This is a genomic window from Lysinibacillus sphaericus (genome assembly GCF_015844675.1).
Taxonomy (GTDB): domain Bacteria; phylum Bacillota; class Bacilli; order Bacillales_A; family Planococcaceae; genus Lysinibacillus; species Lysinibacillus sphaericus_E.
This window is the reverse complement of the sequence record NZ_LDGC01000029.1, coordinates 1-57,671: the sequence shown is the minus strand read 5'-3', so window position 1 is coordinate 57,671 and position 57,671 is coordinate 1. Positions and strand designations below refer to the sequence as shown.

51 protein-coding genes and 1 riboswitch (1 of these 52 running past the window's edge) are annotated in these 57,671 nt (G+C 37.3%); of the genes, 38 read left to right on the top strand and 13 right to left on the bottom strand.

The window, feature by feature from the left end:
- The 4 genes from ABE34_RS10210 to ABE34_RS10195 all read left to right on the top strand — a co-directional run.
- A protein-coding gene (locus ABE34_RS10210; protein ID WP_197142286.1) for an efflux RND transporter permease subunit crosses the window boundary here: on the top strand, nt 1–2,329 show its 3' portion. It extends 725 nt beyond the left edge of the window; the window shows 2,329 of its 3,054 coding nt (coding positions 726–3,054); its start codon lies beyond the left edge, outside the window; its stop codon occupies nt 2,327–2,329.
- 18 nt (nt 2,330–2,347) lie between these two features.
- The gene (locus ABE34_RS10205; RefSeq protein ID WP_197142254.1) at nt 2,348–3,433 is read left to right on the top strand and encodes an SDR family oxidoreductase; all 1,086 of its coding nucleotides are present in this window, start codon (nt 2,348–2,350) and stop codon (nt 3,431–3,433) included.
- A gap of 703 nt (nt 3,434–4,136) precedes the next feature.
- Nucleotides 4,137–4,898, top strand: coding sequence for a TerC family protein (locus tag ABE34_RS10200; RefSeq protein WP_197142253.1), 762 nt, complete (start codon nt 4,137–4,139; stop codon nt 4,896–4,898).
- 106 nt (nt 4,899–5,004) lie between these two features.
- Nucleotides 5,005–6,360, top strand: a complete 1,356-nt coding sequence (locus tag ABE34_RS10195; protein WP_197142252.1) for a TrkH family potassium uptake protein — start codon at nt 5,005–5,007, stop codon at nt 6,358–6,360.
- Nucleotides 6,361–6,885: 525 nt separating this feature from the next.
- Here ABE34_RS10195 and ABE34_RS10190 read toward each other — a convergent pair.
- A complete protein-coding gene (locus ABE34_RS10190) occupies nt 6,886–8,625 on the bottom strand; it encodes a B12-binding domain-containing radical SAM protein (RefSeq protein WP_197142250.1) in 1,740 nt (579 codons plus the stop codon).
- A 199-nt stretch (nt 8,626–8,824) separates the two neighbouring features.
- Here ABE34_RS10190 and ABE34_RS10185 point away from each other — a divergent pair, with 199 nt between their 5' ends.
- Nucleotides 8,825–10,300, top strand: coding sequence for a PAS domain-containing sensor histidine kinase (locus ABE34_RS10185; protein WP_197142248.1), 1,476 nt, complete (start codon nt 8,825–8,827; stop codon nt 10,298–10,300).
- A 118-nt stretch (nt 10,301–10,418) separates the two neighbouring features.
- Entirely contained in the window at nt 10,419–10,865 is a 447-nt protein-coding gene (locus tag ABE34_RS10180) for a MarR family winged helix-turn-helix transcriptional regulator (RefSeq protein ID WP_197142246.1), read from the top strand.
- 283 nt (nt 10,866–11,148) lie between these two features.
- Here the strand turns inward: ABE34_RS10180 and ABE34_RS10175 are convergent, their stop codons facing one another.
- The 3 genes from ABE34_RS10175 to ABE34_RS10165 form a co-directional block, all read right to left on the bottom strand.
- Nucleotides 11,149–11,853 (bottom strand): hypothetical protein, encoded by a 705-nt coding sequence (locus ABE34_RS10175; protein WP_197142244.1) that lies wholly within the window; start codon nt 11,851–11,853, stop codon nt 11,149–11,151.
- A gap of 63 nt (nt 11,854–11,916) precedes the next feature.
- The gene (locus ABE34_RS10170) at nt 11,917–12,531 is read right to left on the bottom strand and encodes a CPBP family intramembrane glutamic endopeptidase (protein ID WP_197142242.1); all 615 of its coding nucleotides are present in this window, start codon (nt 12,529–12,531) and stop codon (nt 11,917–11,919) included.
- An 81-nt stretch (nt 12,532–12,612) separates the two neighbouring features.
- On the bottom strand, nt 12,613–12,801 hold the full coding sequence (locus ABE34_RS10165; protein ID WP_053483503.1) for a YkvS family protein: 189 nt from the start codon (nt 12,799–12,801) through the stop codon (nt 12,613–12,615).
- A 125-nt stretch (nt 12,802–12,926) separates the two neighbouring features.
- Here ABE34_RS10165 and ABE34_RS10160 point away from each other — a divergent pair, with 125 nt between their 5' ends.
- The 3 genes from ABE34_RS10160 (at nt 12,927) to ABE34_RS10150 (ending at nt 14,583) form a co-directional block, all read left to right on the top strand.
- Nucleotides 12,927–13,115, top strand: a complete 189-nt coding sequence (locus tag ABE34_RS10160; RefSeq protein ID WP_197142240.1) for a hypothetical protein — start codon at nt 12,927–12,929, stop codon at nt 13,113–13,115.
- Between the two features lie 92 nt (nt 13,116–13,207).
- Nucleotides 13,208–13,384, top strand: coding sequence for an aspartyl-phosphate phosphatase Spo0E family protein (locus ABE34_RS10155; RefSeq protein WP_197142238.1), 177 nt, complete (start codon nt 13,208–13,210; stop codon nt 13,382–13,384).
- A 332-nt stretch (nt 13,385–13,716) separates the two neighbouring features.
- Nucleotides 13,717–14,583 carry an NAD(P)-dependent oxidoreductase gene (locus ABE34_RS10150; RefSeq protein ID WP_197142236.1) on the top strand — a complete coding sequence of 289 codons (867 nt, stop codon included), beginning with the start codon at nt 13,717–13,719 and terminating at the stop codon, nt 14,581–14,583.
- Nucleotides 14,584–14,746: 163 nt separating this feature from the next.
- On the opposite strand, the gene ABE34_RS10145 is transcribed toward ABE34_RS10150, so the two are convergent.
- The gene (locus ABE34_RS10145) at nt 14,747–15,139 is read right to left on the bottom strand and encodes a DoxX family protein (RefSeq protein WP_197142234.1); all 393 of its coding nucleotides are present in this window, start codon (nt 15,137–15,139) and stop codon (nt 14,747–14,749) included.
- Nucleotides 15,140–15,297: 158 nt separating this feature from the next.
- On the opposite strand from ABE34_RS10145, the gene ABE34_RS10140 reads away from it, so the two are divergent.
- The 6 genes from ABE34_RS10140 to ABE34_RS10115 all read left to right on the top strand — a co-directional run bounded on the left by ABE34_RS10140 (nt 15,298) and on the right by ABE34_RS10115 (nt 24,230).
- Nucleotides 15,298–15,615 carry a winged helix-turn-helix transcriptional regulator gene (locus ABE34_RS10140; protein WP_197142233.1) on the top strand — a complete coding sequence of 106 codons (318 nt, stop codon included), beginning with the start codon at nt 15,298–15,300 and terminating at the stop codon, nt 15,613–15,615.
- A 158-nt stretch (nt 15,616–15,773) separates the two neighbouring features.
- Entirely contained in the window at nt 15,774–17,102 is a 1,329-nt protein-coding gene (locus ABE34_RS10135; RefSeq protein WP_197142231.1) for an MFS transporter, read from the top strand.
- Nucleotides 17,103–17,319: 217 nt separating this feature from the next.
- The gene (locus tag ABE34_RS10130; protein ID WP_197142230.1) at nt 17,320–18,222 is read left to right on the top strand and encodes a chemotaxis protein; all 903 of its coding nucleotides are present in this window, start codon (nt 17,320–17,322) and stop codon (nt 18,220–18,222) included.
- 276 nt (nt 18,223–18,498) lie between these two features.
- Nucleotides 18,499–20,052 (top strand): Ppx/GppA family phosphatase, encoded by a 1,554-nt coding sequence (locus ABE34_RS10125; RefSeq protein ID WP_197142228.1) that lies wholly within the window; start codon nt 18,499–18,501, stop codon nt 20,050–20,052.
- Nucleotides 20,042–22,198, top strand: a complete 2,157-nt coding sequence (locus ABE34_RS10120; RefSeq protein WP_206700591.1) for an RNA degradosome polyphosphate kinase — start codon at nt 20,042–20,044, stop codon at nt 22,196–22,198. The genes ABE34_RS10125 and ABE34_RS10120 overlap by 11 nt, the downstream gene beginning before the upstream one ends.
- A 28-nt stretch (nt 22,199–22,226) precedes the next feature.
- Nucleotides 22,227–24,230, top strand: a complete 2,004-nt coding sequence (locus ABE34_RS10115; RefSeq protein WP_197142226.1) for a putative bifunctional diguanylate cyclase/phosphodiesterase — start codon at nt 22,227–22,229, stop codon at nt 24,228–24,230.
- 141 nt (nt 24,231–24,371) lie between these two features.
- On the opposite strand, the gene ABE34_RS10110 is transcribed toward ABE34_RS10115, so the two are convergent.
- Nucleotides 24,372–24,986 (bottom strand): TetR/AcrR family transcriptional regulator, encoded by a 615-nt coding sequence (locus tag ABE34_RS10110; protein WP_197142224.1) that lies wholly within the window; start codon nt 24,984–24,986, stop codon nt 24,372–24,374.
- A 267-nt stretch (nt 24,987–25,253) separates the two neighbouring features.
- Between ABE34_RS10110 and ABE34_RS10105 the strand changes: the two genes are divergently transcribed.
- The 20 genes from ABE34_RS10105 to ABE34_RS10010 all read left to right on the top strand — a co-directional run bounded on the left by ABE34_RS10105 (nt 25,254) and on the right by ABE34_RS10010 (nt 48,241).
- The gene (locus ABE34_RS10105; RefSeq protein ID WP_197142222.1) at nt 25,254–26,774 is read left to right on the top strand and encodes a CoA-acylating methylmalonate-semialdehyde dehydrogenase; all 1,521 of its coding nucleotides are present in this window, start codon (nt 25,254–25,256) and stop codon (nt 26,772–26,774) included.
- 57 nt (nt 26,775–26,831) lie between these two features.
- Nucleotides 26,832–28,148, top strand: a complete 1,317-nt coding sequence (locus ABE34_RS10100) for a GntP family permease (protein ID WP_197142220.1) — start codon at nt 26,832–26,834, stop codon at nt 28,146–28,148.
- A 12-nt stretch (nt 28,149–28,160) separates the two neighbouring features.
- Nucleotides 28,161–28,922: a 3-hydroxybutyrate dehydrogenase gene (locus tag ABE34_RS10095; RefSeq protein ID WP_197142218.1), complete on the top strand. Its 762-nt coding sequence runs from the start codon at nt 28,161–28,163 to the stop codon at nt 28,920–28,922.
- A gap of 16 nt (nt 28,923–28,938) precedes the next feature.
- A complete protein-coding gene (locus ABE34_RS10090; protein ID WP_197142217.1) occupies nt 28,939–30,123 on the top strand; it encodes an iron-containing alcohol dehydrogenase in 1,185 nt (394 codons plus the stop codon).
- 143 nt (nt 30,124–30,266) lie between these two features.
- A complete protein-coding gene (locus ABE34_RS10085; protein WP_197142215.1) occupies nt 30,267–30,719 on the top strand; it encodes an HIT family protein in 453 nt (150 codons plus the stop codon).
- Entirely contained in the window at nt 30,712–31,470 is a 759-nt protein-coding gene (locus tag ABE34_RS10080; protein WP_346655548.1) for a protein phosphatase 2C domain-containing protein, read from the top strand. The genes ABE34_RS10085 and ABE34_RS10080 overlap by 8 nt, the downstream gene beginning before the upstream one ends.
- A gap of 350 nt (nt 31,471–31,820) precedes the next feature.
- Nucleotides 31,821–32,588, top strand: coding sequence for a 2,4-dienoyl-CoA reductase (gene fadH, locus ABE34_RS10075; protein ID WP_197142212.1), 768 nt, complete (start codon nt 31,821–31,823; stop codon nt 32,586–32,588).
- A 68-nt stretch (nt 32,589–32,656) separates the two neighbouring features.
- The gene (locus ABE34_RS10070) at nt 32,657–32,896 is read left to right on the top strand and encodes a short-chain dehydrogenase (protein WP_079559655.1); all 240 of its coding nucleotides are present in this window, start codon (nt 32,657–32,659) and stop codon (nt 32,894–32,896) included.
- 250 nt (nt 32,897–33,146) lie between these two features.
- The gene (cbpB, locus tag ABE34_RS10065) at nt 33,147–33,587 is read left to right on the top strand and encodes a cyclic-di-AMP-binding protein CbpB (RefSeq protein ID WP_079559656.1); all 441 of its coding nucleotides are present in this window, start codon (nt 33,147–33,149) and stop codon (nt 33,585–33,587) included.
- Nucleotides 33,588–33,655: 68 nt separating this feature from the next.
- Complete coding sequence (locus ABE34_RS10060; protein ID WP_079559657.1) at nt 33,656–34,543, top strand: LysR family transcriptional regulator; 888 nt, start codon at nt 33,656–33,658, stop codon at nt 34,541–34,543.
- A 370-nt stretch (nt 34,544–34,913) separates the two neighbouring features.
- Nucleotides 34,914–37,310, top strand: a complete 2,397-nt coding sequence (locus ABE34_RS10055) for a DUF7408 domain-containing protein (protein ID WP_197142211.1) — start codon at nt 34,914–34,916, stop codon at nt 37,308–37,310.
- Nucleotides 37,310–38,245: an ABC transporter ATP-binding protein gene (locus tag ABE34_RS10050; protein WP_197142210.1), complete on the top strand. Its 936-nt coding sequence runs from the start codon at nt 37,310–37,312 to the stop codon at nt 38,243–38,245. The genes ABE34_RS10055 and ABE34_RS10050 overlap by 1 nt, the downstream gene beginning before the upstream one ends.
- Nucleotides 38,242–39,090, top strand: a complete 849-nt coding sequence (locus ABE34_RS10045; protein WP_197142209.1) for an ABC transporter permease — start codon at nt 38,242–38,244, stop codon at nt 39,088–39,090. The genes ABE34_RS10050 and ABE34_RS10045 overlap by 4 nt, the downstream gene beginning before the upstream one ends.
- A 12-nt stretch (nt 39,091–39,102) precedes the next feature.
- Complete coding sequence (locus ABE34_RS10040) at nt 39,103–40,542, top strand: hypothetical protein (RefSeq protein ID WP_197142208.1); 1,440 nt, start codon at nt 39,103–39,105, stop codon at nt 40,540–40,542.
- A gap of 11 nt (nt 40,543–40,553) precedes the next feature.
- Nucleotides 40,554–41,549, top strand: coding sequence for an AAA family ATPase (locus ABE34_RS10035; RefSeq protein WP_197142207.1), 996 nt, complete (start codon nt 40,554–40,556; stop codon nt 41,547–41,549).
- On the top strand, nt 41,546–42,421 hold the full coding sequence (locus ABE34_RS10030) for a DUF58 domain-containing protein (protein WP_197142206.1): 876 nt from the start codon (nt 41,546–41,548) through the stop codon (nt 42,419–42,421). The genes ABE34_RS10035 and ABE34_RS10030 overlap by 4 nt, the downstream gene beginning before the upstream one ends.
- An 11-nt stretch (nt 42,422–42,432) precedes the next feature.
- Complete coding sequence (locus tag ABE34_RS10025; protein ID WP_197142204.1) at nt 42,433–44,178, top strand: vWA domain-containing protein; 1,746 nt, start codon at nt 42,433–42,435, stop codon at nt 44,176–44,178.
- Nucleotides 44,162–46,759, top strand: coding sequence for a VWA domain-containing protein (locus tag ABE34_RS10020; protein ID WP_197142202.1), 2,598 nt, complete (start codon nt 44,162–44,164; stop codon nt 46,757–46,759). Before ABE34_RS10025 ends, ABE34_RS10020 begins: the two co-directional genes overlap by 17 nt.
- Before the next feature lie 337 nt (nt 46,760–47,096).
- On the top strand, nt 47,097–47,519 hold the full coding sequence (locus ABE34_RS10015; RefSeq protein ID WP_197142200.1) for a MarR family winged helix-turn-helix transcriptional regulator: 423 nt from the start codon (nt 47,097–47,099) through the stop codon (nt 47,517–47,519).
- 248 nt (nt 47,520–47,767) lie between these two features.
- Nucleotides 47,768–48,241, top strand: coding sequence for an EVE domain-containing protein (locus tag ABE34_RS10010; protein ID WP_197142198.1), 474 nt, complete (start codon nt 47,768–47,770; stop codon nt 48,239–48,241).
- 73 nt (nt 48,242–48,314) lie between these two features.
- On the opposite strand, the gene thiW is transcribed toward ABE34_RS10010, so the two are convergent.
- The 7 genes from thiW to ABE34_RS09975 form a co-directional block, all read right to left on the bottom strand.
- Nucleotides 48,315–48,815, bottom strand: a complete 501-nt coding sequence (gene thiW, locus ABE34_RS10005) for an energy coupling factor transporter S component ThiW (RefSeq protein ID WP_197142196.1) — start codon at nt 48,813–48,815, stop codon at nt 48,315–48,317.
- Nucleotides 48,816–48,917: 102 nt separating this feature from the next.
- A riboswitch (TPP riboswitch) is annotated at nt 48,918–49,025 on the bottom strand.
- 65 nt (nt 49,026–49,090) lie between these two features.
- Complete coding sequence (locus tag ABE34_RS10000) at nt 49,091–50,287, bottom strand: MFS transporter (RefSeq protein WP_197142188.1); 1,197 nt, start codon at nt 50,285–50,287, stop codon at nt 49,091–49,093.
- A 485-nt stretch (nt 50,288–50,772) separates the two neighbouring features.
- Complete coding sequence (locus ABE34_RS09995; protein WP_197142186.1) at nt 50,773–51,846, bottom strand: ABC transporter substrate-binding protein; 1,074 nt, start codon at nt 51,844–51,846, stop codon at nt 50,773–50,775.
- On the bottom strand, nt 51,843–52,640 hold the full coding sequence (locus ABE34_RS09990; RefSeq protein ID WP_197142184.1) for an ABC transporter permease: 798 nt from the start codon (nt 52,638–52,640) through the stop codon (nt 51,843–51,845). The genes ABE34_RS09995 and ABE34_RS09990 overlap by 4 nt, the downstream gene beginning before the upstream one ends.
- Nucleotides 52,637–53,449, bottom strand: coding sequence for an ABC transporter permease (locus ABE34_RS09985; protein ID WP_197142169.1), 813 nt, complete (start codon nt 53,447–53,449; stop codon nt 52,637–52,639). The genes ABE34_RS09990 and ABE34_RS09985 overlap by 4 nt, the downstream gene beginning before the upstream one ends.
- On the bottom strand, nt 53,439–54,545 hold the full coding sequence (locus tag ABE34_RS09980) for an ABC transporter ATP-binding protein (protein WP_197142167.1): 1,107 nt from the start codon (nt 54,543–54,545) through the stop codon (nt 53,439–53,441). Before ABE34_RS09980 ends, ABE34_RS09985 begins: the two co-directional genes overlap by 11 nt.
- Before the next feature lie 17 nt (nt 54,546–54,562).
- Complete coding sequence (locus ABE34_RS09975) at nt 54,563–55,105, bottom strand: helix-turn-helix domain-containing protein (RefSeq protein WP_079559677.1); 543 nt, start codon at nt 55,103–55,105, stop codon at nt 54,563–54,565.
- A gap of 406 nt (nt 55,106–55,511) precedes the next feature.
- Here ABE34_RS09975 and ABE34_RS09970 point away from each other — a divergent pair, with 406 nt between their 5' ends.
- The 3 genes from ABE34_RS09970 (at nt 55,512) to tnpA (ending at nt 57,618) form a co-directional block, all read left to right on the top strand.
- Nucleotides 55,512–56,054, top strand: a complete 543-nt coding sequence (locus ABE34_RS09970) for a peroxiredoxin (protein ID WP_197142165.1) — start codon at nt 55,512–55,514, stop codon at nt 56,052–56,054.
- Nucleotides 56,055–56,514: 460 nt separating this feature from the next.
- On the top strand, nt 56,515–56,967 hold the full coding sequence (locus ABE34_RS09965) for a TlpA family protein disulfide reductase (RefSeq protein ID WP_053483465.1): 453 nt from the start codon (nt 56,515–56,517) through the stop codon (nt 56,965–56,967).
- A 174-nt stretch (nt 56,968–57,141) separates the two neighbouring features.
- Entirely contained in the window at nt 57,142–57,618 is a 477-nt protein-coding gene (tnpA, locus tag ABE34_RS09960; RefSeq protein ID WP_197141399.1) for an IS200/IS605 family transposase, read from the top strand.
- Nucleotides 57,619–57,671: the final 53 nt, after the last annotated feature.

The following is a 57,671-nucleotide window of genomic DNA, read 5'->3' as shown; positions in this document are numbered from 1 at the left end:
TTCAGTAAATCCACTAGATGGTAAAGCATTAACAGTTGGAGAAGTAGCAACTGTTGAACGCACGGAGCAAAAATCTATAACTACGACACGTGCAAATGAGCATCCTGCAGTATTAATGTCTGTATTACAGGAATCAGGCGCTAACACGGCAGAAGTATCCAAAGCTTTTAAAAAGGCTTTAAATGAATTATTAACGAAGAAGCAATATGAAGGAATCGTCGCAGACGTGCTAGTGGACCAAGGGAATTACGTAGATTTAGCAATTAACAATATCGGAACTTCTCTACTATTAGGTGGATTATTCGCAATGTTCGTGTTATTCGTTTTTCTACGAAGTGTTAAAAGCCCTATTATTATTGGAATTGCGATTCCATATTCGGTTATTGTTACATTTGTTTTAATGTTTTTCGCCAACTTTTCACTCAATATTATGACATTAGGAGCGTTAGCACTTGGCATCGGTATGCTTGTTGATAATGCTATCGTTGTTATAGAAAACATTGAACGACATTTAGGACTTGGCAAGGACCCTATCGTAGCAGCTAAGGATGGGACAAAGGAAGTGGCACTTGCGATTACGGCGTCCACGCTCACAACAATTGCTGTATTCATTCCTGTGATGTTTATTAAAGGATTAATAGGGCAAATTTTCACAGAATTTGCATTAACTATTTCCTTTAGCTTAATTGCTTCTTTAGTCGTTGCGTTAACGGTTGTCCCAATGCTTGCAAGTCGTCTTTTAAAAATGAAATCAATAAATGTTTATGAAAAACGAAATGAATCATCCTTTTACAAGAGCTACAAAACATCAATTATTTGGGTGTTGCGTCACCGTATGCTTGTACTAATCTCAGCAGTTGTCTGTTTTGGACTTGCCTTGTTTGGGCTTATGAAAATTGGCACAGAGTTTTTACCGCCAACCGATGAAGGGTTTGCGTCCATTAGTGTAAATCTTGAAAAAGGGGTAGCGGTATCAGAAACAGAAAAAGTTGTTGCGAAAATTGAGGAACGTTTGAAACAGGAGAAAGATGTTGACGTATATGTTAGCTTAATCGGTGGTACACAGCAAGCACAAGCTCGGGGACAAACAAGCGCAAACCAAGCTGAGCTTTATGTAAAGCTTGTCCCTTTAGCAGATAGGGATCGTTCGATTTTTGAATTTGTAGAAGAGGTTGAAAAAGATTTGCATGCTAAGCTAGGGGAGCAAGTTGAAATCAACTTCAATGTTTCAACGACAACAGGTTCGTCACCAAATACATTAACGTTTAGGTTAACTGACTCTGATGAGCGAAGACTCCATAGCTTTGTTTATAAAGTGCAGCAGGAGCTGTCAAAGGAAAATGCTATCACAAAAGTATCTACGGATTTAGATATCACTGTAAAAGAAATTCAAGTCGAAGTAGACCGTGAAAAGGCGAAGGACTACGGATTTGTACCTGCACAAATTGCTCAAACGGTCAATCAAATGACGAAGGGTCAGCTAACTACGCAATTAATGGCAGAGGATGGTGCTGTATTGCCTGTTTATACAGGCTTTGGACAAGTGTTTAATGATAGTATCGAGTCATTAAAATCGATGCAGCTACGTTCACCTGCAGGTTTATTTGTAAAACTAGAGGACATTGCAACTGTTTCTGTACAAGAAGGGCCAGTATCGATAAGACGTTCTGATCAGGCTGCTGCTGTTGCATTTTTTGTAGAATATAAAACGAAGGAATCGCTAGGTGGCATCTCAGCTAAAGTGGACAAAGCATTGGAAAAAGCCGATTTACCAACTGAAACTCAAGTTGTCTTTAGTGGAGATCGTGAGCTTTATGATAGTGCGATTAATGATATGCTTTTAGCAGTTGCGTTAGCGGTCGTACTTGTATATATCGTGATGGCCGCACAGTTTGAATCTTTTAAATATCCATTCGTTATCATGTTCACAGTACCTTTAATGATTATTGGTGTTGCTATTGCTATGTTTGCTACGAACACGCTAATTGGTGTTACATCTGTTATAGGCATCTTAATATTAGTTGGGATTGTCGTGAATAACGGAATTGTCCTTGTAGATTACATTAATCAACAAAAAGCTAGAGGAATGGCGACGTATGAGGCGATTGTACTTGCTACACAAGATCGACTTCGACCAATTTTAATGACGGCACTAACAACGATTTTAGGATTGCTACCACTTGCTCTTGGCATCGGTGAAGGAACAGAGATGAATAAACCGATGGGAATTGTCGTAATCGGAGGGCTTGTGACATCCACTTTATTGACTTTATATATTGTACCAATCGTATATAGCTTAATGGATAAAAAAACTAGGAAGATGCGGTAAGTTCAGGGGGGATGAGAGATGGGGGTTCATTTTTTTACAGGCTTTCCGGGTTTTATTTCAAGTCAATTAATACGAGAGTTATTTCGAAAAAATCAATCACATGAAGTCATCGCCATTGTTTTAGCTGGTGAGTTAATAAAAGCGAATTTAGCAAGAGAACATATTTTAGCAGAGTTTCCTAACTGTTCTATTCGTATTGTAGAGGGAGATATTACATTACCGAATCTTGGCCTAGAAGACCAAGCTGTGCAGGAAATTACACCTCAAATAGAGGTGCTCTGGCATCTAGCTGCCATTTATGATTTAGCCGTACCACGCGACATCGCATGGAAGGTAAATGTGCATGGTACGACTATGGTCAATGATTTTGTTCGCACACTTCCGAACGTAAGACGCTATATGTATTTCAGTACAGCGTATGTCGCAGGGATACGTGAAGGTATTTTGAGAGAAAATGAATTAATTCGCCCGCCTGCATTTAAAAACCATTATGAGGAAACAAAATATGAAGCGGAGCATCGAGTAGACGATTTGAAATCTGAAATACCACTGACGATTATTCGACCTGGTATCGTACGCGGACATTCCGAAACAGGAAAAACGATTAAATTCGATGGGCCATATTTCTTTTTAAATATGGTAGATAAATTAAAATGCCTACCTTTTATTCCGTACATTGGTCAATCGAAATCAACAATAAATGTAGTGCCAGTGGATTACATTATAAACGCTTCGACTTATCTAGTTGATGAAAAATGTGCTGAAGGTAAAACTTTACATCTAACGGACCCAAATCCGCATCCCGTGCAGGAAGTGTATCGGACGATGGTTAAATTATTAACGAACCATTATCCTAAGGGGCGATTACCGCTAACACTAGCAAGACTATCTTTACAAGTCCCACTTCTTCGAAAAAATCTAGGTGTTGAGCAAGAAACTTTAGATTATTTAACTTGGGATGCTAAATTTGATACGTCGGAAGCAGTGTCTATTTTGAAAAAAGGTAATATTACATGCCCCGACTTTATACAAACTATGCCAAGAATGATTGAATTTTATTTGGCGCATAAAGAGGATAAAAGCTATCAAATTCAAATAAAGTGACTTCGAGTAGTAGTACACTAATTGGGGTTGATGCAATCGGCTACAGGTATGTTTGTTGGGAAATATAGGTTGGCTATTAATTGATAAAAGCATTTTTTGTTTATATTTTGCTAATGTATGCCCATTTTAACTGATAGTAGCGTAGGGCCACTTGACTCCCGCTGGAAAGCGAGACAGACGAGACCCTGAGGCCAACACGATGTTGGTCACGAAGACATTGTCACAGGATGTGACGCACTCTTCGTTCCTATAGCGAAAGAAATGGCTCGACGCTCACCCGCAGGAGGCCTTGCTCTGCCAGAAAGCGTAGCGGCAGCAACAAAGCGAGTAGCCCGTAGCGGAAATTAGAGCCTTCTATTAGATAGTAGGGTAGAATAATTTTGCCACTCATATATGATAGTGCTATAATGAGTTTAAAGAAGAAGAACCTTCGACGTTTTGTCAAAGGGGAGTAGCTAACAGATACGAGCGATGTATCTGGATTACATTCGTCATGACATGGTTTTTACCATCGGGTGTGATAAGCGATTAATTCTATGCTTGCGGTATTCATTCCACTAGTAATAGAGAGGTACTGATGAATTGTCAGATATTTATTTGCTTAGCGAGACCTTTGCCTTTTTATAGGGGCAGAGGTCTTTACTTTTGTATTCATATAGTAAAAACTGATTTGGGTATACAGAGCTTTAGAGGAGGCACATGAATGGAATCAATTATATTAGAATACGGTTGGGTACTTATTGTACTTGTAGTATTAGAAGGGTTATTAGCAGCAGATAATGCAGTAGTAATGGCTGTGATGGTGAAGCATTTACCACATGAGCAACAAAAAAAGGCACTATTTTATGGATTATTCGGTGCATTAATTTTCCGTTTCTCAGCACTTTTTGTCATTACAGTATTAGTGAATTATTGGCAAATTCAAGCATTGGGAGCAGCTTATTTATTATTCATGTCCGCCAAAAATATATATGATTTGCGCCATAAAAAGGATTCAGATGAAGAGTCTAGTGAAAAAGAGGGGAAAAAGGGCTCTGGTTTTTGGATGACGGTGCTTAAGGTAGAGGCCGCGGATATTGCATTTGCTATTGATTCTATGCTTGCTGCAGTTGCCATTGCTGTTACTTTACCAAAGGTAGGAAGCTTTGATATTGGTGGCATCAATGGTGGACAATTCATTGTCATGTTACTTGGTGGGTTTATCGGAGTGATCATGATGCGATTTGCGGCACAATGGTTTGTGAAAATATTAAATGACTATCCTTCACTTGAAACAGCTGCGTTTTTAATTGTAGGTTGGGTAGGTGTGAAGCTTGTTGTGTTGACTTTGTCACATGAAAAGGTGGGTATTTTACCTGCAGAATTTCCACATTCAACTGTGTGGGAGTTAACTTTCTGGATCGTATTAGTGGGCATCGCATTAGTAGGTTATTTAGTAGGAGTTCGTTTTAAAAATAAAGCTTAATATCATTTAGAGGGATAGTCGTAGCTATTCCTCTTTCTTTTTTTAAGTATTTTTCCTATACTAATATCTATCGAGTTTGGCATCATATTAGGAAGGGGTTGTCAACGTGCCCTGGAAAAGATCAAAAAATAGACTTGTTACACCTTTTCAGGTGCTTGTCTCTTATTATTTTATAGCTATAGCGATTTCCTTCCTGTTACTACGGCTACCAGGCGTTCATCAAGAAGGTGTACACGTTTCATTATTAGATAGCTTGTTTACGGCTGTAAGTGCAGTTAGTGTAACGGGTTTAACAACATTCGATATATCTGAAAGCTACACAACATTTGGCCTCGTGATGGTACTTGTCATTTTACAACTTGGCGCAATTGGTATTATGTCACTTGGTACCTTTGTATGGTTACTAGTTGGGAAAAAAATAGGTATGCGTGAGCGTCAGTTGATTATGATTGACCATAATCAATACAATTTGTCAGGGGTTGTCCAATTAATTCGCGAAATATTGAAAATATTAATAGGTATTGAAGTGATGGGTGCGTTTATTTTAACGTTGCACTTTACAAACTATTTCGATACTTTCGAAGAAGCGTTGATTCATGGTGTTTTTGCCTCCGTTTCTGCTACTACAAATGGTGGTTTTGATATTACAGGCATGAGTTTATTACCGTTTCATAACGATTACTTTGTGCAAATAATAACGATGTTATTAATCGTGCTAGGCGCGATAGGCTTCCCAGTATTAATTGAAGTGAAATCGTTTTTACTTCATCGACATGCAAATTTCCGCTTTAGTTTATTTACAAAAATAACAACTTCTACATATGCAATTTTATTTGTGGTAGGGGCTCTCGTTATTTTATTGCTTGAATCATTCCATTCCTTTAAGGGAATGTCTTGGCATGAAGCGCTGTTTTCAGCAATGTTCCATTCTGTTTCAACACGATCAGCTGGACTGACGACGTACGATGTCACAACCTTTAGTGAAGCGACAGATATTTTTATGAGCTTTTTAATGTTTATTGGTTCTTCGCCAAGTTCAGTTGGTGGAGGGATACGTACAACAACGTTTGCCATGGCCATTCTATTCCTAATTACCTTTTCACGAGGAAGAGAGGATATTCAAGTATTCGGACGTGAAATACATTTAATCGATGTATTCCGCTCGTTTGTTGTTATTTTATTGGCATTCTTTATGGTATTAGTCGCGACAATTATGTTACTCATTACTGAACCACACGCATCATTGATTCAAATAATTTTTGAAATTACATCAGCGTTCGGAACGTGTGGGATGTCTTTAGGGATTACCTCTGATTTATCGGCGTTTGGTAAAATTATCATTATGATTTTAATGTTCGTTGGTCGTGTCGGTTTAATCTCCTTCCTTTACACTCTTGGTGGTGGTGGTAGAGGCAAAAAATCAAGTTATCACTATCCTAAGGAACGAGTAATTATCGGGTAAGTACTAGACCATTGATATGAATGACTTTTATGGGATTCAATACTGGAATAGCCCCCTACAACTAAGATTGAAATAAAAAAGAGCTAATTTAGCTCTTTTTTTATTTCCGTACTATTTTCCGGTTACCAATAAGTTTATTGAACGAGATTATAAAGGTTATCTTAGTAGAAAATCTATTCATAAAGAGGGATTTAGATTGCGTAATTGACAAGAAATTGCTGTTGACACACAATTGTCGAAAAATTTTAAATTGTTTTTTCCTGGTTGTTGCGACTATTTAATAGGTAATATTTCCAATAAATAGGTATCGACGCATTGATATTTTCGAACTAAGCTTTTTTAGGATAATAGTAATGCCGAAAAGAACGTCTGTTAAGTGTAATAAAGCTATTTTTTTGATTGCCATGGATTTGATGAAAATGTAATTATATGGTTTTAATTTAAAGGCTGCTTAAAAATTTAAGAGTTTTTAATGGATGAAAAAAACGCTAGTCCTAAATTTAATGAATGGACTAGCGTTTCTTATTATAAAGAGTCGATTGTTGCAAAGTATGGTGCTTGACCGTGACGGAAGTAAGTTAAAAGATAGCCATTTTTTTGTACAATTTTGCCTTTTGAAAAATTTTGGTAATCAATGTAATGCGGAATAATGAGCGTATGTTTAAACAATTCTTTTTCGGATAGATTGAAGTTGGCAAATGGCTCTCCTGCGATGGCAGGGTTTTCGCGTAATGCCGTATAAAGTGCTTTTTGTTGCTCCTCTGTAGGACGCTCCTTCCACCATAATTTACGCGGCTGGAACTGTTGAGCCATTAAATAATCTAGTTGCATTAGGCTTTGAATGATAGTTAAATCAGTACCTTCAACAGTTTCTAAAAACATTAATAAACGAAGGAATAAATCCTCAAGCTGATGTCCGATACGAGACCAACCTTTAGTTTCCCAATAAGTACCGAAGTTTTGGAAGAAATCAAATGGTGTTTCAAACACTTCAGTTACTAAATATTCAATCGTATGATCCATACGGTGATCGTTCCAGTATTTCTCAAGCACGTCCTCTGCATGTTTAATGCGCACGATATCATCAAATGTTAAGACATTATTAGAGAAAATCTCGTAAGGTGATTGGTCCACATACGTATAGCCAAATTTTTCAGCCTCTAGACGAAGGCCTGTACCACGCAGAAGCTTAAGGAATCCAAGCTGTAATTCTTCTGGGCGCATTGCGAAAACGTCATTAAAGGTTTGACGGAAGCTTGCATAATCCTCCTCTGGTAAACCAGCGATTAAGTCTAAATGCTGATCAATCTTTCCACCTTCTTTGACCATTGTCACTGTACGTGTTAGTTTTTCAAAGTTTTGACGGCGCTTCACGAGAGTATTTGTTAAATCGTTCGTTGATTGAACACCGATTTCAAAACGGAAAAGACCTTTTGGTGCGTTATCATTTAAAAACTGGATAACCTCAGGACGCATAATATCAGCGGTAATTTCAAATTGGAATACAACCCCTGGCTTATGTTCATCGATTAAAAACTGGAACATTTCCATCGCATAGCTGCGGCTTATATTAAATGTACGGTCAACAAATTTGATAGTACGTGCACCGTTGTCCATCAAGAATCGAATATCTTCTTTTATTTTCTCTCGGTTAAAATAACGAACCCCTACTTCAATAGAAGATAAACAAAATTGACAACTAAATGGACAGCCGCGACTTGTTTCAATATATTGGATTCGTTTGCTTAGATGAGGGAGGTCCTCCTCGAAACGAAATGGACTTGGCAATTCACGTAAATCAATTTTGGGTGCTTGTGCGTGAATTCGTACTTTACCATCCTCTAAGTAGCAAATCCCTGGAACATCCTCTAATGCAATTTCTCCATGCAAATGGCGTAGTAATTGTTTAAAGGAAGTTTCACCTTCACCCATAACAATGAAATCAACCTCTTCAATTCTACGTAACCAATGGTGGGAATCGTAAGAAACTTCAGGTCCGCCGAGCAAAATTTTAACATTTGGGCAGACAGTTTTTAACATTTTGATGACGTGGATAGTTTCTTCAATATTCCAAATATAGCAGCTGAATCCTACAATATCAGGTTTTTTTTGGAATAAATCTGATACAATATTAAAAGCAGGATCTTTAATTGTATATTCTGCAATGATCGGATTAAATTCTGGTAAAGCAGCACCTTTTAAATAACGCAGTGCTAAATTTGTGTGAATATACTTTGCGTTTAAAGTAGTTAAAATAGTATTCATGAAATAATCTTCCTTTCAATTTCTAATTGTAACAGTCAAGTAGCTGTCAAACAATATAATCCTTTTTGCCTATTTATTTTGTGAACAGTTCGTGAAATAATTTTAAATACTTAAATTTACTAAATTTTGTAATAATAGAATCGTGCAGTCATAAAGTATAGTAAAGGCTCAAAATTCGAATAAGGGGTTTTTTACTCTATTGAAAGGTTCGGTGAGAAAGTTGAAGCAAAATGATATTAATCAATGTTTTGGAAATCTTATGACAAGTACTTCGTCACCAACACTTATTCTTAATAAAGTAGGTAAAATTTTAAACATGAATGAGGCTGCAATTAAACTGTTTAACCTCAATTCATCGTATATAGGTTATTTAACAATGGACGAGTCCTCTAATTTAAATTGGGCAAAATTCGTTAAACAATTACAAAGTGATTTGAGATCAGAAGAAATCTTCAATATTCAAACAGCTAGTAATGAGTTTGAAATGATGTCTTTCAAATGTTTTTATGATCCGAACACAGAAGAAATCGTTGCGCAAATTTCAACATTAAATAATGACATAGCTCATGAATTATATGTTAGCCAAGAGCAAGAGAGATCACAATCTTTCCATGCTTATGATCACTTACCATACGCTGTTATTATAAGTGACGCTAGCGGGATTATTCTTGGGCTAAATAAGTATGCTGAGATGTATTTAAAAATAGAAAAATCTCAGCTTCTTCATAAAGCACACCAGCACATCTTTGATACTTTTATACTTAAGAAAGGCCAAATTACTTCATACCTTTCTAAACTGATGGGTGAAAAGCATGCAAATATTCATGTAGTCGATGAAACGCAAGTTATTACCCCTTGCTATTATGAAATTTCAAGTATTTATGATGAATACAACAATATTATTGTCACAGTCATTAATGATGAAACAGAAAAGAAACAACTTCAACATAAAGTTGAACATCAGCAAGCTTTAAATGTTGTCGGTCAAATGGCCGCAAGTATCGCCCATGAAATCCGTAATCCATTAACTTCTTTAAAGGGCTTCACCGAATTATTAAAGTTAAATGCTGATGAAGAGTCCAGTATGTATTTATCTGTCATCGATAGTGAACTTCAACGTATGGAACAAATTTTATCCGAGCTTTTAGTATTGTCCAAGCCAACAAGTATGAAAGTAGAATTATTAGAGCTAAATAACATTGTGAAGCAAGTGATTGAATTTATGCTTCCAGATGCGCTTATGAAAAATATTATGATTCAATACATTTCTCCTTCTACACAAGTATACATTGGTGGCAATGAGAATCGCTTAAAGCAAGTATTCATGAATCTTATTAAAAATGCGATGGAATCCATGAATAATGGTGGAACGATCACAGTAGAAATGACTGCTGACTGTGCAATTGTTGAATTAAAGATTAAAGACGAAGGTGTCGGCATGGACGGTGCTACCCTTCAAAACTTATTCCAGCCTTTTTACACGACGAAATCAGCAGGGACAGGACTAGGTCTTGCTTTCGTGAAAAAGGTGATTGAAGAGCATGAAGGTGTAATAGGTGTGAGTAGTGAATTACAAAAGGGGACATGCTTCCACTTACAATTCCCTATTTACTCATTTAATCAGGTGGACACAATGGATGTATCCACGAAAGACTCTGCTTATTTAGTAACATAAAAGAGTCAATTTGTACCGTAAACGCCATATGCGGCTTAAAATCAAATAATGCTTTTGACAATGCTTTTCTAATATCGCTATAATGGCATGTATAAAAGCGAATTGAAAGGAAAAGGATATGACGTCAGAAGATATAAAGCAATCATTAAAATTATATATCGTATTATCACGTGCACATAAAGCCATTAATGAGACAACCCAACAATTTTTTCAAGAGAATGGACTAAATCCTACTGAATTTGCCGTTTTAGAGCTTCTTTATCATAAAGGAAGACAACCATTACAGCAAATTGGCAATAAAATTTTGCTTGCTAGTGGGTCTATTACGTATGTCATTGACAAACTTGAAAAAAGAGGATATTTATTACGTGTTTCATGTCCTTCTGATCGCCGTGTTACGTATGCAGAAATTACGGACAAAGGTGAAGCATTTATGGCGGAACTATTTCCAAAGCATGAACAGCATTTACATGAATTGTTGAGTGTGCTATCTATTGAAGAAAAAGATCAAGCTATCACTTTATTAAAAAAATTAGGACTGTCTATTAAGGATTTGTCTTATTAAAAAGGGTTGTCTCAATGAATTTGAGGCAACTTTTTGTGTTGAACAAAAGGCTCATAACTGTTAGGGAGAGAACTTGGAGATTAACGTCATAGAAAAGGGAATGGAGCGAGCGACTAAAAGTATCCTGTCCTGCGTAAACGCCCTTGTAAACGCTCCTAGCCGCCCCTGGCACCAATCCGACCAATCGGAAGGGAAATGAGCCTCACGCTATGATATAAACCGTATTAAAAATAACAAAAAGACTGTAGAGCAAACAAGTTTGTCTACAGTCTTTTCTGAATCATTATTTTTTAGAAATAGTTGCTGCCATTTTAAACATAGCATCAGTTAAATCTAGTTCTTCGTTATCGTGAATAGTTAATTTAATAATTAAACCATCTTTTTCAAAAACAACGCCAATTACTTTTTCTTTGTCATCAACAAAATTTACAACATAACCTTCAATGTTTTTAATACCCTTAAATGCAGCTAGATCCTCAGAAGATAAAGCTGTTGGTGCACCAACAGCATTCATATAGTCTTGCATAGATGTTTTTACTTCATCATAGCTTGATTGTGAAACATCTTCGATACGCATGAATACTTCGGCATTTTCGTTAGAAATTAACATGTCTTTACCAGGTTCTTCTTGAGAAAGTTTAAATCCAGGTAGTTGTTGCATTTTATAGCCTTGATCAGCACTTTTCGATTCGCTTGCTGTTTCAGTTTTTTCTTTGCCTTTTTGTACATAGTTAACTTCTTGTTTCGGAGCATTTGCACTATCTGTAGTGTCTGTTTTGTCTGTAGTATCTTTATCTGTTTCATTTGCAGGCGTTTCTTCTGAGTCATTTACAGTTTTATCCTCAGTAGATGGTTTTTGCTGTTGTTCAGTATTTGATGGCTCATTTTTTTGAACATCAGAATCCTCTGTTTTATCAGAAGTGTTACATCCTACGACTAAAATGGCTGTTAGAAATAATGCAGGTAGAGAAATTAATTTTTTTTGCATGAAAAGCCCTCCTTTTATTATTAAACGTTGGTAAAGAGAAAATGTTTCCAAATTTTAATGCTATTATGTTAAAGGTAACACTAAAAATAAGAGCAGTACAAAGACTACATGGGATACAATAACAAGTGGCATACTCTTACGCCATTCATATAACAAGCCCCAAATAATGCCGGTTACAAGTGCAGCAATCATACCAAGCATAAAGCCGCTTATTGCAATAGAGATTGCACTTAAAATCGCTGTTACAATGACTGCTAAAGTAGGTCTCATAAAACGTTTCAGCTGTTGTTGAACATAGCCACGCCAAAAGAGCTCTTCACCAATAGCAACAATGAATACAAGTAATATATAGTGCCAAATAGTCTGTGGTCCATAATTTGCTAAAAACTTTTGTACTGATTGTACCAATGAACCATTAATATATGGTGCAAGCCAATAGCCAAAGCGTATAATACCGTATGTTATTGTACCGTATCCAATACCGAAAAGTAAAAATTTCCATGTCGGTAACTGATCTTCAATTTTACCAGTTAAAATGGCAATGGCAATACATACAAGTAAAGTAAATGCATATAGGTACCAAAATACAGCTTGGTTAGCAAAGGTAAAAGCAAGCATGCCATAAACGAATAATAAAGAAAGGAGCCATATTATTGTTTGTTTCGAATTTGTAAGCATTATTCGACCTCCATGCTTTTAATTTTATCAAAAAAAAAGTCCCTTATCATCTATAAAGACAAATAGGGACTATTCAGACTATTAAGCTTCATTTGTATATAAAATTTTGTAACGTTTATGGTTGACGACCGTCTTTTCTTCAATTTCAAGGGAATCGAAATTCTCCATGTATGTTAAATCAACGATCACCGAATTTTCATTTACTTTTTCGACTATACCTTGTAAGCCGTCTTTAAACTCGATAATATTTCCAACTTCAGCTATTTTCACAGACAGTCAGCTCCTTCATCGACTAATAATATACAGTTTGCATGAAAAAATGGAAAACGTAAAGCCTTTTTTGAATAATTCATAATTAATTACACAGAATTCTAAAGAAGAGAGGAATAAAAAAAATGGAAAAATACGAAAATATGCTTAAACAATTACAAAACGGGGAAATAAAAAGTATAGAGATAGAAAAGGAACAATTTTATGAGTTCCGAGAAGTGCTAGTAAAACATCCTTTATTTAAACATTATAGAGGTGAGGCCAAACAAAATGGACGCGTAATTTATACTTATCAAGAAATTCCAAGAAGCTGATTTGTCGAACATTGTCGTAAGTTAATGCTGTAAGAAATGAAATATAAATGTATAATAATGGTATGATTATTTGTGTGTGGAGGGTTATATGAATGGTCAATCTACTCTTGAAACAAATGGAACAAACTCGTGAGATGATGATTCGCTCAGGTGTAGAGAACGGGTTACAAAATGCGACAACCATTCAACTGAGTCGCAGATTAGATCAGTTAATGAATACTTATTATAGACAGACAACATTTGAAGAAGAAGAGCGTCAAGAAGATTGAAAGAATGTTCCAGTATTCAGAGTATAAACTTTTTAAATAATATGTTTAAAAAGCATTTGGTGGGGAATACTAATTTTGAACACAGCAACATTCTCATTTCCCCTTTAGAGCAGTGATACCCCATCTACTGCTCTCTTTTTTTTGTCTTCATAACGCCGAGGTGAATTTGAATTACTCGTATATATGCAGCGTATAAAGTTTTTAGTACAAGTTAATAAGAGAAGTTTGAATTATCGCACTTATTAAACTACACTTAGAATAAGAATAAGTGCTAACGGTTGATCAATTTAAAAAGATCAATCATGGCCTTGATCACAAAGGAGTATGTACATATGAGAAAAGAAGGTATTGCATTTGTCGGCACAGGCGTAATGGGTGCGAGTATTATAAAACATTTATTAAAAAATGGTCATGAGGTAACAGTTTTTACACGCACAAAGGAAAAAGCGGAGCCACTCTTGGCGTTAGGTGCAACTTGGGCAAGTACACCAGCAGAAGCATTTAAACATAAGGATATTGCCTTTACGATGGTTGGATACCCTGCGGACGTAGAGGAAGTTTACTTTGGAGATAACGGTTTATTTCAAACAGCTGAATCTGGCAATATCGTTATTGATATGACCACTTCAGAGCCAACATTAGCAAAGAAAATTTTCGAACATGCTCAGAAACTAGGAGTAGAATCGCTGGATGCACCTGTTTCAGGTGGTGATATTGGCGCTCAAAATGGGACATTATCAATTATGGTTGGAGGTAGCCAAGCTACATTTAATAATGTATTACCAATTATGAAACATTTCGGTGAAAATATTGTTTATCAAGGAGAAGCTGGTGCAGGGCAGCATGCTAAAATGTGTAATCAGGTCGTTATTGCATCTGGAATGATTGGTGTGTGTGAGTCACTGGCTTACGGTTTAAAAGCTGGGCTTGATTTATCGACAGTATTGCAATCCATTTCGTCTGGTGCAGCAGGCTCTTGGTCGTTAAGTAATTTAGCCCCTCGTATGATCCAAGGAGATTACGCACCAGGCTTTTATATCAAGCATTTTGTAAAGGATATGAAAATAGCATTGGATGAATCTAAAAAAATGGGGATTACATTGCCAGGTCTAACACTAGCTTATGATATGTATGAAAGGCTAATAGAAGAGGGCTATGGTGAAAATGGTACTCAGGCACTTTTAAAGGCCTATCATTAAAGATGAACAAAACGAAGAATTTTAATTTTTAGAAAGCCCGAAGTATCATCTTTAGGAAGGATGAGCACTTCGGGTTTTCTTATATAAAGCAGGTCATAGCATGCTTGTAGGCTTTACCCGTTGAATTCAACACACCAAAGAAAATAGTTAACTACGGCGAGAATTACTCTTTATCAAAAAGTTTTGCGTCTAAAGAAAAACTAGATGCCCCTGCAAGTGCAAAGTATAAAGCCATTGCCGCTAAAGCTAAATCTAATTCATATCCTGCTAAGCCGTTTTCTCCGATAAAGCCAACGCTAAGCTTCGCTGTAAAAATAGCAACGATCATTGTTACTGTCAATAAAGCACCGATAAGTCTTGTACCTAAGCCTAAAATAATGGCTACACCACCGACTAGTTCTATAATGGCTACAATATAAGCCATGAAGCCTGGAATACCAATGGCATCAAAATAATCAGCTGTGAAGCCGATACCTCCCTGAAACTTTTGGAAACCGTGAGTTGCAAAAATAATGCCAAGCACCACACGTAAAATAGTTGAACCGATATTTTGCATAGTTAAATAAACTCCTTTTGTTTTTAGCTTACATTTCGTAACTTAGTTTATTTTTAAAAACAACTTTTGTCAAGTAACTAAATTTTATTTTTGAAAATCATTTTCGAAAAAATGATATACTGTTATATAAGAACAAAGTACATTGGAGGCAGGAAAATTTGGATCAAAAAAAAATTTGTCCACGATTTGAAAAAGCACTAAAAATATTAAATCATAGCTGGAACACCCTGCTTATTTATCAGTTATTGGAAGGTCCTCAACGATACTCAACGATAAAAAATAAAGTGGGTATTAGCAGTCGTGTGTTAACGGAAAGATTAAAAGAGTTAGAGATTGAGAACATTGTGGAGCGCACAGTTATTCCATCAACACCAGTAGTGATTGAATACAAGCTAACAGAAAAAGGACATGCACTTGCACCGGTCCTTAAAGCAATTGAACAATGGTCTTCTATGTGGGTGAATATAGAGGAATAGTAAAAAGGATATCCAAGCGAGGGGGCTTGGATATTTTTTTATTATGAAAATAAAAGTGAATGTATATTGTAAATAGTATTAATTTTCTTTAAATAAAAGGTATTTTTTATTACATGAGGGAATTTATTTAATAGTATAGAGAAGGGGAGGAGGGTTTTATGAAGCGGAATTCAACAGTAGACGTGCAGCATCGGAGTCAGTTAGCACTTTATTTATCATTGCCAATTTTGTCGTGGGCATTTTATGATTTTGCGAATACAATATTTTCTTCAAATATTAATACGATATTTTTCCCGTTTTATATGGATGAGGTTTTAGGGACGAATGAGGTAATGCAGCAGGTGGCAAGCACGTTTATTTCTTATGCGAATGCGATTGCTAGCCTGTTCCTCGTTCTTTTTTCGCCACTTTTTGGAGTATGGATTGATCAAACAGGCTATAAAAAGAGATTCATAGTATGGTTTGCATCTATTTCCATCTTCTTTACTTTTATGATGGGGATTTTTGCGAATTTACAGTCGCCAACAAATTTTTCAGGAGTGCCACTTAGTTTGTTTTTAGTTGTAGCTAGTTTTATCATTGCAAAATTTTTCTTTAATTCCAGTCTAGTATTTTATGATTCCATGATGGGTGATTTAGGGACAAAAGACGAAATGCCCCTTATTTCTGGTTATGGGGTAGCGATTGGGTATCTTGGTACAATATTGGGACTACTTGTTTATTTGTACGTAGGAAACAGTGGTTTCCATCGAGCATTTATTCCGACTGCCATTTTATATTTATTATTTTCTTTGCCATTATTTTTTATTAATAAAGATACACCAATATCAGCGTCTCAACGAAAGCCTATTAAATTTTTAGATGGGTATAAGGAAATTGTTCAAACCTTTAAGGACATGAAGCAATATAAAGCTATTTTCACCTTTATGATTGCTTACTTCTTTTTAAATGATGCAATTGCAACAACTATTGCAATGATGGCTGTATATGCAACAACAATCGTAGGCTTTACTTCAGGTCAATTTGTCGTGCTTTATTTAGTGTCTACGGTGTCAACTATTATTGGCTCTTTTGCATTTGGTTATATTACAAAAGCAATCGGCGCCAAACGTGCAATAACTATGGTGGCAATATTAATGATCGTTGCTTTAGCATTTGCTGTTTTTGCGACTGAGCAATGGATGTTCTGGCTTGCAGGTAGTATGTTTGGCGTATCGCTAGGATCCATGTGGGTAACATCTAGAACATATATTATTGAATTGTCTCCAGAAGAAAAACGGGGTCAGTTTTTTGGCTTATTTGCATTTTCAGGTAAAGTATCCTCCATTATTGGGCCAGCAGTATACGGAACCGTTACGTTATGGATGAAAGATTACGGAACGCTAGCGAGTCGTGTTGCGTTATCGACATTAATTGTGATGACGATAATTGGCCTATTGATACATTTAAAAGTCAATGGCTCAAAAGTTGGGGATGATATTAGATAAGACGACATATACGCAATCCATATATATCCGGCTGAACGCTTTCCTGAGGGCGTCTAGTGAGCCATTTGGCTTTTTGTTCCCTATATGGTATTTCACCCGTGTTATGGATGGCGAGCCATGCTGATGATAAAATTGGAAAAAGCAAGTAGGAGAAATGTATCGCCTATGATACAATTGAATTATAAATAGAAGTTGGATAGAAAGGAGCGGGGTTGCTTTGGAACATAAAGGTATATTATTAGAAAGTGGCACAAATGAGCTAGAAATTGTTGAATTTGAAGTAGCTAATAATAAATTTGGTATTAACGTTATTAAAGTAAAAGAAATTATTCAACCGATTCCAGTAACATTTATTCCACACGCGCACCCGCATGTAGAAGGGATTATTCAATTACGAGGAGAGGTATTACCAGTAGTTGATATGCTCCGAGTATTAGGTATTCAAAGTCAAGAGCGTAGTTCTCAGCAAAAATATATTGTAGCTGAGTTTAATAAACAGCGTGTAGTATTTCATGTAGATAATGTAACACAGATTCACCGTATCTCATGGAATCAGATCGAGAAGCCTTCGGATATGTATCAGGGAGGAACATCACAAGTTATTGGTGTTATTAAGCAAAACGAGCAAATGATTTTATTGCTTGATTTCGAGAGAATTATGGTAGACATAAATCCAGACTCTGGTATTAGTGTAGAAGCCGTTAAAAAGCTTGGTAAACGTGAGCGTTCTGAAAAACGAATTTTAATTGCAGAAGATTCACCATTACTACGTAAGCTCTTATTCGATACTATGAATGAAGCAGGTTATGAGAATGTTGAATTCTTTGAAAACGGCCATGATGCTTATGAATACCTCCAAGCTATCGTTAAAAGTGGTAGCGATGTAGCCGAGCATATTCAATTAGTTGTGACGGACATAGAAATGCCACAAATGGATGGTCATCATTTAACGCGTAAAATAAAGGAGCATCCAGATCTCCAAAAGCTTCCTGTCATTATTTTCTCAAGCTTAATTACGGATGATCTTCGTCATAAAGGTGACCAAGTAGGTGCAGAGGATCAAATTAGTAAGCCAGAAATTACGGAGCTTATTTTACGAATCGACCAACTTATCATATAAAATAAAATTAAAGTTGGAAAAGGTACTTCATAATATTAATAATAGGTATCCTGAAAGTATATTAATAATGTAAGAAAGTCGGATGCCTCTTTTAGGCTCCGGCTTTTTTGTATAGATGCATGAGACTAGGGAAAAATAATATACAACGGGGAAGGCAAACCATTAGTCGACGAAAAGAGGAGAGCACCCGAATGTTCGAGTACCGACATTGCGGCTCACCTCAATATTCGATGTAGATCTATTAATACTATGCATTTTCGCTAAGGAAGTGATTATTTGAATGAATTAAAAACCGCTATTATCGATATTGGCTCAAACACCATTCGCTTAGTATTGTATCGATATGATAAAGAGGAGGGACTTCGTGAGATTGGAAATATTAAAACGGTTGCACGTCTACGTACATATTTACAGCCCTCTGGTGAAATGTCTGAAGAAGGTATAAAAGTATTAACAGAAACATTATTAACTTATAAAGCAATACTTGATGATTATGAAGTGTCTGATGTGAAAGCTGCTGCAACAGCTGCAATCCGTCAGGCAACCAATAGAGAAGAAATACTGACCTTAATGAAAAAACAGACAGGCATTCAAATAGAGCTTTTAACTGAAGAAGAAGAGGCATATTATGGCTTTGTTGCAGTGGCGCATTCTATAGGCACTAAGTCCGCTGTAACGATCGATATTGGTGGCGGTAGTACAGAAATAACGCTATTTGGAAATAAAGAATTACAGAGATCTCATAGTTTCCCGTTTGGTACAGTTTCTTTAAAGCAACGTTTCGTAAAGGGCGAGATTATGAATGGCAGTGAAAAAAAAGAACTTATTGCATTTGTGAAAGAACAGTTCAAATCACTTTCATGGATTCAGAATATCGGTTTACCGATTATTGCTATTGGCGGCAGTGCTCGAAATATTGCCCAAATTCATCAACAAAAACATGCATATCCAATCGCAAGTGTACATGGTTACGAAATGACGCAGGGCAATTTAGATGAGCTCAGTGTATTTTTAAATAATTTGAGCTTTCATGATTTAAAACAGTTAGATGGGCTTTCGACAGATCGTGCGGATATCATCGTTCCTGCATTAGAGGTTTTTAATGTGTTAATGGAAGTTGTTGGAAGTGAATTATTCCAGATAACAAAAAAGGGTTTGCGAGAAGGGCTCGTTATACAGCGTATTTTACAAACAGATAAAAGTGCGTTTGATAAATACAATGTGTTTGAGGGAAACGCTAAAAGATTTGCTCGTCAGTATGGTCGTTCTGAAGAAGAAGCGGACTATTTGATGCGTTTAACGGATCAATTGTACCGTGAATGTTGCCACTTTGGTTATTTACAACATCATCCCAAAGATTTGCACTTATTATCGAAAGCGGCGAGGGTGTTTAATATTGGGGAGTATATTGAGTTAAGTTCGGCAAGTCAGCATACTTTTTATTTAATTGCGAACCAATCTATCGATGGGTTAAGTCATAAGGAACGTGTAAAATTAGCACTTTTAGCTTCGTATAAAAATAAAGATTATTATCAGCGATTCGCTGCTCCGTTTACAGAATGGATGAATCGTGAGGAGTATCGTAAAATACGAGACTTTGGTGCTTTTTTGAAATTTGTCTATGCGTTAAATGTGTCTAAACGAACAATAGTTAAAACTATAAAGATGCAAACAAAAGAGGATTATGTACAGCTTAGCATCTATGTGAAAAACAATGCGGCCGCTGAAAAATACCAAGCAAACCGACAAAAAAAACATCTAGAACGCGCACTAAAGATACCGATAAAAATAAACTTTGTGGAAGTAGGGTTGAACAATTATGACAACTGAAATTACGAATAATCAGTTAAATGAAAAGGGATCAACAGAAATACAAGGTCGATTACTAGAGGAAATCGCTAAACCGCAATACTATAACAACCGTGAATTAAGCTGGCTCGCCTTTAATGAACGAGTTTTAGAGGAAGCAGAGGATATCGATAATCCTCTGCTAGAACGATTGAAGTTTTTAGCAATTTTTAGTTCGAATTTAGATGAATTTTTCATGGTGCGTGTTGCAGGTCTACAGGATCAAGTGCGTGCAGGTTTCCATAAGCCCGAAAATAAGTCAGGCTTAACACCAAAAGAGCAATTAGCAAAAATTGCAGAACGAACGCAAGCCTTAGTACGCCGACAAACTGAAGTTTACAGACACTTAATATATGATTTATTACCACAGCATAATGTACATATCGCAGACATGAAAGACTTAAATAGTGCACAGAAAGCATTTATCAATGAAATGTTTGCAGAAACAATCTTCCCTGTTTTAACACCCGTAGCTGTAGATGCGTACCGTCCTTTCCCAACTTTGCTTGGTAAAACATTAAATTTACTTGTTTTATTAGAGCAAGATGAAGCGGACATAGAGAATCGTGAAAAGGTAGCTATTGTACAAGTTCCATCTGTTTTAGATCGTTATATTAAAGTACCATCAGCAGATGGAGAGACGGTTATTGTCTTATTAGAAGACGTGATTGTAGCGCATATAGAAAAGCTCTTTTATGGTTACAGTGTCAAATCAGCTCAGGCCTTCCGTTTGACACGCAATGCTGATTTAACGATTCATGAAGAAGGTGCAAGAGATTTACTTGTAGAAATCGAAAAAGAGCTGAAAAAACGTAAATGGGGTGTAGGTAGTCGTCTCGAAGTTCGTGAGGGCGAGATGAGCGAGGAAGTTCTTACATACTTATTAGATGAATTTGAAATCGAAGAAACGGATGTTTTCCATATAGATGGACCGCTAGATTTAACATTTATGTTCTCTTTTGTAAAAGGTATATCTGTTGGTCGAGAACATTTAGAATATGAAAGCTTTATCCCACAGCCACCATTAGATTTGCAATCGGATGAAAATATTTTCGAAAAAGCGCTGCAACAAGATATTTTCTTCCATCATCCATTTGAATCATTTGCGCCAATTGTAGATTTTATTGCAGAAGCGGCCGTTAATCCGAATGTTTTAGCGATCAAACAAACTTTATATCGTGTAAGTGGTAATTCACCCATTATACAAGCCTTAAAGCTTGCAGCAGAAAATGGTAAACAGGTAACAGTTTTAGTTGAATTAAAAGCACGTTTTGATGAAGAAAATAATGTGCTTTGGGCAAAGCAACTTGAGCAAGCTGGCTGCCTTGTTATTTACGGCATGAATAACTTAAAGACACATTCGAAAATAACGCTCGTTGTAAGTCGTCGTAATGGAAAAATTGAGCGCTTTGTTCATCTTGGTACAGGAAATTATAATGATGCAACTGCAAAAATTTACACAGATATGGGTATCATAACGACAGATAAGGAATTTGGCATCGATGCCACTAACTTCTTTAACTATTTAAGTGGTTATACAGAAAAACCAACTTTTAATCATTTAGTTGTGGCCCCGTTTGATATTCGAGATGAATTTATCCGCTTAATGGATGAGGAAATTGCCTGTCATAAGAAGCATGGTAATGGTTTTATTCGAGCTAAAATGAATTCACTAACGGACAAAGACTTAATGATGAAGTTATATGAGGCATCCATTGCAGGTGTGAAAGTAGAGCTGATCATTCGTGGTATTTGTTGCATTAGACCAGGCATCCCTGGAATTAGTGAAAACATAACAGTAACGAGCATTGTTGGTCGTTTCCTCGAGCATTCGCGTATTTATTGGTTCCATCATAACGGGGAAAATAAAGTATATTTGTCTTCGGCGGATATGATGACTCGTAATATGATTAAACGTGTGGAAATTTTATTCCCAGTATATGCAAGCGAAGCAAAGGCTCGTATTATTAACATTATGAATACACAACTTGAGGATACAGCAAAAGCTCGTATTCAAGACTCCAATGGAAAATATCATTATAAAGAATTTGATCGTGGTGAAGATCCAATTAATAGTCAAGAAATTTTCCTAAAGGATGCACTAAAACCTACGCTAGACGAAGAATAAGCAAACACGCTACTTAGTGAGGGATATAATGAAAAAATATAAAGAGATTGTAGCGCAATTTGCAGACTATCATCAAATCATACAACTTAATCCATTTGATGCGGTCGTATGTTTGAGAAAAGTGGGTACAAAAGCGTTTGAAGTCGTTAATTTTAACGATAAACTACCGTCATTTTTGAAGCTACAAGATGTGAAAGCTACCAATGCTGAACAATTTTTTACGGAGCAATGCTGGCTACAATTATCGAATATAGTACAACAACAATTGAATCTAGAGCAAAGGCTAGAAGTATGTACGGAGCACAAAGTAAAAACATTTGCTGCTCGTGTACAGCACTTAGAAAATTCAGTTGTAGCAGTTATTCTACGTGAGAAACAAAATGAAGTAGAACCTTATTTGCAATTTGTGGAACAGCATGTATGTCCGGTGTTAACGACTGATTTACAAGGTCGCATTATTCATCAAAATATTTTTGCCACTTCTCAGTTGTTAAAAGAACAACAAAGCTTGATCGGACAAAATATTTTTTCATTATTAGAGAGTAAGTATATCGACGAATTTAAATTACTATTTGCAAAAACAATTGAGGGCTCAGCATTTGGTATGCCAGAATGCTTGTTTAAACAACAACTATTAAGTAAAGAACCATTTTATTTACGAACGCATCCAACATACTTTAATGGTGAAATTATAGGTGTACATTTATTTGTGAAAGACGCAACCTCATTTATGAATGATCATCAAGCCTTTTATTACCTAGCGTTAATGGATGAATTAACGGGTATTTGGAATCGTAAGGCTTTAAAGGAACAGTGGCTTCAGCATTTAAATGATAAAAAGCAAAATAAGCAAGCAGCTATTATTTTGATGGATATTGATCGTTTTAAAAAATTTAATGAATCCCTTGGTGAAAGTAAGGGTGATGAACTTATACGAATGTTTAGCCAAAGACTTCGTGAGCTCTGTCACTCCAAATGTTCGTTTTATCGTTATAATAGCGATGAATTTATTTTTGTTCTAAAAGATACAACCGTCGACAAAATTGAACAGACGGCCAACGCTATTTTAGATGCATTAAAACAGCCATTCATGATTGATGGGCAGGAATATTTTATTAGCGTTTCGATTGGTATCTCCCTTAGTCCAGCGGATGGCAAAGATTTAGAAACACTTATACGTAAAGCAGATAAAGCATTATTTTCTGTAAAAGACCATGGTCGTTCACACTACCGTTACTATCGTGAAGATACGACAACCATTTTTCCAAATGAGGCACTAATGGAGGCGCATTTACGTCGTGCTATCGAATTTAACGAATTAAGTATTCATTTACAGCCACAAATGGATTTAAAGAATAACAGTATTAATAGCTTTGAGGCATTATTACGATGGAATAACCGGAAATTTGGCTTTGTGTCTCCTGCACAGTTTATACCCATAGCAGAGGCTTCAGGCTTAATCATTGAAATCGGTGATTGGATTATTGACGAGGTGTGTCGCTATCAAAAAGAGTGGCAGATGAATGGCTATCGACCAGTACGAATTGCTATCAATATTTCGCCAAAACAATTTAGAAAAGAAAACTTTGCTCGGAAAATTAAAGCTGCCTTGAAAAAATATAATGTGCCACCTGAATTATTAGAGGTGGAAATAACCGAAAGCTCCATGACGAATGTCCATGAAACATTTTCAATTTTAACCGAATTGAAGCAGCTAGGTGTTTATGTTTCCGTTGATGATTTTGGGACGGGCTATTCATCTTTAAGCTATTTAAAACGTTATCCGATAGATATTATAAAAATCGACCAATCGTTTATAGCGGATATTACTAAAGATGATAAAAATGAGGCTATTATTAAAGCCATTATTTCAATGTCCCATAATTTAGGGTTGGAGGTCGTAGCTGAAGGAATCGAGGAACTATCACAGGTAGATTTTCTAATACGCCATCAATGCCAAAAAGGACAGGGTTATTTATATAACAAGCCATTACCCGTAGAAACCATTGTTAATAAATATTTTGTTAGCTAAAGCCAACAAACAAAGTAGCACTTCATCCAATTCATGATGAAGTGCTACTTTGTTGTAGAGCTTTGGGAAGTGAGTACGTACCTGGTCATTTCTCCGAGCTATTCATGCTCATGCGCTTTCCACCTATGCAACCTCTAATAGTTATTTATTTTCCGCTTTTAATCCATCAAGCACAATAGCCGTAAATTGCGCCATTTCCACTGATAAATTGAAGTCTTCATTATGAATTAACCAATCATAGACATTTGCACGCATACAACGCTGAATAATAGCCTGCACTTGATTAACCTGCATATCTTGACGAAATTCTCCTAGTCGAATGCCATCCTCTAAATAAGCATTTATTATTTGAAATATTTTCCTTTGTGGACTAATTAAATAATGATCTTGTTCCACTTGACTTGTCATCGCCGCAGTATAGACTGTGCGCAATAAATCTTTTCCCACAACGTTCGTTAAATACTTCATTTGCTCTTGATAAAGCGTTAAAATTTTTTCGCTTGCTGGTAAAGAAGAGTCGATATTTTTTTCTACAGTGCTATAAAAACGATCGAGTTCCTTAAATTTTTCTAAAATAACATCGTACTTGGATGGGAAATAAGTGTAAAATGTTCCTTTTGATACATTGCATGCTTTCGTAATTTGTTCAATGGATACATGTTCATATCCATGTTTACTAAATAAATCTAAAGATGTTTTAAGTAATTTTTCCCGTGTTTCTAATGCCTTTTTTTGACGGCTTGTTAGTGGATTCATGTTCTTATATTCCTCCGAATTAAGTATATTAAGATGTTCTAGTTAAAAAATCTGAAAATACAAAAATATTGATTGACGATATGGAATTAATTTGATTATGATTTAAATGACTGGAGTCAATGACTGTGGTCATTCGGATTTTCTCGTACTAATGTTACGATAAAAGACTTGAGTTGGCTAGGGTGCATTGGATTTTCAAGAATGAATGATATTCTGCATTTTATTTAAGTTTAAAAAATTGAACAATTTTAAAGGAGGACAATAAATATGACAACAGCACATGAGGTTAAAACATTAACACATTTCATTGGTGGAGAACTTGTGGAAGGAAAAAGTCGTCGCTTTGGTTCTGTATACAATCCTACGACGGGTGAGGTAATTGCTAAGGTGCCACTTGCAACTGTAGAAGAAACTCGGGAGGCTATTAATAAAGCACAGGCAGCGTTTCCACATTGGGGAGATACATCAGTAGCTAAACGTGCTGAAGTTGTATTAAAGTTCCGTAACCTTATTACTGAAAATATGGAGGAGCTTTTACAAATTATTTGTACAGAGAGCGGCAAAACAATTGAGGATGCGAAAGGTGAAATAACACGTGGTTTGGAGTCTGTTGACTTAGCTATTAGTGCGCCTCATTTAATGAAAGGGGAGTATTCTGTCAATGTCGGTGGTCATATTAATGCCTACTCTGCAAAGTTTCCATTAGGTGTAGTAGCGGCTATTTCGCCATTTAACTTCCCAATCATGGTGCCTTTAGCGCAAACAAGTATGGCAATTGCTGTCGGCAATGCAGTTATTTTAAAAGCTTCCGAGCGTGTTCCTATGACAGCCTTGTATGTGAGCGAGCTTTGGAAAAAAGCTGGGTTACCAGATGGTATTTGGACGGTAGTAAACGGGGATAAAGATGCAGTGAATGAACTATTAGAAAACCCAAATGTACAAGCAATTTCATTTGTAGGATCGACACCAGTTGCCCAATATATTTATGAAACAGGCTCGAAATACGGTAAACGTGTTACAGCTCTTGGTGGAGGGAAAAATAATATGGTTGTGATGCCTGATGCAGATCTTGATCAGGTAGCAAATGCATTTATCGGAGCAGCTTATGGGGCAGCCTCTCAACGTTGTATGGCCATTTCAACAATTATGCCTGTAGGAAAGGATACAGCAGATCGTCTTGTTGAAATCTTAAAGGTGAAAATCTCTAACTTGAAGGTAGGTTCCTATACAGATCCTGAGACAGATTTTGGGCCTGTCATTTCACAGCAATCGAAGGAAGCGATTATTGCTGCTATCGAACGAGGGGAGTCTGAAGGTGCGACAGTTATTTGTGATGGTCGTGAACTAGACATTGTCAAAGAGTCAAAAGGATTCTTTGTAGGGCCAACATTGCTAGATAACGTGAAACCAGGCATGGAAATTTACGAACAAGAAATATTCGGTCCAGCTCGAAATGTTGTACGTGTTGAATCATTGGACGAAGCCATCCAACTTATTAATAAGCATGAGCTTGGAAATGGCGTAACAATCTTTACGAATGACGGTTTAGCAGCTCGTAAATTTACAACAGAAATCGATGTTGGGATGGTTGGCGTGAATGTACCAATTCCTATTCCAGTTGGTTACCATAACTTTGCTGGATTTAAAGGTTCTCGCTTTGGAGAAGGCCATATGTTTGGTCCCGATCAGGCACGCTTCTTTACAAAAACAAAAACAATATCAGAACGATGGATGACAGGTCAAGTATCGACAGCATCTACGTTTGCATTCCCAAGTAATAACGACTAATAGAAGAGCTGTGTTCTTTTACAGCTCTTTTTTCAAAAAGAAAATGAGGAGGATGGGATGTTAGAATACGTTGGGCTTTTTGGTAGTTTAGCTTTACTCGTGTATTTAACGATGAGGGGCGTAAATTTACTAATTTCAGCGCCGTTGACAGCATTGATAGCGGCAGTAACGAATGGTCTAGCATTTTTTCCACAAACAGCTGATGAGAATCAGACTAACTTCTTAACAAGCTATATGGACGGATTTACGGGATTCGTTGGTTCATGGTATTTAATGTTCATGGCAGGTGCTATTTTTGGAAAGGTAATGGAGGATACTGGGGCGGCCGATAGTGTTTCTAAATGGATTGTAGAAAAAATTGGCGTGAAATATGCAGCCTATGCAGTAGTACTTGCTGCAGCTGTACTAACGTATGGTGGTGTCTCAGTGTTTATCGTAGCCTTCTCGGTCTATCCAATGGCTATCAGTTTATTCAAGCAAGCGAATTTTCCTCGTCGCTTTATACCTGCTGCACTTGGTTTAGGTTCTGTTACCTTTACGATGACCTCAGCAGGTTCACCGGAAATTCAAAACTGGATTCCTATTCCATACCTTGGTACAACTCCATATGCTGGATGGGAAGTAAGTATAGTTGTTGCAATTTTTATGGCGATTGGTGGTTCACTGTGGCTAAATTGGATGATCAAACGTGCAGTAAAAGGCGGAGAGGTATTTATAGAACGATCTAAGGACCCAGTAGTTGATGAATCTCGTAAGCTTCCGAGTCCAATTTTAAGTATTGTACCCTTATTAGTAGTTTTAGGTATTTCCTTTGTGTTCCATAATTCTCTTGGAACTTCAGCTTTAATTGTGGCATTAACGAGTGGATGTATTACTGCTTATTTAGTGAGCTATAAATATTCAAAATCTGTCGGTGCCACACTAGGAGCTGGTGCTATGGGTGCTGTTGTAGCTATTGCTAATACAGCAGCAGTGGTTGGTTTCGGAGGTGTGGTAAAAGCTACACCATCATTTGTGGCAACTGTTGACGTTATGACTAATATTCCTGGCAGTCCGTTATTTGGCGGTGCATTAGCCATTGCTGTAATAGCTGGTTTAACTGGCTCAGCTTCTGGCGGTCAAACAATTGCAATGCCTTTACTTGCGCCTCACTATATTGACATGGGAGTTGATACCGAAGCATTACACCGTACAATTGCAATTGCGTCGGGGTCTCTCGATTCATTGCCGCATGGCGGTTATGTAGTAACAACTATCAATTCGGTATGCAATGAAAAGCATAAAGATGCTTATATGCCATTTGGTGCCTTAACCGTCATTATACCAATCATAGGTACGATAATCGCAATTATATTATTCTCACTAGGAATGTAGGAGGAAATTGAGGTGAAAGGAAAAACAGTTTTTATTACTGGAGCAGCTCGTGGTATCGGGTTATCTATGGCATTAATGTTTGCTGAACAGGGAGCAAATGTAGTGATAACAGATATAAATGAACAGCTTTTAGCAGAGGCAATGAAGCATAATCCGCAATTAACTGCATACACATGCGATGTTACAAATGAACAAGCAATATGTGATGCGATTGATTTTACTGTTAAAAAGTTTAAGGTAATAGATGTTTTAATCAACAACGCAGGGTTTCAGCATGTTTCTCTTATAGAGGATTTCGCGACTGAAATCTTCGAATCTATGCAAAAGGTGATGCTTGTTGCGCCTTTTATTGCGATGAAATATGTTTTACCACATATGAAGAAAAATAAGTTTGGACGCATTATTAACATGGCATCTATTAATGGTGTTATTGGGTTTGCCGGTAAAGCTGGATACAATGCCGCAAAACATGGGCTTGTCGGTTTAACGAAAGCAGCTGCACTAGAGGTTGCAACTGAGGGGATAACCGTGAATGCCATTTGTCCAGGGTATGTCGATACAGCATTAGTGCGTAATCAGTTTACGGATTTGGCAAAGACAAGGGGAATTCAAGTAGAAGAAGTGCTTGAGCAGGTGTTATATCCACTCGTTCCTCAAAAACGCTTACTAGATGTATCAGAAGTTACAGGACTTGCGCTTTATTTAGCTAGTGATATCGCAAAGGGTATAACTGGCCAAGCAATACTTTTGGATGGCGGTTATACAGCACAATAGCTTAGGAGGGTGAAATATGATTCAAACAAAAACAATCTATACAGTTCATTCACCAGGAACAATCATTTATGGACGAGATTCTTTTGAAGAAGTAGGCGTATATGCAAAAAAATTAGGGACTAAAGCACTTATCGTTAGTGATCCGATCATGGATCACTTAGGCTTTGTTGATCAATGTAGCACATTCTTAAGAGACAATGGATTGGAAACGCTTTCATATCTAGGCGTAACAACGGAACCTGTAGATACGTATGTAGCGGAGGGGCTTCATATTTTACAGTCTGAGGGTTGTGATCTTATTATTTCCGTCGGTGGCGGGAGCTGTATCGATACAGGAAAAGCTATCGCAGTAGTCGCAACGAATGGTGGCTACATTGGCGATTATATGAAAATGGCAAAAATTGCAGAGCAAGCACCGATTCCACATATCGCAATACCGACAACAGCGGGAACTGGCTCAGAAGCGACAGATGCAACCGTCATTACTAATACGAAAAATGAAGTAAAAATGATGATTAAGCAGCCCGCATTTATGCCAAACATAGCTATTGTTGACCCGATTTTAACGGTTACATCTCCACCATCCATTACTGCGGCGACTGGTATCGATGCATTAAGTCATGCCATTGAAAGTTATTTATCTCGATTAGCACATCCGTATTCGAATGCCCTTGCATTATCAGCTATGGAACTAATCGTTAATAATATTTTAAAAGTTTATGAGCAAGGAAACGATATTGATGCACGGGAAGCGATGTCGCTAGGCTCAATGCAAGCAGGTCTTTCATTCTCAAATGCTTCTGTCGCTTTAGTGCATGGCATGTCTCGTCCAATAGGAGCGCTATTCCATGTACCACATGGTATTTCAAATGCCATGCTTCTGCCAGCAGTATTAGAATTTTCAAAGGATGCTTGTGTCGATCGGCTAGCGGATCTCGGCAAGTTTTTCAATAAAGAAAATGAGCAGTTATCTCAAGAAGAGCTTGCCGATTTAGCTATTGTTTCAATTAAGGAAATGTGCAAGAAGATGGATATAGGGAATTTGAAACAATGGGGAATTGATGAAAAAGCGTTTTACGATGCTATTCCAAAAATGGCAGCTGATGCAATTTCCAGCGGTAGCCCCGGAAATAACCCTAAAGTTCCAACACAAGAAGAGTTAATGGAGCTTTATAAAATTGCTTACCATTATGAGTTTTAGGAATTCGAAAAGAGACTGTCTAAAATAGAGTTACAAATTCATATGTAGTTTGTAACTCTATTTTTTATTGATTTGGAAAAAATATCCCAAATTATTAATGGATGTGTTATAATTTTGAAAATTTCACAAAGGAGAGGGGAGTAATGGAGGAATGTTTTATTTGCAATAAGCATGCTGGCAACATTCAAGCTTCAGAGTTAAGGATTTATGAAGATGAAAATGTTTATGTTGGGCATATAGACAGAAGTGGAGCACCAAATTATTTAGGTCATATAATGATTGATTTAAAAAGACATGTTCCTACACTTGGAGATATGACTATAGAAGAGGCAAAAGCATTTGGTGTTATTATGGCTAGGGTTAGTAAGGCAATAATGGAGTGTGAGAATGCAGAGCATATCTATTCATTGGTTTCTGGAAACTCAGTGCCACATTTGCATATGCATCTAGTTCCTCGATATCCGAATACGCCTAAACAGTATTGGGGACCAAATGATGTGTATGATTGGGAAAATGCCCCTATGGGTGACAATATAGAGGTTGTTAAACTTTGTACTCGAATAAAAACATATTTTGAGAATAATGCATATGAGTGAATTTATTGAAGATTTTAGCTGGATAGGGAGCCAAGACAACTTCATAGATCATCCAAATCTTTATCAAATTAAACATGTTATTGTTGGACGATATGGTGGTAACTCCGATGCAGGACAATATAAAAACGAAGACGGGTGTTTAGTATGGCTAGATGAACAGCAAGAATGGGAATTTTCCATTTTACTAGACGCTCACAATACATCAGAGAGTGCCCAAATAATTATCGAACAATTTCTTGATCATAAAAATGAACTTACACATTTATTATCTTTACCGACAAATCGTCAAACCTTTAAAAGGATTGAAGAGAAAATTTTAACTATATTTCAAGCTGAAAAGTTCTTATCTATGTGCCGCAATATTACTGGAGAAACTGCGTGTTTAATTGTTGTAAGAAAGGATAAATACGTATGGTGGTTTTCAGTTGGAGACTGCGTTCTTTTTTTATTTCACCAAGAATTGGCTGCATTAGGTCAGTTTCAATTAAATCAAAGGCAATTTTACGAATGGATAGGACAAGTCAACACGTTTGAACAGGACGTCCCTTGCTATAGTGTAGGAATTAAAGAATTAAGAAAAGGAGAAAATCGTCTTTTTCTAACTACAGATGGCTTACTTGAATGTCCTCATGAACCATACGCTAGCCCAATTAACATTTACAATTCCTTTTGTATCGCTAACGATAAAGAAAGCATTTGGTCCATGTTAAAAAATATCAAAAAAATGGTGTTAGAGATAGCACTACCATAGTTTTCTGGAAAGTGCATATTTCAAAGGAAGCTACTAGAGCAAGTAATCAAGATTAATGGAGTGTAATACTCTTCGCGGGCGGAAGGAAAGTGAAACCCGCGCGCGTTGTGAAATACCCGCGGAAGAGAAGAGAATACCCGCGCTTAGCAGTGAAATACCCGCGGAAGAGAAGTGAAGCCCCGCACGCCAGTGAAATACCCGCGAATACCCCGCAACATAAGAATCCCAGCTAGAAGAACCTTTCAATCTTGCATCCACTTCATAGGTTTGTAGAATTAATATGACATATACAAGAAAATATAGTAATATTTAAGTGAATCATCATTCATTTTTGCAAAGGGGGAAATTGTATGTTGCAGGGGAAAACAATTATTATTACGGGTGGATCAAGTGGAATGGGTCTTTATATGGCGAAGCAATTCGTTGCTGAAGGGGCAAATGTTGTCATTACAGGTCGTAATGAGGAGCGGCTGGCAGAGGCGAAAGCTTTTATTTTAGAGGCGGGAAAAACGATTGAAACATTTCAAATGGATGTTCGCGTGCCAGAGCATGCGGAGGCAATGCTAGCATTTGCTATTGAAAAGTTTGGACAGGTTGATGGGCTTGTGAACAATGCAGCTGGTAATTTTATAGTGCGTGCAGAGGATTTATCTCCTAATGGTTGGAAGGCTGTTGTTGATATCGTTTTAAATGGGACATTCTTTTGTTCTTCTACGGTCGGTAAGTACTGGATCGAAAATAATATTAAAGGATCTATTCTTAATATGGTTGCAACCTACGCATGGAATGCAGGTGCTGGTGTTATTCATTCGGCTGCAGCGAAAGCGGGTGTATTGTCATTGACTCGAACGTTAGCTGTTGAATGGGGAAAACAATATGGCATTCGAGTAAATGCAATTGCTCCAGGTCCAATTGAGCGTACAGGTGGTGCAGATAAGCTTTGGGAGTCAGAGGCTGCAGCTGCTCGTACATTGGACTCTGTTCCGTTAGGTCGTACAGGTACGCCTGAAGAAATTGCTGATTTAGCAACATTTATGATGTCTGATAAAGCAAGATATATGAATGGGGAATGTGTGACACTTGATGGTGGGCAATGGCTCAATCAGTATCCATTCTAAAATAAATATTTTTGCATAATTGAGAGCTGGGTTGACGCATACTAAGGGCAAAGAAAGGAGTTTTGCCAATGGGTATGTGGTTAATACCGGCTCTTATTGCCATTACAATTATTTCTGCTATTTCGCTTGTGTCAACGCTGAAGATTGCCAAAATGACGTCTCAGCGGAAATCGGAAAATGATACGCCGATTTCAGAAACCGTTGAAGATTATTCGACGATGCTCAACCCGATTGTCTGGGTATATATCATTTTTTTACTCTTTTTAGGGATAATGATTTTTTATTATTGGAGTAAGTACGGTTATTAAAAAGATTTTTTTCTTCATTCAGTTCATATTTTTAAATATAGCTGAATGAAGATATTTCCATTTACCTCAGGTGAAACCTTCTTTATATATACACTTTCGATACTTAGTTTTGTTTCAAATTGCTAAAATAATTCGTTGCTAATAAAAAACTCTTCTCGGCCTTGTCGTGGTCATATAAGGAAAGATTATGATATGATAAAAGGGAAGCATCCTGTTCTGCAAAGCGGGGACAGAAAAGGAGAAGAAGTTCATGATTTCAACTAACAGCAAAGACTTATTAGCAATGCCAATTAGTGATTTTATTATTTCATCTGAAAAAGTTGCGCATGTACAAAGTGGAAATAGTGCGGAACATGCACTCCTAGTACTGACACGTACAGGGTATTCTTCGATACCTGTTTTAGATTTGAAATATCGACTTCAAGGTTTACTAAGTATGAAAATGATTACGGAATCTATTCTTGGACTAGAACATATTGAATATGAAAAGCTACCCGATATTAAAGTGGATACGATAATGGATAAAGATATCGCTGTATTAAAATTGACGGATACTTTTCAGCGGGCTCTAGACTTAGTAATTAACCACGCCTTTTTATGTGTTGTGGACGAAGATGGAACATTTGCAGGAATTTTAACGAGACGAGTTATTCTAAAGCAATTGAAAAAATATATTTATCAAAAAGAGTAGTAGTTTAAGAGGGGACTCAGATGAAAATCATGAGGCCCTCTTTGCTTGTAACGGAGGTTTACTGATTGATGGCAACTGAGGCTGAAATTTTAAAAGTACTAGCAGAGGAACGTAATATGCGTAAAGCAGCAGAACGTTTATTTTTATCGCAACCAGCACTCTCTCAAAGGCTTCAAACTATTGAAAAAGACTGGGGCACGCAGTTATTTATTCGTTCGCAAAAAGGACTTACGGCGACACCTGCTGGAGAGCTTATTATTGCCTATGCAACAGAAATGCTCAGCAAAAAAGAAGAGATTTATGAAACAATCCAGTCGTTAACGACGAAAGTAAACGGGACATTGAAAATTGCCTGTGCCTCGATTGTCGGACAAAATTGGCTTCCGATAATATTAAAGGATTTTGTATCGAAATATCCTGATGCAAAAATTTCTCTTATGACCGGCTGGAGCTCTGAGATTGTAAAAGCACTTTATGAGGGTGAGGCTCATGTAGGGATTGTGCGTGGGCAGGTTGATTGGAAAGGGGAAAAGATTCACCTTTTCCGTGACACCCTTTATTTAGTGGATAAAGAGTTAAAAACGATAGAAGATGTGCTGACGACAGATCGACCTTTTATTCAATTTAAAAGTGATTCCAATTACTATCAGGAAATTCAACAGTGGTGGCGTCAGCATTTCGCTTCAAATCCACGAAAACAAATTTTAGTTGATCAGATTGAAATTTGTAAGCAAATGGCATTGAATGGTATCGGTTACGCTATCTTACCTTCAATAACGTTAAATGATAATGATGGTATTAATAAAATAGCATTAACTAATAATGAAAAAGAATTTGGTATAACGCGTGATACTTGGTTAATTGGCTATGAATCTTCATTTGAGTTACGACAAGTAGAGGCATTTGTAGAGGTAGTGCAAGACCATGCGCGATGTTTGTTTGATTATACGAAATAAGAATACGATTCAGGCAGTCTCAAGTGATTATTTTCATTAGTGGCTGCTTTTTTTATTGGTATTAACGTCCATAAAAACTCCCACTGATTAAAGCTTCACTCTATAAAAAATTTCTTGAGCCTATCACATTAGGTTTCGATTTGTTAAAAACATATGCCGTGTATAAGTTGATTTCCGTTACGGCTGGGTGACTCCTTGGACGCCCCCAGGAAAGCGCCCAGTCGGAACGGAAATCAACCCCACGTTTTGATAATTAGCTAATTCTTAAGAGTTTATGAATATTCATGAAGATATCATAAGAAATGGAACAAAGTGCAATAAAAAACGTATAATTATTTAACCATCAATTTACATAAAAGGGGTTGAGTTTTTGAAGAAAACGAATATAACGGTATTCTTACTACTATTCATGTTTGTTATTAGCCTTATTCTTCCTGTGGAGCAGGCAAGTGCTACTGCAACTGCTACGCTAGAGGTACAGGCTAAAGTAGGGATTGCGGGTAAGGCTAAATACCAATCAGTTGTGCCGCTTCAAGTAACAGTAAAAAATATTGGTGCAGATTTTTCTGGAGATATGGTCATCAATGCTTCTGGCGCCTATCAAGCTGCAACAGCAAAAGTACTTCCGATAGATATTGCGGCAGGAGAAGAAAAAACATTTGATATTTATCTAGATGGTATCGATAACTATAATTACTCGAATTCAGATGTGTTTGCATTTTTTGAAGGAGGCATAGAAAAGGGAAAAAAGGTTGCCTATAAAGGAACAAAGCAGTTACAAAGTAATCTATTAGATCCTTCAGCCGTTTTTATTTATACATTAACGGATAATAGTGATCGCTTAGCAGCATTTTTGCGCCTTTCTCAAGTAGCTCCTCAAAATAATGTTGAAGTGTTCAATTTAAAGCAAATGAAGGATTACACATTACCAGAGGATACAGAAGGGTTTGCAATGGCGAATGTTATCGTCATCGATGAAATTGCTAGTGCTGATTTATCCCAAAAGCAACAAGAATCTTTACTAAAATGGGTACAGAATGGTGGAACATTATTAATAGGAGCTGCTGATCAAGTAAATGCAACAGCAGCTATTTTTAAGGATTATTTACCATTAACATTATCACAACAAATGACATCCGTTTCTGCAGATAGCCTATCGAAATTATCAGGCGGAGGGGCTTTTACACAGCCTATTTCTATTTATGAAGCAACTGAAAATCAAGGAAGTATTCCTGTATTAGCAGAAAACAATAAGATTTTAGCGTCTAAGAAAAAAGTGGGCAGTGGAGAAATTATTCAAACGACGTTTTCTTTAGGGGACCAACCACTTGCGTCTATGGATGGTTATCCATCATTAGTGGCGAAATTGATAAATATTCAAAAGATGTCACAACAAATGGTTCATGGACAGTCATCGCTGGAGCAAATTTCAAATGACTTGCGTTATATGAATGAATTATTCCCCTCGTTTGAAGTATCTGTTAGCTATATGCTCATTGTTATCATTTTATATATTTTAATTATCGGACCTATTTTATATTTCATTTTAAAGAAAATAGACAAACGTGAGCATGCATGGTGGATCATTCCTGCGATATCCATTGTGTTATCTATTGCCTTATTTATTTTTGGTGCAAAAGATCGAATTGGGCAACCGCAAATTCAACAATCTGCATTTTATAAAGTAAATGAAGATAGTAGTTTAAATGGTTATTACGTAGAGTCCATTTTAACAAATCGTAGTGGTGATTTTGTTGTCAATACAGATAAGAATACAAGTGCGTTCGCGCTGCGAAATTCTAATAATTTCGCAGGGACTATAGAGGATTTACATGAAATATCCTATATTAAGGAAAATGCTAATGGTTCAACGCTGACACTACGTGATTTAAGCTATTGGTCTATTCAGTCGTTTGCAGGGAAAACAGCGGCACAAAATATTGGCAAAATGGATATCGATATTACGTTAAAAAATGAAAAGTTGACTGGGACTATTAAGAATAATTTCCCGTTTGCCTTAAAGGACGTTACGTTAATCTCCGGCATTAAAGAAGTTAAACTTGGCGACATTGCAGCGAACGGTACTCTTAAAGTCGATAAGGAGCTAAAAGCAACAGTTCTTCAAAAACCATCTGATTTTACAAATTACAATTACAGTAATTATCCAACGAAGAAGGAAGAAGTGAATCCTGCACGTATCGAGTCAATGAAAACTATGGCATTACCACTTGTAGAAAAAGAGAAAAAGCCTGTCATTACAGCATGGGCCGATCAAGCTATAGCTGGGGTTGAATTGGAAACAGGTGCCGATATGTCTCCGCTTACTTATTTGGTTCAGCCATTTGATGGCAAAATAGAGCTATCGGGTCCATTTACAATGAAGCGTAATAACTTTACGTACTCAGTAAACCCACTATCTCCTAATTCGAGTTATGACAAAATTGATGAGCAGTTAAATAGTTGGTATTTGTCTAATGGTTCATATGAAGTATCCATCGCGATGCCAGATTATTTTATGAATTCAGTTCAAACATTAAACGAATTGACGATTTCGAATAAGGATAGTAATCGTATGCAGCTATCGATTTGGAATAACGAGACGAAAACTTATGAGCCGTTGGTAGATACGAAACAGGTGTTTACAGATAACATAAAAAAATACTTCAATAATAATGATGAATTGTTGATTGAGGTTAAGTTCGGACCGGATCAAACGGGTGAGCAAACGAAATTACCAGATGTAGAGCTGAAGGGAGTGGCGAAATAATGATTGAAATTCGTGATTTGACGAAAAGATATGGCTCCTTTACGGCACTAGATCATTTGAATCTAACTTTGGAGGAAGGGGTTGTCTTTGGTTTTGTAGGTGCCAATGGGGCAGGTAAATCGACTACATTTTCGATTTTAGCAACGTTGCTGTCTCCAACTTCAGGTGATGCTGTTATTAACGGAAAGAGCGTTATTAAGGAACCAAAGGAAGTGCGAAAACTAATTGGTTATATGCCAGATTTCTTTGGCGTCTACGATCAACTAAAAGTAGACGAATACTTAGACTTTTACGGTGCTAGCTACGGAATTGGGGCAGCTGAACGAAAAGTACTTATTCCACAACTGCTAGAGCTAGTAAATTTAACAAATAAACGGTATGACTATGTTGATTTACTATCACGGGGAATGAAGCAGCGTCTATGTTTAGCACGTGCTCTTATCCACGATCCTAAAGTATTAATTTTAGATGAACCTGCATCAGGTTTGGATCCACGTGCACGAGTAGAAATGCGTGATATTTTACGTAATTTAAAATCTATGGGAAAGACGATTTTAATCTCCTCACATATTTTACCTGAGCTTGCAGAAATGTGCGATGAAATCGGTGTGATTGATAATGGTAAGCTTATCGCTCATGGCAATGTAGCTTCCATTCAAGCGCAGCTACAGGGGGAGAAGCGTATCGTAATGAAAGTAACGGATTGTTTAAACGAGGTTCGTGCATTTTTGGAGGAGGATCCACTAATCTCTTCTATCGATGTAATAGAGAATCGCTTAGAGATAGCCTTTAACTACCGTGGAACAGATGCTAATCAGGTAGCACTATTGAAAAAAGCTATACTTGCGAATTTACCTATTTATGCGTTAAATGAAGAGGAAAAAGATTTAGAGGATGTCTTTATGGCTATTACGAAGGGAGCGGACAATCAATGATGGAACGATTTTATAATCCGGTATTCGTAAAAGAATTGAAGTTGCGCTTCCGTTCTTTTAAAAGCTTTTCAGGTTTAATGTTTTATTTAGCGGTTATTTGTATTTTTATCGCAGGGTTTTTACTAATAACAACTGGTTTTACGGGCAGGGGTTTCTTCAAACCAGAAACAAGCTTTATGATGTTTGCGGTATTAACAATATTACAAATGGCTCTTGTTCTTTTCATTACACCAAGCTTAACGGCCGGTGCAATAAGTAGCGAAAGGGAAAAGCAAACATTAAATATTTTATTAACAACGACACAAAGCTCTACTCAAATCATCGTTGGAAAATTATTATCCTCGGTAGCATTTTTAGTCTTAATGCTGATCGCAGGATTACCATTATATAGTTTAGTATTTTTATTTGGTGGTGTATCGCCGTCTCAATTAATCTCGATATTTTTATTTTATTTATTAACAGTCGTAGCAATTGGTAGTATTGGTGTTATGTTTTCAACGATTACCAAGCGAACAATTGTAGCAATGATTTCTACGTATGGTTCGATCATCTTTTTAGGTGGCATTACAGCGTTTTTCTTCTTTTTAACAGTGGCCTTCCATCAAATGGGGAATACAGCCTTAGGTACTACGACTTCTTATATGGCTTACTTTTGGGCTTCTATTAACCCAGGTGCATTAATGCTTACACTTACTTCGTCATCTATGGGCGACGCATTAGCACAGGTTTCGGGAGTGGAATTACCTGTATGGATTAGTTATTTAATAGCCTATTCATTGATTATTGTTTTTTGTTTAACAATTGCGATTAAAAAGTTACGTGCCAATATGAAAAGCAACCGATAAGGAGGAAATCTTATGGAGCATCGTAAGCAATTACGAAAATATATTCAACGTGCTAAGACGAGTTTAACGGTAGAACGAAGCATTCCAATTGCACAGTACGGCTTGTTTTTTGCATTGCTTTCGAGTGCTTTCCTCTTCCTCGTTTCAAGACTCTTTGTTTGGCCGTATTATCGCCAAACGGCTCTTACTATCTTTATCGTTGTCATACTAGCAACCGTGTTATTTATGTGGTGGAAGCGTGTAAAGGAAAAGGCGGCATTGCATACACTGGATGATTATTTTTCTCACAATGAGCTAGTGACAGCCCTATCATTCGAGGATGATCAGGACCCACTCGTTAAATCTTTACTAACGAAAGCAGTAGAAAACGTTGAAAAGGCGTTTGCTGACTTTAAGGCTCGAAAGAAAAACTTGTTCCGTCCAAAAGCGTTGATTGGGTTGTTTGGAACAGCTGTCGTACTAGCAATTCTTTATATGTTCCCAGCAGCTACACAAATTGAAGCAATTGAAGTGGAAAAAGAAAAAGCTGTCATTGAGGACGTTAAGAAGGAAGTTGCTAAATTAGAGAAAAAAGCAGAAACAAAAGAAGTGAAAGAGCAATTAAAAGAATTGCAAAATACGTTAAAAGAGGCAGAGACAGCTGAAGAAGCATTACGTGAAGTCGTGAAAAAGCAAAAGGAGCTTGCTTTAAAGGAACAACAATTAAAAGATAAGCAAACGGCTAGTAAGGATGGCGCTTCTGACGAGCAAGGTATATCGAAGGAAGAAGTGAAGCAATTGAAAGAGCTTGCCCAAATGCAGCAGGAGCTGACGCAAAATGCCAATGCTACTCAGACAGCTATGAGCAAGCTTGGGAAACCTGCAAGTAATTCCTTACAAAATGCTATTGCGAGTGCCAATAGTGCCAATAACAATCAGCAAAACAATGCTAATTCAAATCAAAATCAACAGTCTTCAGCGAATTCACAGCCAAGTAATCAGCAAGGTCAAACAGGGCAACAAGGGAATTCCAAAAATGGTTCTCAACAGCCTAGTGGTCAAGGTCAGGGACAAGGATCGAGTCAAAGCAATCAACAAGGAAAAGGGCAAGGTCAAGGGAACGGCCAAGGACAGGGTCAAGGACAAGGACAAGGACAGGGCAAAGGCAATGGTTCTGGATCAGCAGGTGGTAGCGGTGCAGGCACAGGACAGGGTGGTCGCGATTTATTAACGACACCGAAACGAATTGGTGGCTCTAGTCAGACTTCCGTTGATAGTGGAACATTAGGTGAAGGATCACATGTTTCAGAGCAACAAGGAAATGGTCCCATTACTAAAGGTTCTATCCGTCCATATGAGGAAGTTATAGGTTCCTATAAAGATAGCTATTTAGAAAGCTCGGAGCGTTTACAATTACCGAAGGATTTACAAAAAGTCGTGCAATCTTATTTCACGTCAATTGAGTCTCAGTAGGAGGAAAAGGAATGGCATTTACAGAGCAACAATATGTTGAAATGAGTAAGCAATTACTACAAGTAAAGGAAGAAATTCATCGCTTTATTGTTGGGCAAGAGGAAGCAATTGATTATACATTATACGCAGTACTTGCTGATGGGCATGCATTATTAGAGGGCTTACCGGGTTTAGGGAAAACGATGTTAATCCGTACAATTTCTGAAGTGCTAGATTTATCGTTTTCTCGAATTCAATTTACACCAGACTTAATGCCAGCGGATATTACAGGGACAAGTATGATTGAGCGCACATCTGATGGCAAGCAGCAGTTTACGTTCCAGCAAGGTCCGATTTTTAGCCAAATGGTATTAGCGGATGAGATTAACCGAGCAACACCAAAAACACAAAGTGCATTGCTTGAAGCAATGGGTGAAAAAACGGTAACAATTTTAGGCGATACGAAGAAAATGGCACGACCATTCTTCGTGTTAGCAACACAAAACCCGATTGAAATGGAAGGAACGTACCCTTTACCAGAGGCGCAAATGGACCGTTTCCTATGTAAAATTCTTGTGCCTTACCCTGAGAAAAGTGAGCTAATGGAAATTATGAAGCGGACAACAGGCGCTACGGAAATTGGTTTACAAAAGATCATGAATACGGAAGCTCTTATTGAAGCGCAGCAAATGGTGAAGGAAGTACTTGTTGCTGATGAAATGCTCGAATTTGCGACGGACCTTGTTGTGGCTACACATCCTGAGAGAGTAAATGCTATTGATGAGGTCAAGCAATATGCCATGTATGGTAGCGGCCCTCGAGGTTTACAAAGTTTAATTAAGTTAGCGAAAGCAAGAGCGCTTATGAACGGACGTTTCCACGTTTCTGTGGCAGACATTAAATCTGTAGCGAAGCCGGTGTTACGCCATCGTATGCTGTTGAATTATGAAGGGGAGGCTTCAGGAAAAACAGCAGACGATGTGATTGATGTCATTTTAGATAAAGTGCAGCAAGGTGTTAATGGGTGACACAAAAATTATTATTGCCCGAGGATTGGCTAGCGAAAATCAGTCGCTTCCAAGTAGCGACTGCCTCCAAATTACGTGGGCAACACAAGGGCTCGCACCGTTCGCAACGCTTCGGGGCATCGCTCGATTTTTCCGATTTTCGCGAATATCATTTAGGAGATGATGTGCGTCAGGTAGATTGGAATATCTTTGCGAGAACGGATAAATACTTCATTAAACGTTTTTTAGATGAACAAGAGATGCGTGTTCACATTTTACTAGATACAACTAAATCTATGGGCGATCAAGCAAAATGGACGTTTGCCCGGCAAATTGTCGCCTCACTTGGTTTAATGGTGCTCGGTCGCGATGATCGCTTATCATTTTCATTTGTACAGGATGAGGTAAAGCCACCATTTCGTCGTAAAGGTGCCATGTATCGTCGTGCCTTTTTACAGGTAGTCACAGACATAGAGCAAGCAACTTATACAAATAGCTTCGCACAGGGAGCTTTAAAATCATTGCCTAAAGATAGTACAGTACTATTTATTGTGACGGACGGACTGGAGCCAATTGAGGAATGGGAGCAACTTTTAAAAAGGCTACCACGTTTTGCGGGGGATGTACGTATTTTGCAAATAGTTACGCAAGAAGAACTATCACCAGAATATACAGGTGATGTGCGCTTACTCGATCGTGAAACAGGCAGAGATGTAAATGTTACGATGTCTTCTAAAGTTCTAGACACATATTTGGCAAGACGTTTATTACATGAAGAGGAATTTGAGGCAATTTGTCGGCGTTTTGGTGTTCGACAATTACAGCTGAAAGTAGAAGATGGATTACAACATGCAATCTTTCAACAATTATTAAAAGCACATTGGATTAGGTGAGGTGAGCCGTATTGGGCTTTAGTCAAATAATTTTTAGCTGGACGGCCATCATCCCGGTCATTGTCCTTCTATATTATTTCTTTCGAAAAAAATATACCGATCAAACCGTATCCTCCACACTTTTTTGGTCAGAAATTATGCAAGAAACACGTGTATCGCCATACTTAAAACATCTTCAAAAAAATGCACTTCTTTATTTACAACTGCTAGCTCTTCTTTTACTTGTACTGGCATTAATGAATCCTTACGTTAAAAAGTCAACGATTGTTGGCGCGCAGGCAATTTTCATTGTAGACACGTCTGCAACAATGTTAGCGGGGAAAGGGCAGTCGACATTTGACACACAGAAAAAAGAAATGCTGTCATTGGTTAATGAGCTTGATGGAAGACCTGTGACACTCATTACAACAGGGAATACGCCAAAAGCTATATTACAGCAAGAAACAAATACAAAAGATATTGAAAAAGCTATTCAAGAATTACACGTAACCTATGAAACAGCTCAAATGAATAAGGCTCTCGATGTGGCACAGGCTTTTGTCGGTAATACACCAACATCTATTTATGTCTTTACAGATTCCATCGATAAAAAGCAATTGCCGATGGAAAAAGATACGGTGAAGTGGCTTGTAAAAGGAGCTGCGAAGGATTTAACAAATATCGCAATTACCCGTTTTGCTGCTACTACAGATGGTCAATCTGCAGTGTCGCTTGTACAGTTACAAAATGATACGGACCAAGAACAATATGTGACTCTTTCGATAGAAAATGTTAAAGGTAAGGAGTTAGTTTCAGAAAGTGTCGCATTGCCTCCAAAAGAAGCTGTAACAAAAACATTTAAAGACCTACCGTTAGAAGATACTATGACGGCGAAGATAGATGCTAAGGACGATTACGCGGTTGATAATTCACAAACTGTATTGTTACAAACAGCGACTTCAAAAGTAGTTGTCGATCAAAGTATGCATCAACTTATTCAAAAAGGTTTTCAAACGATTAATAGTAATGTAAAAATTGTTCCATCTTCACAAGTAGCCGACAATAAGGATGCCACTGTTGTGACAAATCAGACGGCGCTTCTCGAAAAGATAGACAAGCCAATTGTATTATTTGGACGGGATGACGTTGAGAAGGTTGAAGTTACTGGGGAAATCAGTACAACAAGTCATGCATTGTTTGCATTTAGTGAGCTAAAAGACATTTATGTCAGTGCTATATATCCTGGATTCGATGGCTATAAAACAATTGCATCGGTTGGAGACCAGCCATTTATACAGCGTTCACCAGAAGGAGATATAGTTGTATTAGCGGATATTGCTGATACAGATTGGCCGCTGCATCCTTCATTCCCATTATTTTTATGGAGTGCTGAACAGCAGCTTTCAGAATCAATTGGTTCACTCGGTATTTTTACACCAAATGAGCAACGAGCAGTTGCTTTAGCGCAAGGTGATTGGAGTGTATATTCGCAGGATGATGAGTTTTTATCGTCCGTTACGAATGGTTTATTAACAGCTCCAACGAAGCCAGGGATTTATACAGCGCGCTCAAATGATGAAGAAAAGCGCTTTATCGTACAACTTCAAGCGCAAGAGCGTGTCATTGAAAAAGGAACAAGCTATACGCTTGGTGAGCTTCAGGACAATGGGAAGAAAGAAATATCGAAAACTTCATTCGTACCTTGGCTTATTCTTATAATCTTAGTGTTACTTGTTGTAGAGTGGGAGGTGCAACGACGTCGTGGATTTACGAATTGATATGCCATTAGCATTGTTGCTTTTACTTCCGTTACTCGTGTATTTTGGATGGACCTATTGGCGTGAGCGTCAGCGACTTAAAAAAGGTCATATCGTCGTTCTAGGTATCCGTATAGTAGCAATATGCTGTTTAGTTTTTGCACTAGCTGGTCCCTATATTTTATTGCCCGTAAAAGAAGAACAAGTATTATTCTTAGTTGACCGTTCTGCTTCAATGAATGGTACAGATGATGAGATGGTCAATTTTATAGCGGAAAGTTTACAGTCGAAAAAAGATGAACAACTTGCCGGAATTTATTCATTTTCATCGACATTACAAACGGAAGCTATGTTATCAAACGCTTTAAAGGAAGTACCGAAGTTTACAACTATAAAAGCAACAGATCAAACAAATATCGAACAGAGTCTACAGCTTGCTTCAGGTATTGTAGATCCGAAAAAAGCAACGCGACTTGTGCTCTTAACGGATGGCAATGAAACAAAAGGGGATGCCTTAGAATTTGCCTCAAAGTTTAAAGGATCGAATAGCAGTGTTGATGTAGTGTCATTTAACAAACCTGTAGCTAAGGATGTATCTCTGAAAAGCTTTGTAACACCACAAGTTGCTTATGCAGGTGAACAGCAGCAGTTAGTCACTGAAATACATGCAACTGTAGCAGAACGAGGTGAGTTATTATTATACGAAAACGATCAGCTCATCCATCGTGAGACAGTGGAGCTTGCAGAAGGTTCAAATATTTTTACGTATAAACATGCGGCAATGGCTGAAGGGCTTGTAAAATATGAAGCACTCGTGCAGGTTGATCAAGATGCGATTTTAGAAAATAATAAATTAACGAGCATCACGATGGTGCAAAGTGAACCACATTTATTAATTGTTAATGGCTATGAAACACCATCACCAATCGCAGCAGCACTTGGCAATCAATCCATTTCCTATGATGTGGTAGATGCTAAAAGTCTACCAAATGAACTTTCTAGCTATTTACAATACAATGCAATCATTTTTGATAATGTACCAGGCCATTTAGTAGGCGAGGCAAAAATGACTGTCATTGAGCAAGCCGTGAAAAATTTTGGTGTCGGTTTTACAATGGTTGGTGGCGAAAATAGCTTTGGCTTAGGGGGCTATTTTAAAACACCAATCGAAACTTTACTACCTGTTGAAATGGAGATTAAAGGTAAGGAGCAATTACCATCGTTAGGGCTGGCTATCGTACTTGACCGTTCGGGAAGTATGTCTGGAGCAAAGCTAGAGCTTGCTAAGGAGGCTGCCGCCCGTTCAGTTGAAATGCTACGAGATGAGGATACGCTCGGGTTTATTGCCTTTGATGACCGACCTTGGGAAATTATTGAGACAGGACCACTTGGCAATAAGGAAGAAGCTGTAGATATGATTTTATCAGTAACGCCAGGTGGGGGTACCGAAATTTATGGATCACTTGCTAAAGCTTATGAAAATCTAGCCGATTTAAAGCTACAGCGTAAGCATATTATTTTATTAACAGATGGACAGTCACAGCCAGGTAACTATGAAGACTTAATCGCACAGGGGAAAGAGAATGGCATTACTCTTTCAACGGTTGCAATTGGTCAGGATGCAGATGCGAACTTACTTGAAGCACTCAGTGAGATGGGGAGTGGGCGCTTTTACGATGTTATTGATGAGCAGACGATTCCCTCTATTTTATCTCGTGAAACTGCCATGATTTCACGCACATATATTGAAGATAACCCATTCTACCCAAGTATATTTAATGCCTCTGGCTGGAATACGCTATTTGCAAATGGGGTACCTAAAATGAATGCTTATATAGGTACGACAGCAAAGCAAGGGGCCACTGTTATCGCAGAAAGTGAGAAGGAAGATCCCGTACTTGCAGAATGGCAATATGGCCTTGGCAAAACATATGCCTTTACTTCTGATTCGACAGGAAAATGGACGGGAGACTGGGCAAGATGGCAAAATTGGGGTACATTTTGGCAAACGCTTATTTCAAAAATGCTACCAAGCTATAACGATGTTGCCTACGATGTACGTCTAGAATCAGACGGCTCCTTTGTCATTACTGATCCAACGAATGAAGCGGCATTCTTAGATATTGTTGCTGTCAATGAAGCGGGTGAAGAACTTGAAACACAGCTTGAGGCAATTTCAGCATCACAAATTCGAGCAGTCGTGCAAGCAGAACCAGGACTCATCTTCTTCCGCATTGCCGATGAAGAACAAGCTATTTACCAAGCTGGCTTAAGTGTACCTTATAGTGCTGAATATGAATTACGTCCAGTGAACGATAAGCTAGTCAAAGAACTAACAAAGCAAACAGGCGGCTCCGTTTTGAAAGAACCGAGCGAAGTATTCCGTGAATTTACTAAAAAAGGAGCGGAACGCCAAAATATCGCAACGTGGCTTTTATTAGCAGGGATGCTACTATTCTTCATTGATATTACCATTCGACGCTTTGGTTGGGGCTTCCTAACAAGATCGAAGAAGAAAGAACAGCGTGTAGAGGAAAAACCAATACAGGCAGAGGACACAAATGTTGCCCAGCTATTAAAGGGCATGAAAAAACGACCTTAACATAGAAAACGATGGTGCATCGCTATATAGCAATGTGCCATCGTTTTTTTGTCGTTGTGCATATGCTTTCAAGGATTATCGCCCAACATTTACATTTTGTCGGTAAACTTTAGCAATTTATCGCCCAACATTTACATTTTATCGATAAACTTTAGCGATTTATCACCCAACTTTTAATGTTTATCGACATCCACCTTCTAAATAAATCCACTTTAACTGGTGATGTAAGCTATTTAGTTAAATTTACCTTGTAAACGATGTATATAAATGTAATAATAAATGATAGTAATAAAATATTACAATCACTTTGAGGAACTATATGTTTGGAGGTTCGAAAATGACCAATATAATGAATTCATTTGGTTTTCTAAGTTTTAAATTAGCGGAGGCTTTAGAGGAAAATCTAGAGCAATACATTAGCGAAAAATTTCAAATGAAATCTAGAGAAGTCGGGATCATGATGGCTGTAAAAGACCAAAAACTTAGCCAAATTCAAATAGGGCAGATTTTAAAGTTAGATAAAAATAGTGTCCGCTTTTTTATCGATGGTCTAGAAGAAAGAAAGTATGTTTATAGAGAGAAAAATTCAGAAAATAGAAGAGAAAATTTAATATGCCTTACGGAACAGGGTAAAAATATGGCGGGAGAATTAATGAAGACCCTTGCGATTTCTGAGAATGAAGTATTAAATATACTCTCATTGGAAGAAAAAGAGCAATTAAAAAGCATTATGAAAAAAGTATATGAAAATCGTTCTTAGCGATTAAAACCTTATAAATAAAAAAAGAAAGAGTAATTGAGATATGAAGGCAGTAGAGGTTATGAAGGAGTATTTAAAAGAGCACAAGTAGAGGAACAAGACTTATCTGACATGTAATGCAGATCATGGGGAATTGGAAAATTTTAAAGGTCAAATTTTTAAAGGAAAAAAAGAAATACAGGTTGATTCTTGAAAATGAAAAAATTAAATCATTTATAATGATCACAAAATAAAAGGAGACGGAAGCTATGTATCCTAATAATAATTCTCTTTCCACGCCTGAAAGAGACACGAAATACTGGATTGGCGTAGTATCCCTTAATCATGTACAAAAAGGGGTTGAGGGAGGATTCGGCCAGTTATGTCATGGTAAAGAAAGACCTTTGAAACGAATGCAAAAAGGAGATTGGATCATTTATTATTCTCCCAAAAAAAGTCTAGATGGTAATGAACCTGTAAGAGCGTTTACCGCAATTGGAAGAGTAAAGGACGAGCGAATATACGAGTTCCAAATGGCGGAAAATTTTATCCCTTTTAGAAGAGATATAGACTTTTATAAAGAGGCAAAAGCTGTACCGATAAAAAGGATCTTAGATTATTTAGAATTTGTAGAAGATAAATCGAAATATGGTTATAAATTCAGATTTGGTCATTTTGAAATAAGCAAAAAAGACTTTTTATTAATTGCTCATGAAATGGGATTACCGTTGAAGTATGGGTGAATTTGGTTGGACAAAAAACGTTACTTTCTTAATCGCCATTAAGAAAATAACGTTTTTAAGTTTGCCTAAATCTTTATTTATGAAGAGTATTAAGGTTAGTTACAAATACTGTTTTGCGTAAATTGCTAGCAACAACAATGCCTAATATAGCACCAAAAGTACTTGAAGTTAAAAAGGCTGGCATGAAAAATAAAGCAGCTACAGAAGTTCCCATTAATAAATGTGCGTAGGGCACTGCAATGAGTGAGGCAATAATACCTGTCCCAAACATTTCACCGACACCTGCGAGCCATTGTTTGCCGCTGTATTTATAGGCAAGGGCTGCACATAAAGCACCAATGACACTGCCAGGTATAGCTAATAAGGAGCCTGTGCCTGTTAAAATACGAATAATAGCTGTGACAAAGGCGACCATAACAGTAGGTACTGGTCCAAGAATGATCGCGCCAATAACATTAATAGCATGTTGTACAGGGTAGGCACGCGCAATTCCCGTTGGTATTGAAACAAAGGTAGAGCCTGCTACGGCAATTGCTACTAATAAGGCCATGATTGTTAATTTTCGAATTGACATAATTTCCACTCCTATTTAGTATTTAGTGAATCGCTGATAAACCACACAAAAAAAGCCGCCCCCTAAAAACATTAGGAAGCGGCCTTGCATTTAAACAGTAAAAAGCAAGTGTCGCCACTTCCCTCCGCTAGTGTGAACTAGATCAGGTTCAAAGGGTCCGTATATGACAATATACGTCTCAGCCTTTTAAAGACTCCCCTAGTGGTAAACATTTAATTGTTAGTTTTCCTCATAAGTATGTAGCATGCTACTAAAAATAGTCAATCACTTTTCAGCTAGTTTGTATCAGGATGCATAAGGTGAGGTGCTTTTTTCATTGTCCAAATAAGGGCAAGGAAGAAGCATGCCATTAAAATAATAGCCCCGAAAATATAAGGACTGTTCATATTCCAATCGAATAAAATACCTGCTAAAGCTGGACCAATCATATTACCAAGACTCATATACGCATTGTTCAGACCAGCTGCAAAGCCCTGTTCATTTTCAGCAAGCTTTGAAATCAACGTGTTGACTGCTGGACGAATCAATGTCGTAGCTGTAGAGAAGATTGTCGCTACCACTAAAATAAGAGCAAAACCAGATACGAATAGTATTAAGAATATTGAAACGGATGCAATAAATAAATTGACTAAAACTACTTTCATTTCACCGAATCGATTAAACAGTGGTGTAATCACAAACATTTGAACAACAACACCAAATGCGCCGCCCACAACTAATATAATGGCGATATCAGTAGGTGTGTAATTAAACTTATCCGTCACAAATAATGATAATGTTGTTTGGAAGTTAGCAATCCCGAATGAGAATACTAGCATGATAATTAGCATGACAAAATAAGGCATTCTGACTGAACGCACCATTTGCTTTGCAAGATTATCCTGCCTCTGCGCTTTTTGTGCTGTGTTTGGTTTTGTACCAGGCAATAAAAAGTACGATAAAATCGCTGCTAAAATCGCTGCACAACCAGCTGTATAAAATGGGAAATGCAAACTAACTTTTGAAAGGAATCCACCGATACCTGGACCAATCATAAAGCCAAAGGACATTGCTGCTCCTAGCATACCCATACCTTTTCCTCGTTCCTCATACGTTGTGACGTCTGCCACAAAAGCCATAATAGGAGGTGCCACAAATGCAGAACCAAGGCCACCTAAAAAGCGTGCCAAGAAGAGCATCCACACATCTGTCGAAAGCCCGAAACCAATTTGTGCAAGTCCTGTTACGATAAGACCGAAGATAATGAGATTTTTTCGACCGTATTGATCGGAAAGATTCCCAGCAATTGGAGAAAATACGAATTGTGCTAAGGCGAACGTTGCAATCAACATGCCAAGTACTTGTCCTGCAGCACCAAATAGTTTTAAATACTCAGGCATGACAGGAATAATAATTCCAATACTCCCCATTGCAATAAACATATTAAACATTAAAATAAACAAAGCCGCCTTATTAGACTTCTGCTGGGTCATCGAATACCCCTTTCTTTTTTCAAATATATTACAGTCTACCATAAGGCTTGTACGTTTACTATTGACTATAAGTCTGAAATAAGAGACTTATTTATGGGGATTCTAATTATTAAAACAAATCCTGTACCCAATTTCCCCATAGAAGTCTACTATTAGCTAAACGAAAAAAGAGGCTAGGACACTTCGCTTTATTACTATGATTTAGAGTGGTATGTAAGAAAGATTCATTCTTGTGAAGTGGTTGATTGGAGTGGAGGCTGGGCGACTCCTTGGGGATCAGCGTCACAGATGAGACCCTGCAGCGAGGCGAAGCGGCTCATCGGACGCCCCCAGGAAAGCGCCCAGTCGGAACGGAAATCAACCTCTCGCTTTGCTGAAAGGTCATCTGAATTGACACCTGACAGTATATTTTTTATAGAAATATATAACATCAAAAAAAACGCAAGAAATCAACTATTCTAAAATTGATTTCTTGCGCTTGGATGTTATCGAATACTCATTTTAAATTCTAAAAACAGCTCATTGTATTTACCCAAATAATCAGGGCCTAAGTTTTTATAAACTTCTAATGTTTTACGTTGTTCTTCAGAAGGGTAGAATCGTTTATCAGATACAACTTCCTTATCCATTCCCTTCATCGCTGCAATATTAGGAGTAGAGTAGCCTACATAATCAGCGTTTTTAGCACCAGATTCAGCTTTTAGCATGAAATTAATGAAGGCATGTGCACCATCTATATTTTTTGACGTTTTTGGGATGACCATATTGTCAAACCATAAGTTTGAGCCTTCCGTCGGTACAGCAAAGTCTAAATCTTCATTTTCTGACAACATGTCAGCTGCTTGACCAGACCAAGTGAGTGCCACGCTCGCTTCATTATTAACCATCAGCGGTGTAATTTCATCCCCGATAATGGCTTTTACATTTGGTGCCAATGTGATTAGTTTATCAGTAGACGAACGTAGCTCCTCTTTATTTAAAGAGTTGAGAGAGTAGCCAAGGCTGTTTAAGCCCATACCAATCACTTCACGTGCACCGTCTACTAAAAAGACTTTACGCTTTAATGAAGGATCCCATAAGTCCTCCCAAGATGAGAAGTCAAGATCTCCAACGAGCTTTGGATTATAGACAACGCCGACTGTTCCCCAGAAATATGGAACAGAATATTTATTGTCGTCATCAAATGGTAAATCTAAGAAATACGGATCGATATTTTTAAAATTAGGGATTTTCGTTTTATCTAAAGGAACAAGCAAGTTTTCTTCCTTCATTTTTTCAATCATATATTCAGAAGGTACTGCAATATCGTAAGCTGTACCACCTTGTTGAATTTTTGTCATCATTGCTTCATTTGAATCAAACGTCTCATAGATCACGTGAATGCCTGTTTCTTTTTCAAATTGTTTCAGCAAATCAGGGTCAATATATTCTCCCCAGTTAAAGATTGTTAACGTATCTTTACCACTTTTCCCACCACCCGCACTTAGGGCGTCAGCAGCATAGAATAAAAGGGCGGAAACGACAAGTATTGCGAATGTTGCTTGAATTAATTGCTTCATTGAGTTCCCCCCGTTCTTTTATTAGCACGGCTCGTGATGAAGTAATAGCCAACTACGACTATAACCGTTACAAAGAATACTAAACCAGAAATAGCATTAACCGTTAAGGAAATACCGGCACGTGCCATCGAATAAATTTCAACAGATAAAGTACTGAAACCGTTACCTGTTACGAAAAATGTTACCGCAAAGTCATCTAGAGAATACGTTAAGGCAAGGAAGAACCCCGCAAAAATACCAGGTTTGATATACGGTAAAATAACACGCATCATAACATCTTTTTTCGTTGCTCCTAAATCTAATGCAGCATCGATTAAGGATTTATTCATTTCTAATAGTTTCGGTAAAACCATCAGTACAACAATGGGAACACTGAACGCTACATGTGCTAATAACACAGAAGCAAAGCCTAATTTAATACCAATCATTGTGAATAAAATTAAAAAGCTTGCACCAATAATGACATCCGGGCTAACAATTAACACATTGTTTAAAGAAAGTAGTGTATTGCGCATTTTTGAATCTTTAACAGTAACAATACCAATAGCTCCTAGTGTTCCGATGATTGTAGAAATTAATGCAGAGAGTAATGCCACGATGACTGTATTAATTAGAATGACGAGTAGACGTGAATCCTCAAAAACAGCTTTATAATGTTCTAACGTAAAGGACTCAAAACTATTCATCGTTCCACCACTATTGAACGAATAGAAAATTAAATAGAAGATAGGTGCATACAAAACGATAAAAACAATCGCTAAATATACTCTTGCTGAAGCAGATAGTTTTTTCATCGTACGCGACCTCCTTTATCCTTTTTCTGTCCCGTAATTAACATAATAATAACCATAAATAAAATTAAGAAAACAGCAATTGTTGAACCCATTCCCCAGTTTTGAGTGACAAGGAATTGTTGTTCAATAGCTGTACCCAGTGTAATAACACGGTTTCCTGCAATTAAACGAGTAATCATGAAGAGTGATAATGCAGGAATAAATACAACTTGAATACCTGATTTAACACCGTCCATTGTTAACGGCAAAATAACGCGACGGAACGTAGTAAAGGCAGATGCCCCTAAATCACGTGCTGCATAAATAAGTGCCGGATTTAAACGATCCAATGAGTTGAAAATCGGTAAAATCATAAATGGAATAAAAATATAAACGGATACGAACACAAAGCTAATATCAGTGAATAGCATTTGCTTCGGATCAAAACCAAATACTTCGATAAATGCATTTAATGGGCCGTACAAGCCGAAAATCCCGATAAAGGCATATGTTTTTAACAATAGATTAATCCAAGAAGGAATAATAATTAGTAAAAGCCAAAGCTGCTTATATTTTGTTTTTGTTAAAAAATAGGCTGTTGGATATGAAACAAGTAACGTAAAGAATGTAATTAAAAACGCATACCAAAATGAACTTAATGTCATTTTTAAATAGACAGAAGTAAAGAATGCTTTATAATTATCGAGCGTGAAATTGCCATGTATATCTAGTAGGGAATAGTAAACAACGAGTGCAATGGGCGCGATAACGAAAAGTGCAATCCATAAAACATAAGGAAATAAGGCTGATTTCGAAGTCTTAGTTTGCATCTTCGTCGTCCCCATACGCCTCTAAACGTTTATCGAATTCTTCTTCTGTTTCATTTAAGCGCATTACGTGAATTGCTTCTGGGTCAAAGTCTAAACCAATTTCTGTCCCTACCTCAGCTTTTTTCAATGAATGCACAAGCCATTCATTGCCATCTTTGTCGTACGTAGATAATTCATAATGTACCCCGCGGAACAATTGAGTATCGACTTTAACGACAAGTTTTCCTTTATCGATTGTTGTCATTTCTAAATCCTCTGGGCGAATGACAATATCAATTTTTTCATTTGGCTTCATACCTTGGTCAACACATTCAAAAACTTTACTAGCAAATTCTACTTTGAAATCTTCAATCATTACGCCAGGAACAATATTAGATTCACCAATGAAATCAGCAACGAAGCGGTTAATTGGCTCATCATAAATATCTACTGGTGTACCAGATTGTTGAATTTCACCTTCGCTTAAAACAAAGATTTCATCACTCATGGCAAGTGCTTCTTCTTGATCGTGTGTGACAAAGACAAATGTTTTCCCAAGTCGTTGTTGTAACTCACGTAACTCATACTGCATTTCTGTACGTAGCTTTAAATCTAACGCTGACAGAGGCTCATCAAGTAAAATTACTTCAGGATCGTTCACAATCGCACGAGCAATTGCCACACGTTGACGTTGACCACCAGACATTTCAGAAATTTCACGATTACCATAGCCTGCTAAGTTAACGAATTTTAATGCTTCTCCAACACGGTTTTTAATTTCACTTTCAGGAAGCTTTTTTATACGAAGCCCAAATGCGACGTTTTCAAAGACGTTTAAATGAGGAAATAACGCATAATCCTGAAAAACTGTATTTACTTGGCGTTCATTGGCTGGTACTGAGTTGATTTTTTTATCGTGAAAATAGATATTTCCTGTTGTCGGTTCTGTGAATCCAGCAATCATACGTAAAATAGTTGTTTTACCACAACCGGACGGACCTAGTAGCGTATAGAATTTTCCCTTTTCTAGCTCCAGGTTAATGTTTTTTAAGACGACCGTGCCGTCATTATAAGACTTTGAAACGTTTTCAAAGCGGATAATCGAATTCGTTGTCATAGATGCGCCTCCTTAAGCTATAAATATGAATCCGTTGCGACAAGTAAAATTTTTGTTTCATCAGCATGTGCATTAAAAATTTGATGATGATCTGTCGCTTCAAAATAGAGAGCATTACCTTCACTCGCTATGTACTGTTCATCTCCTAAAACGAGACGAATACGCCCTTCGACAACATAAATAAATGTTTCTGAAAGAGAGGGTTCAAACTGCTTAAATTCACCATCAGCAGCAAGTGTTAAGAAAATGGGCTCCATTTCTTTTTCATTTGATGTAGGAATCAACCACTGAATTTCATATTTTTTTTCTTCATCTGTATAAGTGGATTGATCTTCCTCTGTATATACAACCTTTTGTTCAGGTGCTCCATCATCGAAAAATTCCTTAGGTGTTGACCCTAAAACTTCTAATAGTGAAAATAATGTTTCAATGGAAGGTGAATTTAGATCACGTTCTAATTGTGAAATATACCCTTTACTTAAATCTGTACGTTCTCCAAGTTCCTCTTGGGTAAGACCTTTTTTTAAACGAAGCGCTTTGATTTTTGCTCCTATTTGCATCTTTTCCCTCCTAGAAGAAGTTTAGCAATCATAAACTTTTGAAATATGAAGTTTACTTTAACGAAACTTTTAGTTTACTAAAACCATTACAATTATACATAATAAAAAAGAATTTGCAATCGTTTTTAATGAAAAAAAAGTAGATGAAATTTTTAGAAATTATACATAAATGTTGTGTAGAAAAAATTTGTTTAAACTAGAATAAAATTGTTAAAAGTAGCTAATAAATAGGCTGTAGCAGCTATTCCATTTGGGGATTTGACGAAAATTTGTCAGATAATTAAATGCGTGCACTTTTGTGAAGTTTACTTGTTTGAAAAACTACGATTACTCTGCTATCGTAGAAGACGAGTTCGCTGGTGCGAATGGAATATATACACTACATATATAATCGGAGGGATTTATAATGGCAGAACGCATGGTAGGTAAACAAGCACCTGATTTTACAATGGAAGCGGTACTTGCAGATAAATCATTTGGCAAAGTATCATTAGAAGACATCAAAGCACAAGACAAATGGACAGTACTTTTCTTCTATCCAATGGACTTCACTTTCGTATGTCCAACAGAAATCACTGCAATGAGCGATCGTTACGATGAATTCGAAGACTTAGATGCAGAAGTAATCGGTGTTTCAACTGATACAATCCACACTCACTTAGCTTGGATTAACACTGACCGCACTAAAAATGGTCTTGGTGAGTTAAAATACCCATTAGCAGCAGATACAAATCACCAAGTTTCAAAAGAATATGGTGTATTAATTGAAGAAGAAGGTATCGCTCTACGCGGCTTATTCATCATCAACCCAGAAGGCGAATTAAAATACCAAACAGTATTCGATAACAACATCGGCCGTGATGTAGACGAAACTTTACGTGTACTTCAAGCTTTACAAACTGGTGGTCTTTGCCCAGCAAACTGGCGCCCAGGTCAAGCAACTCTATAATTTAAGTAGGGTTTCAATGTAGGGCTTTCAACTGCAAGCTCTGATGAAATTGATCATTCAAAAATAAAGAGTCCCCACAAACTTGCTGTGGGGATTTTTTTAAACTTGATAGAGGAAAAGGTTCATCACCAAAAATTCTGGATGACTTTTGTTAAAACGTCTACTATGTAAATAAGTTGATTGGAGTGGAGGCTGGGCGACTCCTCGGGGATCAGCGTCACAGATGAGACCCTGCAGCGAGCAGCGCGAGTGAAGCGGAAGGGGAACGAAGGCTAAGAACATCACGTCCTGTGATAACGCCTTCGTGACCAACATCCTGCTGCTGTCGCTGCGTTAGCACTACGCTTTCGCGCAAAAAACATCTGTTGCCCTGACGCCCCCAGGAAAGCGCCTAACCGGAACGGACATCAACCACACGTTTTGATAATTATCCCAGAAGAGGAAAAAAGGAGAATGTATTATGAAACTTCGTGAACAAATGCCTGAACTTGTAGGCGCAACGACTTGGTTAAATGGAGAAGTAACAAAAGCGGATTTAGTAGGTGAAAAACCAACGTTAATCCACTTCTGGTCAGTTAGCTGTCATTTATGTAAAGAGGCAATGCCGGATGTGAACAATTTCCGTGACCAATACAAAGATGAGTTAAACGTTATTGCTGTGCATATGCCACGTTCTGAGGAAGATACAAATTTAGAAACAATCAAATCGGTAGCGGCAGAGCATGACATTGTTCAACCTATCTTTGTGGATAGCGAATTAAAGCTAACAGATGCATTTGAAAATCAATACGTACCTGCTTATTTTGTGTTCGATAAAGATGGTCAGCTTCGTCACATGCAAGCTGGTGGTAGCGGTATGAAAATGTTAGAAAAACGTGTAAATCGTGTTTTAGACGAAATGCGCAATGCATAATAGCAGATTAAGAGGCGGGGATATTTTATTCCTCGTCTCTTTTTTTTGTATCTTTTGAAAACCCCTTGCTATGCGAGGGGTTCTAAAGAGCTTCTAGCTATGGACAAGAAAAAAACCCCAGTCGTACAATGAATTCAGGTCTGGTCAACCGACTTCGTACGAAAGGGGATCCAAATGGATAATAAAAGTTTAGCACACACAACATGGAATTGTAAGTATCACATCGTCTTTGCGCCAAAATATAGAAGGCAGATAATTTATGGGCAAATCAAAGTAGATGTAGGTAGAATTCTTCGCCAGTTATGTGAAAGAAAAGGCGTAGAAATTATTGAAGCAACAGCATGTCCTGATCATATTCATATGTTGGTAAGTATTCCACCAAAATTAAGTGTTTCATCGTTTGTGGGTTATTTGAAAGGGAAAAGTAGTTTAATGATATTTGATCGACATGCGAACCTGAAATACAAATATGGAAACAGGAAGTTTTGGTGTCGTGGATATTATGTAGATACAGTAGGAAGAAACAGAAAAATCATTCAGGAATATATAAAAAATCAATTACAAGAGGATATTCTTGAGGATCAAATGACCATGAAAGAATTCATTGATCCATTTACAGGAGAAGAAATAAAAGCAAAAAAGCGAAGATAATAAAACCACTTTAGTGGTAGCGTGAAAACGGAGTGCGGTTGGCGGACCTTTCA

What these genes read in the sequence shown, in the direction of transcription:
- ABE34_RS10170 (WP_197142242.1), bottom strand. Translation starts at nt 12,531, where the DNA reads ATGCTTACAAATTCGAAACAAACAATAATATGGCTCCTTTCTTTATTA.
- ABE34_RS10175 (WP_197142244.1), bottom strand. Translation starts at nt 11,853, where the DNA reads ATGCAAAAAAAATTAATTTCTCTACCTGCATTATTTCTAACAGCCATT.
- ABE34_RS10050 (WP_197142210.1), top strand. Translation starts at nt 37,310, where the DNA reads ATGATTGAAATTCGTGATTTGACGAAAAGATATGGCTCCTTTACGGCA.
- ABE34_RS09965 (WP_053483465.1), top strand. Translation starts at nt 56,515, where the DNA reads ATGAAACTTCGTGAACAAATGCCTGAACTTGTAGGCGCAACGACTTGG.
- ABE34_RS10070 (WP_079559655.1), top strand. Translation starts at nt 32,657, where the DNA reads ATGGGTATGTGGTTAATACCGGCTCTTATTGCCATTACAATTATTTCT.
- ABE34_RS10090 (WP_197142217.1), top strand. Translation starts at nt 28,939, where the DNA reads ATGATTCAAACAAAAACAATCTATACAGTTCATTCACCAGGAACAATC.
- ABE34_RS10040 (WP_197142208.1), top strand. Translation starts at nt 39,103, where the DNA reads ATGGAGCATCGTAAGCAATTACGAAAATATATTCAACGTGCTAAGACG.
- ABE34_RS10010 (WP_197142198.1), top strand. Translation starts at nt 47,768, where the DNA reads ATGTATCCTAATAATAATTCTCTTTCCACGCCTGAAAGAGACACGAAA.
- thiW (WP_197142196.1), bottom strand. Translation starts at nt 48,815, where the DNA reads ATGTCAATTCGAAAATTAACAATCATGGCCTTATTAGTAGCAATTGCC.
- ABE34_RS09975 (WP_079559677.1), bottom strand. Translation starts at nt 55,105, where the DNA reads ATGCAAATAGGAGCAAAAATCAAAGCGCTTCGTTTAAAAAAAGGTCTT.
- ABE34_RS10045 (WP_197142209.1), top strand. Translation starts at nt 38,242, where the DNA reads ATGATGGAACGATTTTATAATCCGGTATTCGTAAAAGAATTGAAGTTG.
- ABE34_RS09995 (WP_197142186.1), bottom strand. Translation starts at nt 51,846, where the DNA reads ATGAAGCAATTAATTCAAGCAACATTCGCAATACTTGTCGTTTCCGCC.
- ABE34_RS10205 (WP_197142254.1), top strand. Translation starts at nt 2,348, where the DNA reads ATGGGGGTTCATTTTTTTACAGGCTTTCCGGGTTTTATTTCAAGTCAA.
- ABE34_RS10120 (WP_206700591.1), top strand. Translation starts at nt 20,042, where the DNA reads ATGACAACTGAAATTACGAATAATCAGTTAAATGAAAAGGGATCAACA.
- ABE34_RS10060 (WP_079559657.1), top strand. Translation starts at nt 33,656, where the DNA reads ATGGCAACTGAGGCTGAAATTTTAAAAGTACTAGCAGAGGAACGTAAT.
- ABE34_RS10190 (WP_197142250.1), bottom strand. Translation starts at nt 8,625, where the DNA reads ATGAATACTATTTTAACTACTTTAAACGCAAAGTATATTCACACAAAT.
- ABE34_RS10135 (WP_197142231.1), top strand. Translation starts at nt 15,774, where the DNA reads ATGAAGCGGAATTCAACAGTAGACGTGCAGCATCGGAGTCAGTTAGCA.
- tnpA (WP_197141399.1), top strand. Translation starts at nt 57,142, where the DNA reads ATGGATAATAAAAGTTTAGCACACACAACATGGAATTGTAAGTATCAC.
- ABE34_RS10115 (WP_197142226.1), top strand. Translation starts at nt 22,227, where the DNA reads ATGAAAAAATATAAAGAGATTGTAGCGCAATTTGCAGACTATCATCAA.
- ABE34_RS10100 (WP_197142220.1), top strand. Translation starts at nt 26,832, where the DNA reads ATGTTAGAATACGTTGGGCTTTTTGGTAGTTTAGCTTTACTCGTGTAT.
- ABE34_RS10085 (WP_197142215.1), top strand. Translation starts at nt 30,267, where the DNA reads ATGGAGGAATGTTTTATTTGCAATAAGCATGCTGGCAACATTCAAGCT.
- ABE34_RS10180 (WP_197142246.1), top strand. Translation starts at nt 10,419, where the DNA reads ATGACGTCAGAAGATATAAAGCAATCATTAAAATTATATATCGTATTA.
- ABE34_RS10160 (WP_197142240.1), top strand. Translation starts at nt 12,927, where the DNA reads ATGGAAAAATACGAAAATATGCTTAAACAATTACAAAACGGGGAAATA.
- ABE34_RS09985 (WP_197142169.1), bottom strand. Translation starts at nt 53,449, where the DNA reads ATGCAAACTAAGACTTCGAAATCAGCCTTATTTCCTTATGTTTTATGG.
- ABE34_RS10105 (WP_197142222.1), top strand. Translation starts at nt 25,254, where the DNA reads ATGACAACAGCACATGAGGTTAAAACATTAACACATTTCATTGGTGGA.
- ABE34_RS10110 (WP_197142224.1), bottom strand. Translation starts at nt 24,986, where the DNA reads ATGAATCCACTAACAAGCCGTCAAAAAAAGGCATTAGAAACACGGGAA.
- ABE34_RS09980 (WP_197142167.1), bottom strand. Translation starts at nt 54,545, where the DNA reads ATGACAACGAATTCGATTATCCGCTTTGAAAACGTTTCAAAGTCTTAT.
- ABE34_RS10200 (WP_197142253.1), top strand. Translation starts at nt 4,137, where the DNA reads ATGGAATCAATTATATTAGAATACGGTTGGGTACTTATTGTACTTGTA.
- ABE34_RS09970 (WP_197142165.1), top strand. Translation starts at nt 55,512, where the DNA reads ATGGCAGAACGCATGGTAGGTAAACAAGCACCTGATTTTACAATGGAA.
- cbpB (WP_079559656.1), top strand. Translation starts at nt 33,147, where the DNA reads ATGATTTCAACTAACAGCAAAGACTTATTAGCAATGCCAATTAGTGAT.
- ABE34_RS10150 (WP_197142236.1), top strand. Translation starts at nt 13,717, where the DNA reads ATGAGAAAAGAAGGTATTGCATTTGTCGGCACAGGCGTAATGGGTGCG.
- ABE34_RS10035 (WP_197142207.1), top strand. Translation starts at nt 40,554, where the DNA reads ATGGCATTTACAGAGCAACAATATGTTGAAATGAGTAAGCAATTACTA.
- ABE34_RS10080 (WP_346655548.1), top strand. Translation starts at nt 30,712, where the DNA reads ATGAGTGAATTTATTGAAGATTTTAGCTGGATAGGGAGCCAAGACAAC.
- ABE34_RS09990 (WP_197142184.1), bottom strand. Translation starts at nt 52,640, where the DNA reads ATGAAAAAACTATCTGCTTCAGCAAGAGTATATTTAGCGATTGTTTTT.
- ABE34_RS10155 (WP_197142238.1), top strand. Translation starts at nt 13,208, where the DNA reads ATGGTCAATCTACTCTTGAAACAAATGGAACAAACTCGTGAGATGATG.
- ABE34_RS10145 (WP_197142234.1), bottom strand. Translation starts at nt 15,139, where the DNA reads ATGCAAAATATCGGTTCAACTATTTTACGTGTGGTGCTTGGCATTATT.
- fadH (WP_197142212.1), top strand. Translation starts at nt 31,821, where the DNA reads ATGTTGCAGGGGAAAACAATTATTATTACGGGTGGATCAAGTGGAATG.
- ABE34_RS10015 (WP_197142200.1), top strand. Translation starts at nt 47,097, where the DNA reads ATGACCAATATAATGAATTCATTTGGTTTTCTAAGTTTTAAATTAGCG.
- ABE34_RS10000 (WP_197142188.1), bottom strand. Translation starts at nt 50,287, where the DNA reads ATGACCCAGCAGAAGTCTAATAAGGCGGCTTTGTTTATTTTAATGTTT.